The organism is Phenylobacterium sp. (assembly GCF_035475775.1).
Taxonomy (GTDB): Bacteria; Pseudomonadota; Alphaproteobacteria; order Caulobacterales; family Caulobacteraceae; genus Phenylobacterium.
In genome coordinates this window covers 1-52,932 of sequence record NZ_DATIMC010000072.1, presented here as the reverse complement: position 1 = coordinate 52,932, position 52,932 = coordinate 1, and the positions used below count along the sequence as shown (strand labels likewise).

Sequence of the window (52,932 nt, the reverse complement as noted above, 5' to 3'; positions counted from 1 at the left end):
CGACGCCGTCTGGTACTGCCAGGACCGCTTCAAGCCACGGTTCATGGTCGACCTGGCGACGCTCACCGGGGCGATCATCGTCGCGCTGGGCCACGACTATGCTGGCCTGTTCTCCAATAACGACGAGCTGTCGGGCGCCCTGCTGGCGGCCTCGGCGGCGGAGGGCGAGCCGCTGTGGCGCATGCCGCTGCCGGATCAGTACAACCGGCAGATCGACTCCCTGATCGCAGACGTCAAGAACACCGGTGGCCGGCCGGGCGGCTCGATCACGGCGGCGTTGTTCATCCAGAAGTTCGTCAACGGCCTGCCCTGGGCGCACCTCGACATCGCTTCGGTCGCCTGGAAGAAGCCTTCGAGCGTGCCGACCATTCCCGAAGGCGCGACGGGCTTCGGCGTGCGGCTGCTGAACCGGATGGTCGCCGACCGCTACGAAGCCTGAGGCTCCGCGCGTGGCGCGCTTCGTCCTGCTGCACAGTCCGCTTCTCGGCCCTGCGAGCTGGCGGCCCACGGCCGAGGCGCTGAGGGCCAGGGGTCAGGTTGCGGAGACGCCGGCCTGGCCGGCGCTCGCGGGCCTCGGCGGGAGCTTCTACCCGGCCCTGGCCGACGGCATGGCCGGGCGGCTGGGTGCGGGCGAGGCCCCCATCCTGGTCGCCCACAGCGGGGCCGGCGCGCTGGTTCCGGCGCTGGCGGCGAGGCTCGAGGCGGTGCGCGGCGTGATCTTCGCCGACGCGATCCTGCCGCACCCGGGCCGAAGCTGGTTCGACACCGCGCCCGAGGACCTGGGGCGCCAGCTCCGCGCCGCGGGCCGCGACGGCTGGCTTCCCGTCTGGGACGCCTGGTGGCCGCCCGGCGCGCTCGAGCGGCTCGTGCCCGACGACGGACTCCGCGCCGCGCTGCTGGGCGAGATCGCCCCGCCGCCCACCGGCTACTTCGAGGAGGTCGCGCCGGATCAGCCGCTGGAGCTTCCGGCGGCCTACCTCAAGCTCAGCGGCGCCTACGAGGACGAGGCGGAGGCGGCGACCCGCCTCGGCTGGCCGGTGATCCGGCTGCCGCTCGATCACCTGGCGCCGCTCACCCGGCCGCAGCCCGTGGCTGCGGCCCTGGAGAGCCTGGCGGTCAGATTGGGCGGCTAGCCTCTCGGGCCGCTTGGGTGTTCGTTGGGCCTGACGGGCTGTGGATGGAAGCTGAGGAGGGCGCCGTGCAGGAGGTCGCGACAGGATTCGGTCTAATCGAGGGTCCGCTCTGGGATCCGGCCAAGGGCCTCTATTTCAGCGATGTCCCGAATGGCGGCGTGCACCTTCTCGACCGGGCGGGCGAGGTCTCGCTCGCCGTGCCCCGGCGGCGCGGCATCGGCGGCGTCGCCCTGCACGCCGGCGGCGGGCTGATCGTGGGCGGCCGCGACGTGGCCTACGTGGATTTTTCCGGCGCGCCGCCGAAGCCGATCCTGACCCAGGCGGCGATCCCGGGCGCGACCGGGTTCAACGACCTGACCACCGACGCGGCGGGACGGGTCTATGTGGGATCGCTGGCCTTCCGGGTGTTCGGCGGCGAGGAGCCGCAGCCGGGCGCCTTGCACGTGATCGACCTGGACGGCGGCATGCGCACCCTGTCCGGCGGGGTCATGCTGACCAACGGGCTCGGCTTCTCGCCCGACGGCCGGCGGCTCTACCACTCGGACTCGCGCGCCTCGCTGGTCCGCGTCTACGACGTGAGCGACGACGGCTCGGTGGGCGAATGGCGGCCGTTCGCCAGGTTCGAGGAGGGCGGGGTTCCGGACGGGCTGAAGGTCGCCGCCGATGGCTCCGTGTGGGTCGCCGACGCCCGGCGCGGGCGCGTGGCGGTGTTCGAGCCGGACGGGACGCATCGGCGGGACCTGGCCCTCCCGCTGCCGATGGTGACGAGCCTGTGCTTCGGGGGCGACGACCTGCGGGACCTCTACATCGTCACCGGCTCCGACGGCGGCCCGCGGGAGAACTGCGGGACGGTGTTCCGGCTCCGCGTGGAGACGCCAGGCCTGCCGCTGCCGCCCGCCCGGGTGGCGATACCCTAGACGCGCGCGCTCCAGGCCTGCGCCAGGCCCGCGAGGGCGAGGATCAACAGGGCGAGGCTCGCCAGCATGCCGATCTGGAAGCCCCGACCGCGGCGCTCCGGCGCGGCCATGTAGCCGCTCGAGTAGACCAGCCGCCCCGCGATCCAGACCAGGCCGGCGGCGGCCGGAGCCCAGGTGAAGCTCCGCAGGAATACCGTGGAGAGCCACAGCAGCGGAAGGAAGATGATCAGCTGCTCCATGGTGTTCATCTGCACCCGGTAGGCGCGTTCGAATTCCGGGTGGCCGCTCACCGCCGGCGCCTCGACGCCGTGGCGATGCCGCATCATTCCGACCCGAAACCCCATCCAGAAGGTGACCAGCAGGGCGATGATCGTGACCGCGCCGCTCAGCACGGCGCCTGTGGTGATGGTCATGGAGTCCCCCCGATCCGCAGGGCGGCGAATCGCCCCACGAGACAATACTCCCGGTGCTCTGCGGAATCGTCAGTCACGAACAAGGCCCCGGAGCTTCCGGGGCCTTGCCGCGCAACCAGCGGCCCGATGGAGAGCGCCCTTCCGGACGTCAATAGCCGCGCTTGTTGAACGGTCGGCAACGGCCAAGGTTCCACCACTCTCGGCGTGTCGCGCGGACCTCGTTCATCATGCTCGTGCACGGTGTGGAAACCCAAAATTTTCTACAACAGGTTGCATAGCGCGGGTCGCCGCAGGGCGCTCGGGCGTGGAGGAGCGAATGCGGGGGATTCTGAACGGCCGCCTCGGCCGGCGGCAGTACTGGGCCATTCTGGCCGCCAACGCCCTGGTCTGCGTCGGCGCGGCGCTGGTCCTCGAGCTGCCGTCGGGCGCGGCGGCGAGCCTTGTCTGGCTGGCGATGGCGGCGGGGCGCCTGCACGACCTGGGCCGCAGCGGCTGGTGGGCGGCTGGACTGCTCGTGTTCGAGGCGGGCGCGGTGACGGCCGCATCGACGGTGGGGCCGTTGATGGTGGCGCCCATCGCCTACCTTGGCGCATTGCTGCTGGTCGCCTGCAGCCTCTGGCTCGGGGTCGCGGAAGGGGAGCCCGGCGAGAACCGCTTCGGGCCGCCGCCTGGGAACGGAAGGGCCAGTCGGACCACGCCGGTCTAGCCTTTCGGCGGCGCGTCAACGCGCCACGGGAACGGCTGTCGCGGCCGTGGGTTGATGATGCGCAGCGGCCAGGATTCGTCCGAGACGCCGCAGCAGGGCCCCGCCGCGCCGCGAGCGCGACGGGGCCTCGTCATTTCGACGCGGCGGGCCGGCCACGCTGGCGCTTTCGGCGATTCCGCCGCATTGACGCCAAACCGCTGGGTTCGACTGATTTCCGGGCATCGAGGGAGGCAGCCATGCTGCGGGGACTTTCCCGCCTGATCACCCGCCCGGCGGCGGGTCCCGTCGCATCGCTGGCGGCGATCGCCCTGGCCGGAGCGCTGGTCGGCAGCCTGGTGAACGCCCACCAGGAGCAGCGCTTCCTCAAGGCGCGGATCGCGGCGCTTGCGACCCAGGACGCCTCCGAGCTGCAGGCGGAGCTGATCAGTTGTCGCGCCACGGCCAGGAGCTACGAAGCGCAAGTCGCCGTCGCGGGCCCAGCGCCCGCCGATCCCCGATGGCAAGCGGCGCGCACCCCTGCCGGCCGGCGCAGGATCGCCGCCGACCTGGTCACGCGCCCACCGGCCGGCATCGATCTCTGCGCGCGGATGGAGAGCGCCGACCAGGCGGTGATGAAGGCGCTTGACCGGAAATGACCCGGCCCGGGGCGCTCGTCACGAGCCTGGCGGCGGCCCTCGCGGCGAGCGGCTGCGCCCGGTGGCCCGCTCGGCCGCTGGCCGGGATCCCGGAGCCCGCCGCCCCGCCTCCGCCCGTGGAGAAGGTGGTCCGCATTCGCGTCCCGGTCCCGGTCCCCATCAAATGTGTGCCCGAGGATCTCGGACCCCCGCCAGTCTACCCGGACAACGACCAGGCGCTGCGCGCCGCCGGCGGGGCGGCCGATCGCTACCAGCTGCTGGCGGCGGGACGGATCCTGCGCGACGAGCGCCTCGGGAAGCTGGAAGAGGTGGTGCGCAGATGCCGCCAGGCCGCGCACCCGCCGACGCCCTAGTGCTAATGAGGCGCTGCAATCTGCCTCTCTAGCCTATTGAAAAAGCTGAGCTATGACTGGACGAATTTGCAAGGCGCGGCGGAACGCAAGCCGCGCCGCACCCGTTTCATCGCCATGCCGAAGTACTATTTCCACACCGAGGACGGACGGCGATATCCGGACGAGGACGGGACGGACCTGCCGGACCTCGAAGCCGCGCGGCTGAAGGCGACCCGCATCCTGGCGGAGTTGCTCAAGGAGCAGCCGAGGGAGCTCCTGGAGACGGGGCGTCTGCGCGTGGAGGTGACGGACGAACACCGGCGCAGGGTGCTGGCGGTCGCCGCTTCCCTGAATTCCGAGGTGGCTTGAGCTCTGCTGTGGCGCCGATGCCGCAGCCGGCGAGCCGTACGTAATGCGCGGGATCGAGGGCCGGCTTTCGGCGTTTCGCTCGCATAGAGAACGGTCAAGCCGATCTGGCCCGCCTGGTTGCGCAGTTGCGGCGCGCGGTGATCGCGACCGAACTGCATCGCGGTCGACCGCCCGAGCGGCGCGCGCGGCGGGAGCGCCGGACGCGCGACGAAAGCTGACCAGCAGCCTGGATCGGCTCGCCAGCGCGCCGAACAGGTTGTCAGCCCTGGTCCGGCAAGGCGGCTTCGGCGAGATCGAGCCAGGCCTCGACGATGCCGCAGAGCGCGGCGCGCTCCAGGTCGGTTGTGGCCATGGCGAGGAGTTGGAGAGCCTCCTCCGCGCGGCTGGCATAGCGCAGGGCTGCGGTCTCCCCTCGGCTCAGCGTCGCTCCGCCAGCAGGCCTGCGGACGGCCGGAAATCGCTCGATCTTGGCCGACATCTCGGCCCTCCGATCAGGCGCGAGCGCACGCAAGCGCCGCTCCGTCACCGGCCGCCCTGATCCATGTTCCGATGACGTGGAAACGGTATCTCGGAATTGGCCTTCCGTCGCGCGGAATCGGGGTCCGGGCCCAGCGGTGCGTGCCCAACGCGGCGGACTAGGCTAGAACGACGCCATGGCCGAGGGCGCGTGCGAGGTCTGGTTCTATCACCTGGAGCGGACCGGGCTCGACCAGGCGCTCCCGGAGCTTCTCGAGAAGACCCTGCAGCGGGGCTGGAAGGCGCTGGTGCGCAGCGCCGCGCCCGAGCGCATCGAGCACCTCGACGGATGGCTGTGGACCTACCGGGACGACAGTTTCCTGCCGCACGCCGCGGCGGGCGAGCCGAACGAGGGGCGACAGCCCGTGCTGCTGACCACCGGCTTCGATAACCCGAACGGCGCCGAGGCCCTGTTCCTCGTGGACGGCGCCGAGCCGGGGGAGCTTACCGCCTTCACCCGCTGTCTGGTGCTGTTCGACGGCGCCCACGAGGGCCAGTTGGCGGCGGCGCGGTCGCTCTGGAGCCGGCTCAAGGGAGCGGGGCTTTCGCTCGCCTACTGGAAGCAGCAGGCCCGCGGCTGGGAGAAGCAAGCGTGAGCGGCCGGCTCGCGGCCGGCGCGGGGCTCCTGCTTCTGCTCGCCGCCTGCTCGACCGCGCCGGAGGATCGTGAGCCCGTCCCGCCGGCCGCGCCCGCAGCGCAGGTCGCGCCGCCGCCCGAGCCGGCGCCGCCGGCCGTCCCGCCCGCGCCCGCGCCGCCGCGCGACGCCTGCGGCGCCTATGAGCTGCAGAACCTGATCGGTCGCCCGCGCACCGAGGTCCCGGTGCCGATCCATCCGGAGCGCCAGCGCGTCGCCTGCACGACCTGCCCGATCACCCAGGACTATGATCCGGCGCGGCTCAATTTCTTCTTCGACGCCCAGACCGGGCTGATCAGGCAGATCCGCTGCGGCTAGGCGGGGATCTTGAGCCCCAGCTCCCGCAAGAGGGCGAGCCAGGCGGCCCGGCCCTGGGCGGCGTCGAACTTCTCCACCGCCGTGGCGCGGGCGGCGGCGCGCAGCGGCCTTGCAGCGTCGGGATCGCGGCAGGCGGCGATCAGGGCCTCGGAGAGGGCGGCGGTGTCGAAGAACGGCAGCAGCCGGCCGTTCACGCCGTCCTGGATGGCCTCGTGCAGGGGCGGGGTGTCGGATGCGATCACGTAGCAGCCGAGCGCCATCGCCTCGATGAGCGACCACGAGAGCACGAAGGGGTAGGTGTAGTAGACGTGCGCGGCCGACAGCCGGAGCGCGTCGTGCATGCGGGCGTGCGGAACCTCGCCCAGGAAGTGCACGCGCGCCGGGTCCAGCTCGAGCCCGCGGGTGCAATACTCGCGCCATGTGAGGCCGTCAGGAGGCGCGCCGGCGTAGCCGTGCCGCCCGTCGCGGCCGACGATCAGCACCTGCGCCTCGGGAACCTCGGCCAGCACCGGCGGCAAGGCGCGGGCGAAGACATGCATGCCGCGCATGGCCTCCAGGTTGCGGTTCACGTGGGTGATGACCGGCGTTCCCGGCGCGATCACGCGCCCGTCGTCCAGCACGAACGGCTCGGCCGCACCTGGCGCGATCGCCACCACATCGACGCCTTCGTGGATGACGCGCATCTTCGGCCGGAAGATGCCGGGGAGGGTCGAGGCCTGGAACTCGGTCGGGCAGACGATGGCGTCGGCCTCGCTCATGGCCAGGTTCATGGTCAGGTTCTTGGCCTTGAGCCGCAGCATGGCGAGCTCGTCGGGCGGCGGGAACTCCGGGTCGAAGCCTACGTCCAGGCCGGCCCGGTAGTAGAACTCCGGGAACAGCACCTGCCGCGCCTGCGGAAACACCTGGTCCAGGAACAGGGTCTCGCCCCAGCCCGTGTGGCCGATGATGACGTCGGGAACGAAACCCTCTTCCCGGGCGCGGCGTGCGGCGCGGTAGGTGAGTTCGCCGCGGATCAGATCCGACTCGGCGCGGACGGCAAGGGTGTAGATCCCCTCGGTGCTGCCGCGCGGCACCGAGTAGCGCAGCATGGCCACGCCGGGCGCGCCGGGCGCGTGCTTCTGGCCGAAGGCGACGCAGCGCACGCCCTTGGCCAGCAGCGCCCTCGCCAGGTCGCCGAACTGGCCCGGAAAGTTGTTGTGGACGAACAGCACGTTGCCCGGCATGGCGGTCTTCTGCCCGCGGCCGGTGCGCCTGTCACCCCCCGCGGTGGGCGCCGCGCGGTGGTGCGGATGAGAGGACTCGAACCTCCACGCCTCGCGGCGCTGGAACCTAAATCCAGTGCGTCTGCCAGTTCCGCCACATCCGCCTGCGATCTGCCATTGCGGGCGCGGACGGCGGCGTCAAGGCCGGAGGCGCCATTCCGGGCTTTGGGCTTGGAGCCCGCGGGCCTGCATGACATAAGGCGCGCTCGCGCCTCCCTGGATCTTTGACGGCGCCCGCCCTTTCGTCAGCACGGCCCTGCGCGGCGCCCCGCGCGCGGCACCGGAATCGCAAGAATGTCCATGCAAGTCGTTGAAAAATCTGGCGAAGGCCTGAGCCGCGTTTGGGGCGTGACGGTCCCTGTGCAGGACCTGGCCGACCGGCTGGAGGCGCGGATCGCCGAGATCACGCCGACGCTGCGCATCAAGGGCTTCCGGCCGGGCAAGGTGCCGACCGCCCACGTGCGCCGGCTCTACGGCAAGGCGCTGATGAGCGAGGTGGTCGAGCAGACGCTGTCGGAGAGCACCCAAAAGGTGCTGGAGGACAGCAAGGTGCGCCCCGCCGGCGAGCCGGACCTGAAGCCCGAGACCGACCTCGCCGAGGTCATCGAGGGCCGCGCGGACCTCGCCTACGAGATCGCCGTCGATGTGATGCCGGAGTTCGAGCCGGTCGATCCGGCCAAGCTCAGCCTGTCGCGTCCCGTTTACGAGCCCACCGACAAGGAGGTGGACGAGGCCCTTGACGAGCTGGCCAAGCAGAACCGCACCTACGAGGCCCGGACCGGCAAGTCCGTGAAGGCCAAGGACGGCGACATGGTGGTCATCGACTTCGTGGGCCGGATCGACGGAGCGCCGTTCGAGGGCGGCGCGGCGAGCGACGTGGAGCTGGTGCTGGGCTCGGGCCAGTTCATCCCCGGCTTCGAGGAGCAGCTCGTGGGCGCCAAACCCGAGAGCGAGCTCACCGTGAAGGTCACCTTCCCGGAAAATTACCAGGTCGAGGCGCTCAGGGGGAAGGACGCGGCGTTCGAGGTCACCGTGAAGGAGGTCAAGGCGCCGGTCGAGGCCAAGGCCGACGAGGCGCTGGCCGAGCGGCTGGGGGTCGAGAGCCTCGATAAGCTTCGTGAGCTGATCAAGACCAACCTCGAGCAGCAGTACGCCAGCGCCACCCGCTTCAAGCTCAAGCGCGCGCTGCTGGACCAGCTCGACGAGAAGCACGACTTCCCCCTGCCGCCCAAGATGGTGGAGGCCGAGTTCGCCTCGATCTGGCAGCAGGTGCAGCAGGACAAGGAAGCCGGCCAGCTGCCCGAGGACGACGCCAAGAAGACCGACGCCGAGCTGGAGGCCGAGTACCGCAAGATCGCCGAGCGGCGGGTGCGGCTGGGCCTCATCCTGGCCGAAGTCGGCCGCCGCAACGATGTGCAGGTGAGCGAGCAGGAGCTCGCCAACGCCATGCGCCAGGAGGCGCTGCGTTACGGGGCGCAGGCGCAGCAGGTGTTCGATCTGCTTCGCAACAACGCCAACGCCCAGGCGCAGCTGCGCGCGCCGATCTTCGAGGACAAGGTGGTCGACCTGATCGTCGAAAAGGCGAAGGTGAAGGACAAGAAGGTCTCGAAGGACGAGCTCCTCAAGGAAGAGGATCTGCCGGCCGGATACGGCGGCTGATCACTGACGGGGAAGTCCGCCCCCGCGTCTTCCCGATGGCCGCGACCGGTCGGGAGGGTCTGAAGGCCGCGTCCGCACCGCCGCCGCGCTCGTCTCCGGCGGCGCTCGCCGCATGCGAGCCGACGGCCCAGGCGCCGGACGCGCTGCTGAGGCGCCTGCTCCCCTCCCTCGGCGCAGCGGAACCGGAGGCGAAGTCGCGCATTGACAGCTAAGCTACGAACATTGTTGATAATTTGGCCACAATTGCCGCATATGGTGCGAGTGGGACTCTAGTCAAGGTTGCGCGTGATGTCGCTCGCCAGTGAGACCGTGACGCTCGCGGGGAGCGGCCTCGTCTTCGACAACAGCTACTCCGCGAACGTCACCGACGCCTATCGGAGCGCCATCGTCAGCGCCGAGAACTTCTTCCAGGCGCATTTCAGCAATGCGGTGACCATCACCGCCAATTTCGACCTCGCGCCGCTCGCCTCTGGGACCGCTGCGCACAACTCCTTCTTCACCATCCGCACCAGCTACGACGCCCTGGTGAGCGCGCTTCGGGCGCACGCGACCACGACGGACGACTTCGTGGCGGCAAGCGGCCTGCCGGGCTTCGATCCCTCCGGCGGCATCGGCTTCGAGGTGGCGACGCCGGAAGCGCGGATCCTGGGCCTGAGCAGCCTCACCAACGGCGAGGACGTCTCGGTCACGCTGAACAGCAACCTGTCCTGGAGCTTCGGCCAGGACGCCGTCGGGGCGATCGAGCACGAGATCTCGGAGGGCGCCTTCGGCCGCATCGAAAGCCTCGGCATCCAGGACACTCGCTGGGCGCCCCTCGATCTGTTCCGCTTCACGGCTTCCGGCGTCCGCGACTTCACCGGCGGGCGTGACGGGCTCATCACCTTCTTCGGCCTGGACGGGACGCATCTCAGCAATCTGGCGTTCCACAACGCCGTGAACGCCAGCGGCGTGGACGACGGCCAGGACCTCGGGGACTGGGCCTTCACCGTCGGCGACGCCTTCGGGCCCGGCGGTCCCGGCGACCCGGGCTCCGTCTCGGCCACCGACCTGCAGGTGCTCGACATCCTGGGCTGGACGCCAAGCGGCAGCTCCGGCGCGAGCGGGACGGCCAATGCGCCGACGCCTGGCGACGACCTGCTGAGCGCCCAGGCGGGCTTCACCGAGATCCATGCCGGCGCGGGCGACGACACCATCACCGGCTGGGCGGGCGGCGACTATCTGCGCGGCGACGACGGGAACGACTCCATCCAGGGCGGCTCGGGGTTCGACGACATCAACGGCAACAAGGGCGACGACGTCATCGACGGCGGCTCGGGCGGCGGCGACTGGCTGGTGGGCGGGCAGGGCAACGACCTGATCACCGCCCACGCGGGCCAGAACATCCTCTACGGCAACCTCGGGAACGACACCCTGAACGGGGGGTCCGGCGGCGAGCTGATGCGCGGCGGCCAGGGCGACGATTCCATCACCGGCGGGATCGGCAACGACTGGATCTCGGGGGACCGGGGCTCGGACACGATCACCGGCGGCGCGGGCGCGGATGTCTTCCACAGCTTCTCCGGCGCCGGGCTCGACGTGGTGCTCGACTTCCATGCCTGGGAAGGCGACCGGGTGCAGCTGGACCCGGGCACGATGCACACCGAGAGCCAGGTGGGCGCCGACGTCGTCATCGATATGACCGGAGGCGACGAGCTGATCCTCAGGAACGTGCAGCTCTCGACCCTGCCGCCGGGGTGGTTATTCACCGCCTGATTGCGGCCTCCTCGGCGTGGTCGGCCAGGATCATCGCCGCGCAGGCCGTCACCTTGCGTCCGGTCGGGATATGCAGGAATTCGTTCGGCCCGTGGGCGTTGGAGTGCGGCCCGAGCACACCGGTGATCACGAACTGAGCCTCGGGGAATTTCTCGCCCAGCATGCCGATGAAGGGGATCGTGCCGCCTTCCCCCATCAGCGCCGCCTCGCGCCCGAACGTGGCCTTTGAGGCGCGCTGCAGCGACCCCTCGAGCCAGGCGGCGAGCGGCGGCGCGTTCCAGCCGGAGCTCGCCTGGTTGGCGTCGAAGCGCACCTGCGCGCCCTGCGGGGGGTCCGCGGTCAAAGCCGCCGTGAGCGCCGTCTGCGCTCGGCCGGCATCCGCCGTGGGCGGCAGGCGGACGCTGAGCTTCAGGGTGGTCAGCGGGCGGAGCACGTTGCCGGCGCTCTGGGGTGGCGGCAGGCCCTCGGCGCCCACCACGGCGAGTTGCGGCCGCCAGGTGCGGTTCAGCACCAGCTCCACGCCGTCCATGGTCGGGGGACGGGTCGCGCCCGCGAACGGGAACTTGCGCCACAGGTCCTCGCCCAGCGCCGCGGCCGCCGCCTTGGCCTGGCCGATCCGCTCGGCCGGGACCTGCACGCGCAGCGCGTCCAGCCGGATCTCTCCGGTGGCCTCGTCCTCGATCCGCGACAGCAGCGCCCGAGCGATGCGGAAGCTGTCGGGAACCACGCCCGAGGCGTCGCCGGAATGGACGCCTTCCTCCAGCACCTCCACCGTGAGCAGCCCGCCCGCCAGGCCGCGCAGCGAAGTGGTCACCCAGAGCTGCTCGTAGTTGCCGCAGCCGGAGTCCAGGCAGATCACCAGCGACGGCGAGCCGATGCGTTCGGCCAGGTGGTCGACGTAGAACGGCAGGTCGTAGCTGCCGCTCTCCTCGCAGGCTTCGATCAGCACCACGCAGCGGGCCCGCTTCACGCCCTGCCGCTGCAGCGCCAGCAACGCGGCCGTCGAGGCATAGATGGCGTAGCCGTCATCGGCCCCGCCGCGGCCGTAGAGGCGCTCGTCCCGGATCACCGGCGTCCAGGGCCCGAGCCCCTCGGCCCAGCCGGTCATCTCCGGCTGCTTGTCGAGGTGACCGTAGAGCAGGACGGTGTCGTCGAGCTCGCCCGGGGCCTCGATCAGGATCACCGGCGTGCGGCCCTCGAGCCGCACCACCTCCAAGCTCGCGCCCGGGATCGCCTCGAGCTTGGCCTTCGCCCAGCGGACCATGTGCTCGACCGCGCGATCGATATGGCCCGAGGCCTGCCAGTCGGGATCGAAGTGCGGCGACTTCGCGGGAATGGCGATGTAGTCGACGAGCTCGGGAACGATCTCCTGAGTCCAGAGCTCGTCGAGGAAGGCGTTCAGGGCCGATGCGTCCACGTCAGGACCTCCGCGGCAGACGCGGGTCCTTTAGCGCGTGGGCGATGCGGGTTGGAAGGGCTCAGAGACCCCGCAGCCGGCGCAGCAGCTCGGCGTTCTCGATGCGGGCGCGGCGCTCGTTGATCTCCTGGAACAGGTTCACGGGATCGGCGTCCTCATCGAGCGGACCGCCCACGGCGTCGCGACGGATCGGGACCGCATCCGACGGGGGCGCATCGAAATGTTCGCTCGGGCCGAAGGCCATGGTCGATTCTCCCATGCCCGGTTCAGGGGCTCCCGCTTGTTAAGGTATCATTTACCTCCTGACGCGGCCAGCATGCCCTGGCCGTGAAATCCTGTTGCGCCGATCACGTTGGCTTGAGGCGATGCTGCCCCGGATCTTGGGAATTTCGCGCAACATGCGCTCCCTGCATGCGAAACCACGGAACAGCGATCAGGAAAGGCTTGGCTTCGCCGCACCGCCGGACGTAACCTCCCGCCATCACGCCGCGTCGCGCGGGAGAGGGCCCCGCTGCCGCTCCATGGCAGTCGCCGCACCGCGCGGGAGTAGAGCGTTTCGGGAAGGAATGCGTTTTGCAGCGGACGAGTAGCTGGGGGCCGGAGTACTTCCACAAGGTCGTCGATTGCCAGTGGGCCTGTCCGGCGCACACCCCCGTGCCGGAGTACATCCGCCTGATCGCGGAGGGCCGATACACCGACGCCTACATGATCAACTGGACGTCGAACGTGTTCCCGGGGATCCTCGGGCGGACCTGCGACCGGCCCTGCGAGCCGGCCTGCCGGCGCGCTCGCGTTGAGGACGAGCCGGTGGCGATCTGCCGGCTGAAGCGCGTGGCGGCCGACAACAAGTCGGATGTCGCCGGGCGGCTTCCGAAGCCCGCGACGCAGGGGAACGGCAAGCGAATCGCCCTGGTGGGCTGCGGCCCGGCCTCGCTGACCGTGGCGCGCGACCTCGCTCCGCTCGGCTACCACCTGGTCATCTACGACGGCGACGCCAAGACCGGCGGTATGATCCGCAGCCAGATTCCGCGCTTCCGGCTGCCGGAGGGGGTGATCGACGAAGAGGTCGGCTACATCACCGGCCTCGGCATGGAACTGCGCATGGGCCAGCGCATCGACAGCCTCAAGGCGCTGCTGGGCGAAGGCTACGACGCGATCTTCGTGGGCTCGGGCGCGCCGCGCGGGCGCGACCTCGACATCCCTGGCCGCCGGGAAGCCGCCGCCAACGTCCACATCGGCATCGACTGGCTCTCCAGCGTCTCGTTCGGCCACATCGAGAAGATCGGCAAGCGGGTGATCGTCCTGGGGGGCGGCAATACGGCGATGGACTGCTGCCGCACCTCGCGGCGGCTCGGCGGCGAGGACGTCAAGGTGATCGTCCGCTCGGGGTTCGAGGAGATGAAGGCCTCGTCCTGGGAGAAGGAGGACGCCATCCATGAGGACATCCCGATCATCAACTTCCGGGTGCCCAAAGCCTTCACCCATATCGAGGGCAAGCTGACCGGCGTGCTGTTCGAGGTGGTGAAGGCCGAATACGACGAGAAGGGCCGCCGCAAGCTCATTCCGTCCGGCGATCCGGATGAACATTACGAATGCGACGACGTGCTGGTCGCCGTCGGCCAGGAGAACGCCTTCCCCTGGATCGAGCGCGACATCGGCCTGGAATTCGACGAGTGGGACATGCCCAAGGTCGACGAGGCGACCATGCAGTCCACCATCCCGCACGTCTTCTTCGGCGGCGACGCGGCGTTCGGGCCGAAGAACATCATCTGGGCCGTGGCTCATGGCCATGATGCGGCGATCTCGATCCACAAGCTGCTGAACGGCGAGGACGTGAAGATCCGCCCGCCGCCCGACTTCTCTCTGGTCAGCCAGAAGATGGGCATCCACGAATGGAGCTATGACAACGACATCTCCAACGACCGGCGCTACCGCGTGCCGCTGCGCGACAAGGCCGTTGCGCTGAAGAACGTCAAGCTGGAGGTCGAGCTGGGCTTCGACCGCGACCTCGGCCTGAAGGAGGCCGAGCGCTGCCTGAACTGCGACGTGGAGACCGTGTTCGCCGACAACCTGTGCATCGAATGCGACGCCTGCGTCGACATCTGCCCAATGGACTGCATCACCTTCACAGAGGACGGTGAGGAAGCGGAGCTCCGGACCCGGCTGAAGGCGCCCGCCGACAACCTGACCCAGGATCTCTACGTCTCGGGAGCCCTGCCGACCGGCCGGGTGATGGTCAAGGACGAGGACGTCTGCCTGCATTGCGGCCTCTGCGCCGAGCGGTGCCCGACCGGCGCCTGGGACATGCAGAAGTTCCTCCTCGATATGACGCATGCGGGGGCGGCATGCCTGAGCAGCTGAAGCCGCGGGTGAACGACTTCGTCGTCAAGTTCGCCAATGTGAACGGCTCGGGCTCGGCCAGCGCCAATGGGCTGTTCGCCCGCGCCATCCTGCGCATGGGCGTGCCGGTCGCGGCGCGCAACATCTTCCCCTCGAACATTCAGGGCCTGCCCACCTGGTTCGAGGTGCGGGTGACCGAGGCGGGCTATCTCGGCCGGCGCGGGGGGGTCGACCTGATGGTGGCGATGAATCCGCAGACCTGGGACAAGGACGTGGCCGAGATCGAGGTGGGCGGCGTCCTGTTCTACGATTCCACGAAGCCGCTTCCGGCGAGCAAGTTCCGAGACGATGTCGCCGTCGTGGGCGTGCCGCTGACCGCGATGTGCAATGCGCGCTACCAGGTCCCGCGCGAACGGCAGTTGTTCAAGAACACCGTCTACGTCGGCGCGCTGGCCGCGCTGCTGGGCATCGAGCGGCAGGTCATCGAGGACCTGCTCGCCGAGGACTTCGCCGGGCGACAGCGGCTGATCGACGCCAACATCGAGGCGCTGGGGCTGGGCTTCGACTATGTCCGCGAGAACCTGACGCCGCTCAAGTTGCAGGTGCGTCGCGCCGACAAGGTGGGCGCGCGGATCTACGTGGAAGGCAATGCGGCGGCGGCGCTCGGCGCCGTCTATGGCGGAGCGACCGTCTGCGCCTGGTATCCGATCACCCCCTCCACCTCGCTGGCGGAGGCCTTCACGGGCTATTGCCAGCAGTTGCGCACCGATCCGGAAACCGGCAAGGCGCGCTACGCCATTGTCCAGGGCGAGGACGAGATCGCCTCGATCGGCATCGTTGTGGGCGCGGGCTGGAATGGCGCCAGGGCCTTCACCGCCACCTCCGGGCCCGGCGTCTCGCTGATGACCGAGTTCATCGGGCTGTCCTATTTCGCCGAGATCCCGGCGGTGATCTTCGACGTGCAGCGCGGCGGGCCTTCGACCGGCATGCCGACCCGCACCCAGCAGGCCGACATCCTGGCCGCCGCCTACGCCAGCCACGGCGACACCAAGCATCCGCTGCTGTTGCCCTGCAATCCCGGCGAATGCTTCGAGATGGGGGCGCTCGCCTTCGACCTGGCCGACCGGCTGCAGACCACGATCTTCGTCATGCTCGACCTCGACATCGGCATGAACGAGTGGCTGACCGAGCCATTCAGGTGGGACGAGTCCCGCAAGCTCGACCGCGGCAAGGTGATGACCTACGAGGAGCTCGAGGCCGGCCGCGACTTCGGCCGCTACCTCGACGTGGACGGCGACGGGATTCCGTACCGGACCTATCCGGGCAGCCATCCGACCCGCGGGGCCTACTTCACCCGCGGCACCTCGCGAAACCCCTACGCCCGCTATTCCGAGGACGGCAGCGTCTATGTCGGCAACATGGAACGGCTGCTGCAGAAGTTCGAGACGGCCAAGGCCCTGGTCCCGGCGCCGGTCCTTCGCAAGGCCAAGCGCAAGACGCCGGACGGGGTGATCTACTTCGGCTCCACGACGCCGGCCATGCACGAGGCGCTGGACGCCCTGGAGGGTCAGGGCCGCAACCTCGACGCCCTGCGGGTGCGCGGCTTCCCGTTCGCGGACGAGGTCTATGAGTTCATCGCCGCCCACGAGCGGATTTTCGTGGTCGAGCAGAACCGCGACGCCCAGCTCAAGACCCTGATCGTCACCGAGGGCGGGGCCGATCCGGCGAAGCTGGTTTCCGTGCTGCATTACGACGGCACGCCCATCACCGCCCGCTACATCGCCGGCGAGATCGCGACGCTGATGTCCGTCGCATCGGTCATCGAGGCCGCGGAATGACTTACATCACCAAGCCCCAGCTGCATCACCCGGCGCTGGCCAGGAACGCATTGGGCTATACGCGGCGCGACTACGAGGGCTCGGTCTCGACGCTGTGCGCCGGCTGCGGCCACGATTCCATTTCGGCGGCGATCATCCAGGCGGTCTACGAACTGGAGCTGCCGCCGCACCGCATCGCCAAGCTGTCGGGGATCGGCTGCTCGTCCAAGACGCCGGACTATTTCCTGGGCAACAGTCACGGCTTCAACACCGTTCACGGCCGCATGCCCTCGGTGCTGACCGGCGCCAACCTCGCCAACAAGGACCTCGTCTACCTGGGCGTCTCCGGCGATGGCGATTCAGCCTCGATCGGCCTCGGCCAGTTCGCCCACGCCATGCGGCGCGGGGTCAACATGGTCTACATCGTCGAGAACAACGGCGTGTACGGCCTCACCAAGGGCCAGTTCTCGGCCACCTCGGACAAGGGCTCGAAGTCCAAGCGCGGTGTGGTCAACCACGACGCCGGCATCGACCTGGTCTCCATGGCCCTGACGCTCGGGGCGACCTTCGTGGCCCGCTCCTTCTCCGGCGACAAGGACCAGCTCACGCCGTTGATCAAAGCCGGGCTGATGCACAGGGGCGCGGCGTTCATCGACTGCATCAGTCCCTGCGTGCAGTTCAACAACCACGCGGGCTCGACCAAGAGCTTCGACTATGTGCGCGAGCACAACGAGGCGGTGAACCGGCTCGAAGTGATCACGCCGCGTGCGCCGATCCACGTCGATTACGCGCCGGGCGAGACGGTGCAGGTGGCCCAGCACGACGGCTCGATTCTGTCGCTGCACAAGCTCGCCGAGCTCTACGATCCGTCCGACCGCGCGGCGGCCCTGGGCTTCCTCCAGTCGAAGCAGACGGCGGGCGAGATCGTCACGGGGCTGCTCTACGTCGATCCGGACGCCGGCGACCTGCACGAGGCGCTGAATACGGTCGATACGCCGCTCAATGCGCTGGCCGAGCGCGAGCTGGTGCCCGGCGCCGCGGCCCTGGAGACGATCAACGCGGGCCTGCGCTAGCCGCGGCGTGCGAAGTGCGCGTAGCTGCAAGGCCGCCGCGCCACCCGCTGGGGGTTCAGCCGGTCGGCTGGGAGTATCCCATGAAGCGCCTCATCCTGGCCGGCCTGGCCGCGGTGCTGGTCGGCGGCCCCGCGTTGGCCGCCGAAAGCCCGGCCGAAGCCGAGCTGACCGCCTCGCTCGACCGCTTCGCCGCGCTGGTGAACAAGGGCGACGGCCCGGGCGCCCTGGCCTACTTCGTGGCCAATCCGTCGATCACCGAGGACCTCGCGCCCTATCACTGGTCGGGCCCCAAAGCCGGCGGCGAGTGGCTGAACGGCATGGCCGCCAACGCCGAGAAGTCCGGCATCACCGACGTCAACATGCGCTTCATGCCCGCGACCATGGTGCAGATCACCGGCGAGCGCGGCTATGCGGTGATCCCGGGCGAGCTCACCTACACCTTCAAGGACGGCTCGAAGAAGCACGCCGAAGGCCACGTCACCTTCTCGACCCAACGGGACGCGGGCGGCTGGAAGATCGAGACCCTGACCTGGGCTTGGGAAGCGGCGAAATAGCTCGAGCGGCGGGAGGTCAGCGTCGCTTCTTCGCGGCGGCGGCCTGGGCGGCGGTCATGGGAAGCTCGTCGAGCGTGAGCTGGCCGTCGCCCCTGCGGTCGAGCCGCTTGAACCGGCGATCCGCCGCCGCCAGGAATTCGGCCTTGGTGATGCGTCCGTCGATGTTCGTGTCGGCCGCGGTCAGCGGCTCCGGCTCGGCCAGCAATCCATAGGCCGCCGCGCCCACGTACTCGACCGGCGCCCGGCGCTGAGCGCCGAGGCTCGGCGGCGGCCCCTGGGCGCCTTCCCCCAGGCTTGGATCCTGGCCGTAGGCGCCCAGGCCCTGCACCAGGATCAGCCGGGCCGGCGGCGCGAGCGCGCCCACCTCCTGCTGGCGGCGGTAGACGTCCGGCAGGAAGCGGTTCTCGTAGAAGCTGATCTCGACACCGTCGATCACGCCGTCGCCATCGGAGTCGAGCGCATCGAAGAACCCGGCGTGGTCGGCGCGGAACTCCGCGCGGTCGATCTTTCCATCGTGGTTGAGGTCGGCCTGCTTGAACCAGAGCACGACCGGGTAAGGATCGCCGGGGCGGCCGCGATAGGGCTCGCCGCAGGGGCTGATGAAGAGCTGCGTGAAACCGGCCGCCTCGGGCGTCCGCGGCTGGGCGAGCGCGGAGCCGCTCAGCACCAAGAGGCCGCCGATGACCAGGAGCGCGCGAAGCATCATGGACTCCTCTCCGCCAGCTCGCCCATGACGAACGCGTCCTCGCCGGCGGCGGTGAGGTTGGCGAGAACCAGGGGCATGTCCTGGGGATCGACGATCAGCATCAGGCCGACCCCGCAGTTGAAGGTGCGGCGCATCTCGACATCGGCGACGCCGCCGGTCCGCTGCAGCCAGTCGAACACCGGGGCCGGCTCCCAGGCCCGCCAGTCGAAGCGGGGGACGAGCCCCTCCGCGATGGCGCGCGGCGGGTTCTCGACCAGGCCCCCGCCGGTGATGTGGGCGAGGCCCTTGACGCGGCCGGCCTGCAGTTCCGGAAGCACGGCGCGGACGTAGATCCGCGTCGGCGTCAGCAGCGCCTCGGCGAGCGCCTGGCCGGGCGCGAACGGCGCCGGCGCCTCCCAACCGAGACCAGAGCGCTGGACAATGCGGCGGATCAGCGAATAGCCGTTGGAGTGCGGCCCCGAGCTCGCCAGGCCGATCAGCAGATCGCCGGCGCGCTGATCGGCCAGGCGCGGCAGCACCTTGTCGCGATCCACCGCGCCCACGCAGAAACCCGCCAGATCGTAGTCGTTGGCGGCGTACATCCCCGGCATCTCGGCGGTCTCGCCGCCGACCAGGGCGCAATTCGCCTGCCGGCAGCCCTCGGCGATCCCGGCGATCACGGCTGCGGCGGCGTCCACCTCCAGCCGGCCGCTGGCGTAGTAGTCGAGGAACAGCAGCGGCTCGGCGCCCTGCGCCAAAAGGTCGTTGACGCACATGGCCACCAGATCGACGCCCACCGCGCCGTGCCGCCCGGTCTCGATCGCGAGCTTCAGCTTGGTGCCGACGCCGTCGGTGGTCGTGACCAGGAGCGGGTCGTCGTAGCCGGCGGCCTTCAGATCGAACAGCGCCCCGAAGCCGCCCAGCGCCGGCGTCGACCCCGGCCTGGCCGTGGAGCGGGCGAGCGGCTTGATGCGTTCGACCAGCGCGTTTCCGGCGTCGATGTCGACGCCGGCTTGCGCATAGGTCAGTCCGTTAGGCCGGTCGCTCATCGGGAAGGTGGAGCCTTGCGAGGGAATTGTGGCGCGGATGCGCCGATCGCGTCTTGCAGACTCGCACCGCCGCGGGGCTATAGCTAGTCGATGACGCCGATCACCACCACCGCCGAACTGGCGGCGTTCTGCGACAAGCTCAAAGGCCAATCGTTCGTCGCCGTGGACACCGAGTTCATGCGCGAGACCACCTATTGGCCGAGGCTGTGCCTGATTCAGGCGGCGGCGCCCTCAGCCGAAACGGTGATCGATCCGCTGGCCGAGACCATGGATCTGGAACCCTTCCTGCAGATCCTGCGCGACGAGAAGATCCTCAAGGTCTTCCACGCCGCCCGCCAGGACGTGGAGATCTTCAACAACCTGAAGGCCATGCCGCGGCCGCTGTTCGACACCCAGGTGGCGGCCATGGCGGCCGGATTCGGCGAGCAGATCGCCTACGACGCGCTGGTGCGCCAGATGCTCAAGATCGAGATCGACAAGTCCAGCCGGTTCACCGACTGGGCGCGGCGGCCGCTGTCGGATGCGCAGCTCTCCTATGCGCTCGCCGACGTCACCCATCTGGCGAAGCTTTATCCGATGCTCCGCAAGCGCCTGGAGCAGGAGTCGCGGCTGGGCTGGGTGTCGGATGAGATGGCGAACCTGACGGATCCCGGCAACTATGACGTCGATCCGGAGAACGCCTGGCGTAGGCTGAAGCCCCGTCGTCACACGGCCAAGTACCTGGCGGTGTACCGGGCCGTGGCCGCATGGCGCGAGCGAACCGCCCAGGTCCGTGACCAGCCCCGCGGCCGCATCCTGAAGGACGAAGCGATCGACGAGGTCGCGACCCAGGCGCCGGTCGACGCCGATGCGCTCGAGCGCCTGCGCTCGGTGCCCAAGGGCTTCTCGGGCTCGCGCTTCGGGCCCGACCTGATCGCCGCGGTGCGCGAGGCGCTGAAGGATCCCGACGCCTACGCTCCGGTGATCGAGCGGACCCGGGCCTCTTCCTCGCCGGCGGCGGGCGCGGTCGTCGAGCTCCTCAAGGTGCTGCTCAAGGCGCGGGCGGAGGAGACCGGCGTGGCCTCCAAGCTGATCGCCACCGTCGCCGACCTCGAGCAGATCGCCAATGACGACCACGCCGACACCGCCGCGCTGAAGGGCTGGCGGCGCGAGGCGTTCGGCGAGGACGCGCTGAAGCTGAAGCGCGGCGAGCTCGCCCTGGTGCTGGACGGCGCGCGGGTGCGCGTGGTGGAGGTCCGCCGCGCGCCGAAAGCGGCCAGCGCGGGCTAGGTCCGCCGTCGCCCGGCAGGTCGCTGAGGATAACCGTCAGGGGCTTGGATTCCTTGATCTCCGCCGCATCGGGACGCGGTTATCCACACCTGGTCCACTGGAAGGCCAACGCTTCCCCCACAGCTTGCCCGGAACCGGCCGTTGCGCGCGGAGCGGGACGGCGCGAGGCTCCCCGTGCCGACAGGAACTGCGGCGCGGCGGATCGGGAGACCGGCACGTTTCGCGGCAGGAGTTCCTCGAGGACGGGCGGTCTGGGGCGACCTGGATTTCCGTTCTTGCGGCGCCGGGGGCGGGCGAGACGCTTCGGGGGGCGACCCCTGGGGCGATGAGTTCCTTCCGGACCTGACGGCCTAGATCCCCCAACGGATCTGGTTCAGAGGGCGGCGGTTCGGGCGACCGGATCGTCGCCCTCTCGTCATTTGGGCTCAGCTCATTTCCAGCTTCAGCTTGAGTGCGGCGGCCATGGTCTGGGCGCGCTTGGCCGTCTGCTCGCCCAGCAGCATGTTCTCCCAACCGGGCGCGGCGGCGAGCACCAGCCGCTCGCCCCTGATCGCCAGGCTGGAGCGCTCGAGCAGCCGCGGATTGCGCCCGGAGAGGTCGCACCCCAGGCGGATGGCCGCTCCGAGCGCCCAGGCGCGCTGACGCCGCTCGGGGCTCAGAACGCGCGCCACGGTGGCCTCTTCCGGCGTCGTGCGCGCGGCGGTGTGGCGCGAGAACATCGCGCTCGCCAAGAACGCCCGCTCGGTGTGGGTCATGCCGGCGATCGGGGCCCGCAGCACCTGCTCGAAGACGACGTCCGCCCGATGGTCCGGGTGCAGCCGCGCGCCGAGGTCGGCGAGGCGGCAGGCCGCGGCGCGCAACACGGCTTCGCGCTCCTCGAACAGGGCGGGGAGAATCTCGAAGGCGGGCGCAATCCAGGCTTCCAGCGCGCCGCCCAGCTCCGGCGACAGGCCGCGCGCGGCGGTCAGCACCTCGCAGCCCTCGATGAGCGGATCGCGGCGGCGGACCTCCGGCGGCATCGATTCGAACAGCAAGCCCTCGCGCAGACCGAACGCCGAGACGACGATGCGTTTCACCCCCAGCGCCTGGATCACGCCCTCCAGCACCACGGCGGCGTAGGGCAGGGTCTCGAACCGCTTCTTGGAGAGGCCCTCGATGCGCTGCAGCGAGGCTCTGGACTGGCGCGCCACGAAGCGGGCGACGTCGAGCGCGTCGGCGCGGCCCATCTCGTACTGGTGGGCGACACGCAACGGGTAGTCGGCGAGCTCCATGTGCAGCAGGGCGAGGTTGCGCCAGGCGCCGCCGACCGCGTGGAAGTCGCGGCTCGCGAAGCGGTGCGCCTGCGGCCCGAGCGCCGCCTCGACCGCGCGCGAGGTGCGCTCGATCTGCAAGGGCCTGGGCGCGCCGAGCGCGAAGGGTCCGAGCGGCAGAGTCACGCCATCGGCGGCGCCGGCGCGGCCGTCCAGGCGCACGAGCTCCAGGCTGGAACCGCCCAGGTCGCCCACCACGCCAGCCGCGTCGGGCTGGCCGGCGATCACCCCGAACGCGGCGAAGCGGGCCTCCTCCTCGCCCGACAGCAGCCGCACCGCGAGCCCGGTCTCCTCGCGCACCCGCTTCATGAACATCGGCCCGTCGGCGGCCTCGCGCACCGCGGCGGTGGCCACCACCTGCACGTCCTCGGCGCTCCAGCCCTCGAGCAGCGCGCGGAAACGCCGCAGCGCGGTCAGGGCGATCTCGATTCCTTCGGAGGAGAGGCGGCCTGTGGCCGGCAGGTCGCGGCCCAGTCCGGCCAGCGACTTCTCGTTATGGACAGTCCAGATGGCGCGCCCGTCGAGACGGTAGATCACCAGGCGGACAGAGTTGGATCCGATGTCGATGACGGCCGCCTGGCGGGGCTCGGCTCGGCTATCCGCGCGCAGCCACATGATCGATCGCGCGCGGCATGTCCTTCACCTTCTGGCCCCGTCCCGACAGGCTGGGATTGGTCATGAAGTACTCGTGCGCGGAAAAGGCGCTCGGATGATCCCAGGATGGATCCCGCGTATAGCGGCCGTCCGCATCCAAGGTCCAGCTCTGCGCCTCGTCCTTCAGGTTGGCCAGCATGATCTGTTGCAGGACCTGCTGGTGCACCGTCGGGTTCTCGATCGGGGTGAGGCACTCGATGCGGCGGTCGAGGTTGCGCGGCATCCAGTCGGCCGAGGAGATGAACACGCGCGCGCGGCCGGACGGCATCGGCGCGCCATTGGCGAATGCGACGATCCTTCCGTGCTCCAGGAAACGCCCGACGATCGACTTCACCCGGACGTTCTCCGACAGCCCTTCGACCCCCGGGCGCAGGCAGCAGATGCCGCGCACCACCAGGTCGATGGCGACTCCGTCGCGGCTGGCGGCGTACAGCGCGTCGATGATCTCCGGGTCGACCAGGGCGTTGAGCTTGGCCCAGATCGCGGCCGGCTGGCCCTCGCGGGCGTTGGCGGCCTCCTGGCCGATCAGCCGCAGGAGATCGCGCTTCATGGTGACCGGCGAGAAGGAGAGCTTTTCCAGTCCCTCGGGCTGGGCATAGCCGGTGACGTAATTGAACAGGCGGATCGCGTCTCGGCCGAGGGGCGGGTCGGTCGTGAACAGCGACAGGTCGGTGTAGATGCGCGCCGTCACCGTGTGGTAGTTGCCCGTCCCGAAGTGGCAATAGGTGCGCAGCGTCTCGCCTTCCTTGCGCGCCACCGTCGAAAGCTTTGCGTGGGTCTTGTACTCGATGAAGCCGTAGACCACGTGCACGCCCGCCCGCTCCAGGTCGCGGGCCCACTTGAGGTTCGCCTCTTCGTCGAAGCGGGCCTTGATCTCGACCACTGCGGTGACGTTCTTGCCGTTGTCGGCGGCCTCGATCAGGGCGGCCACGATGGGGCTCTCCTTGGAGGTCCGGTAGAGGGTCTGCTTGATGGCCACGACGTTGGGGTCGCGGGCCGCCTGCCTGAGGAACTGCACCACCACGTCAAAGCTCTCGAAGGGGTGGTGAACCAGGATGTCCTTCTCGCGGATGGCGGCGAAACAGTCGCCGGCATGATCGCGGATGCGCTCGGGGAACCGCGGCTCGTACGGCTTGAATCGCAGCTCGGGCCGATCGGCGGGGATCAGCTGGCTGAGCTCGTCCAGGCCGAGGAGCCCGTCGATCAGCAGGATGTCCTGCGGCTCGGCCTTCAGGTTCTCGGTGATGAAGGCCCGCAGCTCCTCGGGCATGGCGGCCTCGACCTCCACGCGCACCACTGAGCCCATGCGCCGCTGCTTCAGCAGCGCCTCGTACTCGCGCACCAGGTCCTCGGCCTCCTCCTCGATTTCGATGTCGGAGTCGCGGATCAGCCGGAACACCCCCTGGCCCTCCACCTCGCAACCGGGGAACAGGTGGTCGACGAACAGCGCGAGGAAGCCCTCCAGCGAGACGAAGCGGCGCTCGGGGCGTCTGCGCCCGGTCCGGGCCGCCGGCAGCTCCCAGAACCGGGCGACCTGGGCCGGGATCGGCACCAGGGCGTAGAGCAGGCGATTGTCCGAGCTCCGCCTGAGCTTCAGCACCAGCGAGAAGGCGAGGTTCGGAATGAATGGGAACGGGTGCGCGGGGTCGATCGCCAGCGGCGTCAGGACCGGAAACAGCTGCGAAAAGAAGGTCTCCTCCAGGCCGGCCCTTTCGGCTGCAGTGACCTCGGTGGCGGGCGCCACGACCAGGCCCTCGGCCGCCAGCTCGCCGCAAAGCGCCCGCCAGCGGGCCTGCTGGTCGGCCATCAGATCGGCGGCTTCGGCGTTGACCCGCTCCAGCTGCTCGGAGGGGGTGAGGCCGTCCTGGCTGACCACCTGGACGCCTTCGCGGACCTGCGCCTTCAGGCCCGCCACGCGGACCATGTAGAACTCGTCGAGGTTGTTGGCGCTGATCGCCAGGAAATTGAGCTGCTCGAGCAGGGGGTGGCGCGGGTTCATGCTCTCGGCGAGCACGCGCCGGTTGAAGGCCAGCCAGGAGAGCTCGCGGTTGAAGAACCGGGCGGGCGAGTCGGCGAGCGCCTCGTTCCAGGGATGGACGGCGTGCGCGGCATCGTTCGCAACCGGCGATGCGACGGGCGCAGCATAGGTCATTCCACGCGTCTCCAGGGGCGGACGATCGCCCGCAAGATTACCCGCCGAGATTAACCCAGATGTGAATGCGCCTGGGAAAAAGACAGACCCCGGCTAATCCCCTTCCAGGATGCGCCGCGCGAGAACCCGCGAGACCGGCTTGAGCTCATCGGGCGCTTCATCGAGTTGGCGCACCACCTCGCGCGCCGCGGTCGCCGAGCGCTCGATGCGGCGCAGCAGGAAGGGATAGACCTCGGCTCCGGGGCGGATGTTCCGCTCCTTGAAGAACTTGCGCAGCACACCCTCGAGGACCTGGTCGTCGGGCGGCTCGATCTCGACGACCGGCAAGGCGTTCAGTCGCGAGCGCAGATCGGGGAGCGACGCCGGCCAGGCGATCGGAGGCGTCCGGGCGGTGAGCAACAGGCCGCCGCCCCTGCGGGCGGCCAGGTTGATCAGGTGGAACAGCGCCTCGTCCGGGATCCCGCGGTCGACGTCCTCCAGAAGCACCGGCTGGCCATCGGCGGCGACAATGTCGGGGGCGCTCCGGTCCAGCACCGCCGCGTGCGCGTTCGCCGCCCAGGCGAGCGCCAGGTGGGTCTTGCCGACGCCCTCGGGCCCGACCAGCGCCAGGCAGCCGCCGTGCCAGCGGGGCCACGCGTCGATCGCCGCCGTCGCCTGCGCGTTCGAAGGGCCATGGACGAACGTGTCGCGGGTATAGGAGGCGCGGCGGCCAAGCCTCAGGCGAAGCTGTCGGGCCATGGCGCAGGGGCGGCGGGACGGGTCACGCGCGGGCTTCTAGACGCCTGCGCCAGCCGCCGCCAGCCGGGATTGGCCCCGAGGCCGTTCCTGATGTCGCTCAGGCGGGTTCGCGCGGGGCGGCGTCGCGGGTGGCCACCAGCGTCCAGCCCTCGGGCTTGAGCAGCTCGATGGGCGAGAAGCGCACCTTGTAGTCCATCTTCTCCGAGCCCCGCACCCAGTAGCCCAGGTAGACGTAGGGCAGCTCGGAGAGGGCGGCCTGGATCACGTGATCGAGGATCACGAAGGAGCCGAGGCTGCGCCGGCTCAGGCTCGGATCGTAGAAGGAATAGACGAGGCTGAGCCCATCACTCATCACGTCGACCAGGGCGCAGGCCAGGAGGTCGCCCGGGCCGCTGCCGTTCGGCCGGGCGCGGTATTCGACGACATGGGTGCGGACCGCGGTGTCCTCGACCATCGCCACGTAGTCGGGCCAGGTCATCTCGGCCATGCCGCCGTCGGCGTGACGCACGCTGAGATAGCGCCGCAGCAGATCGAACTGCTCCATCGTGGCCTCGGCCTCCACGAGATGGCGCGTGAGATCGTCGTTGCGAGACAAGCTGCGCCGCTCAGAGCGGGAGAACAGATAGTCCAGCACCGGGATGCGGGCCGAGACGCACGCCGCGCAGCCCTCGCAGGCCGGCCGATAGGCGATGTTCTGGGAGCGGCGGAAGCCCACCTGGGTGAGGCTGTCGTTCACCGCCGCGCCGTCGGCCAGCGGCAGGTGCGCGAACACCTTGCGCTCGTATCGCTCAGGCAAATAGGGGCAGGGCGAGGGCGCGGTCAGGAAGAACCGGAGCTGACGGGTCGGGAAGTGCTGCGTCACGGACCTTCAAACGCCCTAATGCCTACCTGCGCGGCCATGACCGGATTAGGCGTCATGCCGGGGCTTTGCGCAAGGCGGAGCCGAAGCTAGAGGCCTGAATCCGGTGGCAGAACCGGCGCCTCACGCAACAACACGATCGCGATGCGGCGGTTTCCCGGCAGCGTCGGATCGTCGGGATAAAGCGGCTCCGAACCAGCCTTGCCGGAAACCTGGTAGACGCGGTCGGGGTCGACGCCGGCCCCCTGCAGCACCTTGCGCGACGCTTCGGCGCGCCCCGCCGAGAGCGTCCAGTCGCCCTCGTTCCGGGCTCCGCCACGGCTCGCAGAGGTGTGGCCGTAGATGCTGATTCGATTGGGCAGTTGGTTGATCACCTTGGCCACCGCCCTGAGCAGCAGCGTGGCGCGCGCATTGGGCTTGGTCGAACCCTCGTCGAACATCGAGCGGCCTTCCTGGTCGACGAGCTGGATGCGCAGGCCCTCGGGCGTCTGGTCGATAATGATGTTCTTCGAAAGCTCCGCCAACTCCGGCATGTCCTGCAGCGCCTGGCGCAGCGACTGGGCGGCGGACTGGAAGGCGGCGGCCTCGCGCTTCTCCAGCTCCTTGCGCAGCGTTTCGGTCGCGGCGTTCTCGGAATTGGCCTTGGAGGCGTCGCGGTTCTTGCCGTTGTTGGGGTTCTTCGAATCAGGGGCGAGATCCTGGATGATCGACGACGAGCCCTGGCTCTTCGAGCCGTCCGATCCCAGGGCGGTGCCGCCCAGGATGCCGCCCGAGCCGGAGGTGGTCTCCGACACCGAGGCGGGGGCGAAGTAGTCGGCGATGCCGCGCTTCTGCTCGGGGCTGGTGGTGTTGATCAGCCACATCAAGAGGAAGAAGGCCATCATGGCCGTCACGAAGTCGGCGTAGGCCACCTTCCACGCGCCGCCGTGGTGGGCGCCGCCGATGACCTTCTTGATCCTCTTGACGACGATCGGCTGCTCGCCCACCGACATCGGCACCACCTCACGCGCGGATTGACCTTCGCCAGCCTGCGCGGGGCCCCGTTAAGATGGCGTTGCGGAGAGAGTTAATGCGCATGGAGCTGGCATGAGGGTCGCGTTCGCGGGCCTGGGGGTGATGGGCTTCCCGATGGCCGGGCATCTGGCCAGGGCGGGGCACGAGATGACGGTGTTCAACCGCAGCCCCGAGAAGGCTGAGCGATGGGTCGAGGCCTATGGCGGCCAGTCCGCGCCGACGATCGCAGAAGCGGCCAAGGACGCGGAGATGTTCCTGCTCTGCGTGGGCGCCGACAAAGATGTTCGCGAGGTCGTGGGCGAGGCGCTGCCCGCGCTCCGGAAGGGAGCGGTGATCGTGGACCACACGACGGCGTCGGCCGAGGTGGCCCGCGAGCTCGCGGCGGAAGCGGACAAGCGCGGCGTCGCCTTCGTGGATGCGCCCGTCTCCGGTGGGCAGGCCGGCGCCGAGGCCGGCCAGCTCACCATCATGTGCGGCGGCGAGGCGGCGGCGTTCGCGACGGCGCGGCCGGTGATCTCGGCCTACGCCAAAGCGATCCGGCTGATGGGCGGCCCCGGCTCCGGGCAGCTCACCAAGATGGTCAACCAGATCTGCATCGCCGGCGTCGTCCAGGGGCTCGCGGAAGGCCTGCACTTCGCCCGCCGCGCCGGCCTCGATCCGGCCGGGGTCTACGAGGCGATCTCCAAGGGCGCGGCGCAGTCCTGGCAGATGGACAACCGCTGGAAGACCATGAGCGAGGGCCGGTTCGACTTCGGCTTCGCGGTCGATTGGATGCGCAAGGACCTGGGCCTCCTGCTGGACGAATCCGAGCGGAATGGCGCCCGCCTGGACATGACCCGCATGGTCGACGGCTTCTACGCCGAGGTGCAGGCCATGGGCGGCCATCGCTGGGACACCTCCAGCCTGGTGGCGCGGCTGGAGACGCCGGACAAGTGACCGGGTTGCGCACCGAGCGGCTGACGCTCACACCGCCCACCTCGGACGATGCGCCCTTCGTCCTCGAGCTGCTCAACGATCCGGGCTGGATCGCCAACATCGGCGACCGCGGCGTGCGCACCCTGGAGGCGGCCCGCGCCTACATCGGCGAGCGGTTCGCCAAGACGCCCTGGTTCGTGGTCCGCGACTCCCGGGGTCATCCGCTCGGCATGTGCGGCCTGGTGGAACGTGACGGGCTCGATTGCCCGGACATCGGCTACGCCTTCCTGCAGCGGCATTCCGGCCAGGGCTACGCCACCGAAGCCGCGCGCGCCGTGCTCGCGTTCGCCCGGGGGACGCTCGGGCATCCGAAGATCGCGGCGATCACCGCGCCCCACAACACGCCCTCGCAGCGGGTGCTGGAGAAGATCGGCCTGAAGTTCGTGCAGATGATCGACCTGCCGGGCCACGACGCCCCCAGCGCCTACTTCACGACATGAAGCGGGCCGGCCAACGCGGTTAAGCCGGCCTTAGCCGTCTCCCGCGTAGCGTTCCCGCATGCTCCCATCCTCCAAGCTCAGCCTGAGCCTGACCGCGGCGGCCGCCTTGGCGGCGGCGCCCGCGCTCGCCGCGCCGGCGGCCGGGGATCTCCTGGCCTGGCTTGCGCAGAACACCGACCTGCGCCCGGCCCAGGTGGCGATCGTCGAGCCGGACAATGTCTACAGCCTCGAGCCGCTCGGGGCGCCGTCGCCGACCGGCGAGGTGATCGCCCTGGTCCGCACCGAGGCGCGGGCGCCCGGCTGGTCTGCGACCCATGGCTTCCAATCCTGGGACGCCAACCTGCTCGTCGACTGCCGAGGCGGGCGGCTGCGGGTCATCCGAAGCGCCAGCTATCGGCAGCAGAACCGCCGCGGCCCTCCAGTCTCAGGCGCGCCGGATGCGGACTGGACATCGCCGCATCCTGGGGAGCCCTCGGCGAAGCTCCTGGCGGCGGCCTGCGACCCGGCGTTCGCCTGGCCGCTGCGCCCGCTGCTCGCGGCCTCTGGAGCCGCCCTCAGCAAGCCGGGCGGCCCCAAGATTTCGGCGGAGCCGGAGGGCAAGCCTCCGGAGGTCGTGGAGATCTATGAAACGAGGGCGGTTGCGCCCGCGGCCGACGCCAAACCGTCCGCGGACGGCAAGGCCGCCGCCGCCGCAGCGACGCCGGCGACGACCACTCAGACCGTCACCCTGCCGGCGAGCGCCCCGAATTCCGCGGTGAAGCCCGCCCCGGGGCGCCCGTACTTTCTGCAGATCACGCGCGGCCCCTCGGAGACCGGCGCCCGCAAGGCCATGGAAGCCGCACGCAGGACGCTGGGCGCCGCCGCCGACGGCCTGACGGTCAGCATCGATACGTCCGACATCAGCGGCAAGCGCCGCTATACGGCGCGCCTGGCGGGCTTCCCGAGCGCTGAGGCCGCCGAACAGGCCTGCGCCAGCCTGATCAAGGCCCGCCAGACCTGCTATGTCCGACCCATGGACGAGGGCGCCCCGCGACGCGGCAGAGCCGGCGAAGCCGCTCAGCCGGCGAGCAACCTGGCCGCGCGTGGCGCGAAGTAGGTGATCACGCCGGCCGCGCCGGCGCGCTTGAACGCCCCGAGGCTCTCCAGGATCGCGCGCTCCTCGTCGAGCCAGCCGTTCTGGGCGGCCGCCATCAGCATGGCGTACTCGCCCGAGACCTGGAAGGCGAAGGTCGGCAGCGCGAAGGCCTCGGCAACCCGGCGGACGATGTCGAGGTAGGGCAGGCCAGGCTTGACCATCACCATGTCCGCGCCCTCGGCGATGTCGAGCGCCACCTCACGCAGCGCCTCGTCCGAATTGGCCGGGTCCATCTGGTAGGTCTTCTTGTCGGCAGGGTTTGCGACCTCGCCGGAGCCCAGCTTCCCCGAACCGATCGCATCGCGGTAGGGCCCGTAGAAGGCCGAGGCGTACTTGGCGGCGTACGACATGATCATGACGTCCTGCAGCCCTTCGGCCTCCAACGCCCGGCGCAGGGCCCCGCAGCGCCCGTCCATCATGTCGGAGGGGGCGAGAATGTCGCAGCCGGCCCTGGCCTGCATCAGCCCCTGGGCGACCAGCTGCTCGACCGTGGCGTCGTTGTCGATCCGGCCACCCAGGACCAGGCCGTCGTGCCCATGGGTGGTGAAGGGGTCGAGCGCCACGTCGCACATGATCCCGACCTCGGGCGCGGCGTCTTTCATCGCCTTGACGGCGCGCGCGACGAGGCCGTCCGGATCCAGCGCGGCGGATCCCTGGGCGTCCTTCCGGGCGCCGTCGATATGGGGGAAGACCGCGATCGCGGGGATGTCCAGCGCCTTCGCTTGCTTCGCGGCGGCGGCGGCGTCCTTCACCGACAGCCGCATGATCCCGGGCATCGAGGCCACCGGGACCTGGCCCTCGCCCTCGTGGATCACCAGCGACCAGATCAGGTCGGCCGGCGTCAGCACCGTCTCGCGCACCAGCCGGCGGATCCAGTCCGCCTGGCGCAGCCTGCGGAGGCGCAGCGCGGGATAGCTGGCGAGCGGGGCCCGGGTCATGCCAGCGCCTGTCGCGCATCGCAGCTTCGGACGCAAGGTCGACGATTGACTTGCCGGCGCGGCGGAGCCAAGGCGCAAGCCATGGATTTCAGCCTCACCGACGACCAGCGGGCGATCGAAGACGCCGCCCGCGCCTTCGCAGAGGCCGAGCTCTCGCCCCATTCCGCCCGCTGGGACGAGGAGAAACATTTCCCGACCGACGTGCTGCGCAAGGCGGCCGAGCTGGGGTTCGCCGGGCTCTACGTGCGCGAGGACGTGGGCGGCTCGGCGCTGTCGCGGCTGGACGCCTGCATCGTCTTCGAGCAGCTCTCGTCTGGCGACGTGACCACCGCGGCGTTCCTGTCGATCCACAACATGGCCTCGTGGATGATCGACCGCTTCGGCTCCGAGGAGCTGCGGCGCCGCTACCTGCCGCGGCTGACGCGCATGGAGCTGATCGCCTCCTACTGCCTGACCGAGCCGGGTTCGGGCTCGGACGCCGCGGCGCTGAGGACCACCGCGAGGAAAGCGGGCGGCGACTACGTGCTGGACGGGGCCAAGGCCTTCATCTCCGGCGCCGGGGTCTCCGACATCTACGTCGTCATGGCGCGCACGGGCGGGGAGGGGGCGGGCGGCATCTCGGCCTTCGTGGTCGAGAAGGGCTCGCCTGGCCTCTCCTTCGGCGCCCAGGAGCGCAAGATGGGCTGGAACGCCCAGCCCACCGCCCAGGTCAACTTCGACGATTGCCGCGTGCCCGAAGCGAACCGCATCGGCGCCGAAGGCGAGGGATTCAGGTTCGCCATGGCCGGCCTCGACGGCGGGCGGATCAACATCGCCTCCTGCTCGCTGGGCGGGGCGGGGTTCGCCCTCGACACCGCCAGGGCCTATCTCGACGCCCGCAAGCAGTTCGGCCGGGCGCTGAGCGAGTTCCAGAGCCTGCAGTGGCGGCTCGCCGACATGGCGACCGAGCTGGAGGCCGCGCGCCTGATGGTGCGCCGGGCGGCGCATGCGCTCGACCAGCAGAATCCGAAGGCCACGCAATACTGCGCCATGGCCAAGCGGTTCGCGACAGACGCCGGGTTCGAGGTGGCCAACCAGGCGCTGCAGCTGCACGGCGGCTACGGCTACCTGAAGGACTTCCCCCTGGAGCGGATCGTGCGCGACCTGCGGGTCCACCAGATCCTCGAAGGCACCAACGAGATCATGCGGGTGATCATCGCCCGGGAGCTTTCGCGATGAGCGAGGGCCCGGAGGTCATCGTGCGGATCGAGGGCCGGGTGGGGCGGCTGACGCTGAACCGGCCGCAGGCGCTGCACGCCCTGACCACGCCGATGTGCCGGGAGATGATCGCCGCGCTCGCCGCCTGGCGGAGCGATCCCGCCGTGGAGATCGTCATGCTCGACCACTCGGGCGAGCGCGGCTTCTGCGCCGGCGGCGATATCCGCACCCTGGCCGAGAGCGGGGCCGGCGATGGGATTGCGGCGCGGGAGTTCTTCTTCACCGAGTACCGGCTGGACAATCTGCTGTTCCATTACCCCAAGCACGTGGTGGCCTTCATGGACGGGGTGGTGATGGGCGGCGGGGTCGGGATCTCGCGTCCGGCGCGATTCCGGGTCGGCACGCAGCGGACGGTGTTCGCCATGCCGGAGACCGGCATCGGCCTTTTCCCGGACGTCGGCGGCAGCTGGTATCTGGCGCGCATGCCGGACCACATCGGCCTGTGGCTGGCGCTCACCGGAGCGCGCATCAGGGCGGCCGATTGCGAGTTGCTGGGCGTGATCACCGACTATGTGGAGGCGGCGAGGCTCGAAGCGCTCAAGGCGGCGATTGTCGAACGCCCGGCGGCGCTGGAGACCCTGCTCACCGAGTTCGAGGCCGATCCGGGCCGCCCTCCGCTCGCCGCCCATCAGGACGAGATCGCCCATTTCTTCGCCGGCGGCAGCGTCGAGGCGATCGTGCGCGCGCTGCACGCCGCGGACAGCGACTGGGCGCGCGAGCAGGCCAGCGCGATCGCATCGAAATCGCCGACCAGCCTGAAGGTCGCCTTCCGGCAACTGCAGCTCGGCGCCAGGGCCACGAGCTTCACCGAAGTGATGGAGATGGAGTATCGCATCGCCCACCGCCTGACGGTCGGCCACGACTTCCTGGAGGGCGTTCGCGCGGTGATCGTCGATAAGGATGGCGCGCCGAAGTGGGCGCCCGCCCGGCTTGAGGATGTGAGCGAGGCGGCCGTGGACGGCATTTTCGCAAGTCTGGCTTCCGGTCAGGCCTGGTCGCCCCTACCTTGACCGCAGGGCGAGTTCAAAGGATCGCCTTGGGAGGAACATCGCGATGAAATCCAAGCTCCTGCTGACGGCCGTCGTGGCCGCGGCGCTCTCCGCAGGCGCGGTGATGGCCAAGCCTGCCGCCAACATCACGGCCGCCGTCGCCGACAAGGGCCGCCCGGCCGCCGACACGGCGCTCGATGCGGCGCGCAAGCCCGCCGAGACGCTCGATTTCGTGGGCGTGAAGCCCGGCATGACTGTCGTCGAGCTGATCCCCGGCGGCGGCTATTTCACCCGCCTGCTCTCGAAAGCGGTCGGGCCCAAGGGGACGGTCTACGCGATCTATCCGCCACCGCGGCCGTCGAGCGACCCTGCCAAGCCCACGCCGACGCCGGCCATCGAGACGCTGGCGGCGGAGCCGGCCTATGCGAACGTCAAGCCGATCAAGGCTTCGCCGGCGGCGCTGTCCGTGCCGACCCCGGCGGACATCGTGTTCACGGCGCAGAACTACCATGACCTGCACAACATCCCGAACTTCGACATGGCGGCGTTCAACAAGAGCGTCTTCAACGCGCTGAAGCCCGGCGGCGAGTACGTGGTGCTGGATCACGTGGCGCTGCCCGGCGACCCGAACGTCACCCATACCCTGCACCGGATCGACCCGGCGGTGGTGCGCAAGGAGGTCGAGGCGGCCGGCTTCAAGTTCGCGGGCGAGAGCAAGATCCTGGCGAACCCTGCCGATCCGCACGACAAGAACGTGTTCGATCCGTCCATCCGCCACCACACGGATCAGTTCATCTACAAGTTCCGCAGGCCGTAACAAGCTGAAGGAATCGCTTGGGAGTTCGCCATGATCCGTATCGCGTTCATCGGCCTGGGCAACATGGGCGGCGGGATGGCCGCCAACCAGGCCAGGGCGCAGCGGCGGGTCATGGCCTACGACCTCTCGAAGACGGCCCTCGACAAGGCCGCGGGCGCGGGCTGCCAGGCGGCGGGCTCGGCCGCCGAGGCGGTCGCCGAGGCCGAGGCGGTCATCACCATGCTGCCGGCCGGATCGCACGTGCGGCAGGTCTATGCGGAGGAGGTGCTGCCGAATGCGCCCAGGTCGGCGCTGCTGATCGACTGCTCGACCATCGACGTCGAGAGCGCCCGTGCGGTCGCCGCGCAGGCCAAGGCGAGCGGGTTCCGCTTCGCCGACGCACCGGTCTCGGGCGGCACGGCGGCTGCGGACGCCGGAACGCTGGCCTTCATGGTGGGCTGCGACGAAGCCGATTTCCCGGCGGTCCAGGCGGCGCTCGAGCCGATGAGCCGGATCACCGTGCGGGCCGGCGACCACGGGGCCGGGCAGGCGGCGAAGATCTGCAACAACATGGTGCTCGGCGTCTCGATGATCGGGGTCTGCGAGGCGCTCGCGCTGGCCGAGAAGCTGGGCCTGGATCCTCTGAAATTCTTCGAGATCTCCTCGCAGTCGTCCGGCCAGTGCTGGAGCCTGACGAGCTACTGCCCGTGGCCGGGGCCGGTTCCCGCGGCGCCGTCCAATCGCGGCTACGAGGGCGGTTTCGCCACGGCCATGATGCTGAAGGACCTCAAGCTCGCCCAGGAGGCGGCCGCGAGGGCCGGGGCGGCGGCGCCCCTCGGCGCGACCGCGGAGGGCCTCTACGCGCTGTTCGATCGGCTCGGCTACGGCGGCAAGGACTTCTCGGCGATCCTCGAGCTGTTCCGCGGGCGGATCGCCACCGCGCACGAAGCCGCGATGTGACGACGCCGGCGGGGCGGGTTAGATCGCCCTCCGATCTGTTGGCCATCGCCCATATCGGGCCGGATCGGGGCCGTATCGGGGGCGGCTCAGGTAGACAACAGGCGCCTCCGGTGCGAAAAGCCGGAGTGTCGAAAGGGGAACCGCCTCGGGCGCAAGATCGTCGAACGTCCAGGCGGGAGTGATGTCGATGGATTACCAGTCCGCATTCCGCGCCGCGCTCGAGAAGATCCGCGGCGAAGGCCGTTACCGGGTGTTCGCCGACCTGAAGCGGCATCGCGGCGAGTTCCCGCACGCCACCTGGACGCGGCCCGACGGGGGCCAGCAGGACGTGGTGGTGTGGTGCTCCAACGACTATCTCGGCCAGGGGCAGAACCCGATCGTGCTCGACGCCATGCACCAGGCGATCGAGGCGGCGGGAGCCGGTTCCGGCGGCACCCGCAACATCTCGGGCACCACCCAGTATCACGTGGCGCTGGAGCGCGAGCTCGCCGACCTGCACGGCAAGGAAGCGGCGCTGCTGTTCACCTCCGGCTACGTCTCCAACGAGGCGACGCTGTCGACGCTCTCGAAGATCCTGCCGGGCGTGATCATCTTCTCCGACGCGCTCAACCACAATTCGATGATCTCGGGAATCCGCGGGGCGCGCTGCGAGCGTCACGTGTTCCGGCACAACGACCTCGCCCACCTGGAGGAGCTGCTCGCCGCCGCGCCCGCCGAGGCGCCCAAGGTCGTGGCCTTCGAGAGCGTCTATTCCATGGACGGCGACATCGCCGACCTGCCCGGCTCCGTGGCGCTCGCCAAGAAGTACGGCGCCATGACCTATCTCGACGAGGTCCATGCGGTCGGCATGTACGGCGTTCGCGGGGCGGGCGTCGCCGAGCGCGACGGCGTCATGGCCGAGATCGACATCATCGAGGGCACGCTCGGCAAGGCGTTCGGCGTGATGGGCGGCTACATCGCCGCCGACGGGGCGATCGTCGACGCGATCCGCAGCTACGCCGACGGCTTCATCTTCACCACCTCGATCCCGCCGGCGCTGGCGGCGGGCGCCGCGGCCTCGATCCGCTGGCTGAAGGCGCACAACGAAGTCCGCGAGGTCCACCAGGCGCGGGCTGCAGCCTTGAAGGCGAAGCTCGCCAGGGCGGGGCTTCCGGTGATGCCCTCGGTCAGCCATATCGTGCCGGTGCTGGTGGGCGATCCGGTGCACTGCAAGATGATCTCCGACATCCTGCTGGCGGATCACGGGATCTACGTCCAGCCGATCAACTATCCGACGGTGCCGCGCGGCACCGAGCGGCTGCGCTTCACGCCCTCGCCGGCGCACACCGACGGGATGATGGACGAACTGACCGCCGCGCTCGAGGCGCTCTGGGTCCGCTGCAACATCAAGCGGGTTGGCGGCGTCGCGGCCTAGTCCACGAGCGGCTTCGCGCGGCAGGTGGCGCTCCAGCCGCCTTTGAAGGTGCGGACCTCGCCCACCGCCGCGTCATAGGGGCGCCCGCCGCTCTCGATCAGCAGGCTGTCGCCGATCCTGGGCTTGGTCGGACTCACCGACCAGATGACCAGCTCGCCGCGTTCGATATTGTCGTCAAGGATCTCGTAGCCCGACTTGCTGAAGGGTCGGATCGCCCCGTCCGGACGCAGCGCGCTCATGCCTTGCGCCGGCGTACGCCGCGACCCAGGCCGATCTGCTTGGCGAACGCCGAGCGCCGGGCCGCATAGGCCGGCGCGACCATCGGATAATCCGGCGGCAGGTTCCAGCGGCGGCGGTATTCGTCCGGGCTCATGTTGTAGCGGGAGCGGAGATAGCGCTTGAGCATCTTCAGGCGTTTCCCGTCCTCCAGGCAGACGATGTAGTCGTGCTGCACGGAACGGCCGACCGGAACGGCCGGCTTCGGCCGCTCCTCGCTGAGCGCGGCGCTTCCGCGGGTGATGCTCTCCAGCGTCTGGTGAACTGTGCGGATGATGTCTGGAACGGCCTCGGCGGAGACCGAATTGCGACTGACGTAAGCGGCGACGATCCCGGCTCCCAACCGCAACAGCTCCTCGCCCGAATGCGTTTCGGGTCCGGGTCCAACGCTCATCTGCTCCCCCTTGATCGCCTGCACGCTGCACGCGGGGCAGGCTTGCGCCTGCACCATGGGCTAGCGACTAACGCGACACTTCGGCGTTCGTTCCCGCCCGCCGTTGGAAGCCGCGGCGGATAAGGGTAAACAGCGCTCGCCTCGCCCGATGAGGCCTGACGCCCTCCGAAAGGCCCGCCCTTGACCCTGCACGTGCAAGCCCAGCCCGAGACCGATCACTTCTTCGCCGACGGCGTGGACCGCAGCGATCCGGAGCTTGCGCAGGTGCTGAGCTCCGAGCTCGAGCGCCAGCAGGACCAGATCGAACTGATCGCCTCGGAGAACATCGTCTCCAAGGCGGTGCTGCAAGCGCAAGGCAGCGTGCTCACCAACAAGTACGCCGAGGGCTATCCGGGAAAGCGCTACTACGGCGGCTGCGAGCGGGTCGATGAAGCCGAGCGGTTGGCGCAAGAGCGGGCCAAACGGCTGTTCGGCTGCGAGTTCGCCAATGTGCAGCCGCATTCCGGCAGCCAGGCCAACCAGGCGGTGTTCATGGCCACCATGACGCCGGGCGACACCTTCATGGGCATGGACCTGGCGGCCGGCGGCCATCTCACCCACGGCAAGAACGTCAACCAGTCCGGCAAGTGGTTCCGGCCGGTGCACTACGGCGTCCGCGCCCAGGACCACCTGATCGACTACGATCAGGCCGAGGAAGTGGCGCTCGCCGAGCGGCCGAAGGTGATCATCTGCGGCGGCAGCGCCTATTCGCGGCAGATCGACTTCGCCCGCTTCCGCGAGATCGCCGACAAGGTGGGCGCCATCGTGATGGCCGACATCGCCCACTATGCGGGGCTGGTGGCGGCGGGGGTCTACCCGAACCCGTTCCCGCATGCCCAGATCGTCACCACCACGACCCACAAGACGCTGCGCGGGCCGCGCGGCGGCATGATCCTGACCAACGACAGGAAGCTCGCCCGAAAGATCGACAGCGCCGTGTTCCCGGGCCTGCAGGGCGGGCCCTTGATGCATGTCATCGCGGCCAAGGCCGTGGCGTTCGGCGAGGCGCTGAGGCCGGAATTCAGGCTCTACGCCCGCCAGGTGATCGAGAACGCCCGCGCGCTCGCCGACAGCCTGCAGAGCGCCGGCTTCAAGATCGTCTCCAACGGCACCGACAGCCATCTGATGCTGGTCGACCTGACGCCCAAGGGCGTGACCGGCGCGGAGGCCGAGGTGGCGCTGGAGCGGGCCGGCATCACCACCAACAAGAACGGCATCCCGTTCGACCCGCTGCCGCCGGTGCAGACTTCGGGGCTCAGGGTGGGGTCTCCGGCCGGCACGACACGCGGCTTCGGCCCGGCGGAATTCCGCCAGGTCGGCAGATGGATCGGCGAGGTGCTGGATGGCTTGAGGGCGGGCGGCGACAACGCCAACGTCGAGGCGAAGGTCCGCGGCGAAGTCCTCCAACTCACGAAGCGCTTCCCCATCTACACCTAATAGCGTTTAGTGCCGTGAGGGGGGGCTAAATCATGCGCTGCCCGTTCTGCGGCCACGCCGAAAGCCAGGTCAAGGACAGCCGTCCCTCCGAGGACGGCGCCGCCATCCGGCGTCGAAGGCTCTGTCCGGAATGCGGCGGCCGCTTCACCACTTTCGAACGCGTGCAGCTGCGCGAGCTGACCATCGTCAAGCGCTCGGGGCGGCGCACGCCGTTCGATCGCGACAAGCTCGCGCGCTCCGTCGCCATCGCCATCCGCAAGCGCCCGGTGGACCCGGAGCAGGTCGAGCGGACCATCTCGGCGATCGTGCGCCAGCTGGAAAGCATGGGCGAGACCGAGCTGCCGTCCTCGGCGGTCGGCGAACTGGTCATGAAGCATCTCAAGCAGCTCGATGACGTGGCCTACGTCCGCTACGCCTCGGTCTACCGCGACTTCCGCGAGACGCAGGACTTCGCCAAGTTCCTGGGCGAGGAGGGCCTGACCGAGCCGGCGGAGAGCAACAGGTGAATCAGCCGCTCGTTCCCGCGAAGGCGGGAACCCATGCGGACTCGCCGCCTTGCCAACGGAGCTTCAGCTTGGATCCCCGCCTTCGCGGGGATGAGCGGTCGAGATGATCACCCTCAAGCTCGCCACCTCGCTCGACGGGCGGATCGCGACCGGCTCGGGCGAGAGCCGCTGGATCACCGGTGAGGCGGCCCGCGAGCAGGTCCACCGTCTGCGCGCCGAACACGATGCGGTGCTGGTGGGCATCGAGACGGCGCTGGCCGACGATCCCGAGCTCACGGTGCGGCTGGCCGGCTACAACGGCCGCCAGCCGGCGCGCGTCGTGCTCGACAGCCGCCAACGGCTTCCTCCTGAGTGCAAGCTGATCGCCACCGCCCGCGAGATCCCGACCTACGTCGTCGCGACCGCCGCGCCCGAGCCGCGTCTCACGGCGGCCGGCGTGCGCGTGCTCACGGTCCGTGCGCTGGGCGAGGACCGCCCCGAGCTGAGGACGGTGGTCGAGACGCTGAACGCCGAAGGGCTTTCGCGGATCTTCGTCGAAGGCGGGGGCCAGGTGGCGGCGAGCTTCCTGCGCTGCGGCCTCGTCGACGCGCTCGAGTGGTTCCGCGCGCCGCTGGTGATCGGCGGCGAGGGTCGCCCAGGCGTCGGCGCCCTCGCCATTGCGGCGCTGGCGGACGCGCCCCATTTCCGGCGGGTGGAGGTCCGCGAGCTCGGCCCCGACCTCTGGGAGCGCTACGAGAAGGCCTGATGTTCACCGGGATCGTCACTGACGTGGGCCGCGTTCGAGCGGTGCGGGACACCAACCGCGACCGGCGCTTCGAGATCGAGACCGGCTTCGACGTCTCCGATATCGATCTGGGCGCCTCCATCAATCATGCGGGCGTCTGCCTGACGGTCGTCGAGAAGGGGGAGGGCTGGTTCGCCGTCGAGGTCTCGGGCGAGACGCTTGCCGTCTCGACGCTCGGCGCCTGGAGCGAGGGCCGGCGGGTGAACCTGGAGCGCGCCGCCAAGCTCGGCGACGAGCTCGGCGGGCATATCGTCTCCGGTCATGTGGACGGCGTCGGAGAGGTGCTCTCGGTGGCCGGCGAGGGCGGTTCGCACCGGGTGCGGATCCGTGCCCCCAGGCCCCTGCACCGCTTCATCGCCCCGAAGGGCTCGATCACGATCGAGGGCGTCTCGCTGACGGTCAACGACGTGGAGGATGACGTCTTCGGCGTGAACCTGATCCCGCACACCTGGGAGGTGACCACGCTCGGCGAGCTGAGGCCGGGCTCCCGGGTCAACCTGGAGATCGACATGCTGGCGCGCTATCTCGCCCGCTGGCGCGAAACGGCCTAAAGCGGGTCGCGCGACGAGCGCGAGGGCCGAAGCCGCGATGAGCGACGAAAAGATCCGGATCCTGGTCGTGGAGGCCCGTTTCTACGAGCACCTGGCCGACCTGCTGCTGGCGGGAGCCAAGGCGGTGCTCGACGCCTTCGGCGCAGAGTATGACGTGGTCACCGTCCCCGGCGCGCTGGAGATCCCGGCCGCCATCGCCTTCGCGGAGGAGGGGGGCCACCGCCCTGCCGGCGGCGCGCGCTACGACGGCTATGTGGCCTTGGGCACGGTGATCCGCGGGGAGACCTATCACTTCGAGATCGTCTCGAACCAGAGCGCCCGGGGCCTCATGGACCTGGCGGTCGGCCGCCGGCTGGCGATCGGCAACGGCATCCTGACCGTGGAGGACGAGGCCCAGGCGCTCGCCCGCGCGCAGCCATCGCAGGCCGACAAGGGCGGCGGGGCGGCGCGGGCCGCCCTGGAGATGATCGGGCTGAAGCAGCAACTGCTCGGCGCCCGCCGATGAGCGCGCCGGGCAAGCAGGCGCGCTCGGTGGCGCGGCTCGCCGCCATCCAGGCGCTCTACCAGATGGAGGTCTCCGGCGCCGGCGCGGAGAGCGTGATCCGCGAATTCAGCGAGCACCGCTTCGATCGCGCCCTGCCGGATGAGACCGCCGAGGGCGCGACGCTCGCCTCGGCCGACGAGGCCTTTTTCGCCGACCTGGTCCGCGGCGTCGTCGCCCATCAGCGCGAGATCGACGCGGCGATCGCCCGACGACTCGCCGCGGGCTGGCGGCTGGAGCGCATCGACGCCACGGTGCGCGCCATGCTGCGCGCCGGCGGTTACGAGCTCGCCCACCGGCCGGATGTCCCGACCGAGGTGGCCATCGACGAATATGTCGAGCTGGCCAAGTCCTTCTTCGAGGGGCCGGAGCCCGGCTTCGTCAACGGCGTGCTCGACGCGGTGGCCCAGGATGTCCGCGGCGGATGAATTCGGCGAGATCGCGCGGCTGTTCCGTCCGCTGACGCGCGGGGCGGCGGGCGCGTTCGACCTGCTGGACGACGCCGCGGTCGTGCCGGGCCGGCCGGGGTTCGACCTGGTGGTCACCAAGGATGCTATCGTCGAGGGGGTGCACGCGCCCTTCGGCGAGGCGCCGGGGCTGCTCGCGCAGAAGCTGGTGCGGGTGAACCTCTCGGACCTCGCCGCCAAAGCCGCCGAGCCGTTCGCCGGTTTCCTGGCAGTCGCCTGGTCGGAGCGCTTCGGACCGGACGAGCGGGCGGCGTTCGCCGCGGCCCTGGGGGCGGATCTCGCAGCCTTCGGCGTCGATCTCTTGGGCGGCGACACGGTGGCGACGCCCGGCCCGTTCTGGGGGTCCTTTACAGCGCTGGGCTGGGTTCCCGAGGGCCGGATGCTGCGCCGCGCCGGCGCCCGGCCGGGGGAGGGCCTCTGGGTCAGCGGGACCGTCGGCGACGGGGCCCTGGGCCTGGCAGTCGCCAAGGGCCAGCTCAACGACCCGAGCGGAGGCCTGGTCGAACGCTATCGGCGTCCGACGCCGCGCCTGGATTTGCGCGAGCTGCTGCGGGCGCACGCCACCGCGGCGGCCGACGTCTCGGACGGGCTGGTCGCCGACGCTGGGCACATCGCCGAGGCCAGCGGCGTCGGGCTGCGCCTCGACCTCGAACGCCTGCCGCTCTCCGCAGCGGCGCGGCGCTGGCTCGCCGATCAGCCGGACGAGGCCGCGGCGCGGCTGAGCCTCGCCGTGGGCGGCGACGACTATGAGATCGTTTGCACGGCGGCGGTCGCCGACCCTGGGATGCCGGGGTTCGCCCGGGTCGGAGACGTCGTGGATGGGGCGGGGATCGAGGTCCGCATGGCCGGCTTGCGCCTCGATCCGGGGTCCGGCGGTTGGCGTCACCTCTAGGTTGAAGCGGAACCACGCGCCCGCCCGGGGGTTCCGCTGCGGCAAAGCCTTCCTGCGGAGCCCTCCATGCCGCCTCCCGTCGGACTGATTTCGCTCGCAACCGCCGCGCCGGCCTACGAGCTCGTCCAGGACCAGGTGCGCGACACCGTGCTCGAGGTGTTCCGCGAGCGCTTCCCGCTCGTCGAGCGGCTGGCGAGCGTCTTCGACAACGCCGGCGTGCGCCGCCGCCAGGCCGTGCGGCCGATCGAATGGTACCTGGAGCCGCGTAGCTGGACGGAGCGCAGCGCCACCTATCTCGAGGGTGCGCTCGACCTGTTCTGCAAGGCCGCGGAGAGGGCGCTGGAGGCGGCGGCCCTGACCGGCGCCGATATCGACATCATCGTCACCGCCTCGACGACAGGCGTCGCCACGCCCAGCCTGGAGGCCCGCGCGATGGGCCGCCTCGGCTTCCGGCCCGACGCCGCACGCGTGCCGCTGTTCGGGGTGGGCTGCGCCGGCGGGGCGACAGGCCTGGCGCTTGCCGCCCGGCTCGCCGCGGCCCAGCCCGGCGCGACCGTGCTGTTCGTCACCGTCGAGCTCTGCACGCTCGCCTTTCGCAACGAGGAGGTGACCGCCACCGACATCGTCGCCACCGCTCTGTTCGGCGATGGTGCGGCCGCTTGCGTGCTGCGGGCCGGCGACCAAGGCTTCCTGCAGGTCGCCGGGTTCGCCGAGCACACGTGGCCGGACAGCCTCGACATCATGGGGTGGCGCGTGGACGAGATGGGCCTGGGGGTTGTGCTGAGCCAGAGCGTGCCGCCCTTCGTGCACAAGATGCTCCGTCCGGCGATGGAGGGCATGCTCCAGGCGCAGGGGCTCGCGGTGGAGGACATCGATCGCTTCATCTGCCATCCGGGTGGGGCGAAGGTGATCGAGGCCCTGGAAGCGGCGCTGGACCTGGGCCAGGGCGCGCTCGACGCCGAGCGCGAGATCCTCGCCGAGCACGGCAACATGTCCGCCCCGACCGTGCTCTTCATCCTCGAGCGCCTGCGGCGCAAAGGTCTGCCGCGCCGCTCGGCGCTTTCCGCGCTGGGACCTGGGTTCACCGCCAGCACGGTGACCTTGCTCGCCGCATGACGCTGTCGATCCTGGTGCTGTGCCTGGTCAGCCTGCAGAGGCTCGGGGAACTGGCGCTCGCCCGGCGCAATACGGCGCGGCTGCTGGCGCGCGGCGCGGTCGAGGTCGGGGCGCGGCACTATCCGCTGATCGTGGGCCTGCACGCAGCCTGGCTAGCCGGCCTGTGGCTGCTCGCCTGGGACCGTCCGGCCGACCTGGGCTGGCTCGCGGTCTATGTCATCCTGCAGGGGCTGCGCGCCTGGACGCTCCTCAGCCTGGGCGCGCGGTGGACGACGCGGATCATCAGCCTGCCGGGCGAGCCGCTGGTGCGGCGCGGACCCTACCGGTTCTTCGCGCATCCCAACTACGCCGTGGTGGTGGGGGAGATCGCCGTGCTGCCGCTGGTCTTCCACATGCCGGTGTACGCGGCCGTGTTCTCAGCGTTCAACGCCGTCGTCCTGTGGGTGCGCATCCGCGCCGAGGCCGGCGCGCTCTCGCGTTCCCAGGCTCCCGAGACCGAGGTCAGGCCAGGTCGAAGCGCACGCGCGAGCGGCCGTAGTCCAGCGCCACCGCCTCGAACTGGGTGAGCAGGTCCATGCCCAGCACCACGGCCGGCGTTGTCTTCAGGCCCCACAGCTCGAAGATGTCGGTCTCGGCATAGACGGTGGGCACGTTGCCGAGCTGCAGGCCCCCGAACTTCAGGAACGGCAGGTAGAACATCTCGCCGTCGAAGGGCTCGCCCGCGAGCGTCTCGAGCTTGACTTCATAGTGAGGTTGCCCGTCGGGCCGACCGCGCTCCATGCGCGTCACCAGATCGCGCAGCGGCTTGTTGCAGATCGTCGCCTGCGAGCCGGAATCGATCATGGCGCTGATCCGGTGGCCGCCCAGATCGGCGTCGACGATAGTGAGCTGGCCGAGCCTGCGGCGGGCCGGAACGATCACCCGCGTGCGGCTCTCGAACTCGTCGCGCGAACGGGTGATCTCCAGGCGTCTGGTCTTGAAGTCGAGCGCCAGCCTCTGGCCGGCCAGCCAGTCGACGCCCAGCACGCCGTCGATTCCCGGGCCGAGGCCGGTGAAGGTCGCCGTCCGCACCCGCCGCCGGGTCCGTGCTCCGACGTCCAGCCGCTCGATCAGCACGGTGGGCCGAATCCGCACGCCCACGGGCGTATGCACCGGCGCCGGGCGATCCGGCGGCAAGGCCAGCCGTTCGGCGAGGTCGCGCGAGACGCAGCTCACGTTGGCGCCGGTGTCGATCAGGAATTGGAACGGACCCTGTTTGTTGATCGTGACCGGCGCGAGCATGTGCTTGAACGGATCGCGTTCGGTCTGCAGCTGGGTCGAGGGCTCCTGGTCGGCCGGCGCAATCACGGCGGGCCCGTCCGGCTGGGTCGCCTGGCACCAGGCGCGAAGCGGGGCGAACGCGCCCGCGGCGCTGAGCAGCCCAAGCCCCGCCTGGCGCCGATCGAGAAGCATCCCCATGCGCCTCACCTCCGCGACCGCGTCAGCATAGCACCGTTCGCGGCCGGGCGCCCGGCGGTCGCGCTTCAACCTTGCGGAAACCGGCGCGCGCGAAACTCGCCGCATGCTTCGACCCGCCCTGATCGCCGCCGCCCTTCTCCTGAGCTTCGCCGCGCCGGCCGCCGCGGCGCCGGCCCAGGTCGGCCAGTATGTCGACATCCTGCCGGTGGGCCTGCCGGTCGTCGCGCAGGGCCGGCTGGTCAACTACGTGTTCGTCTACCTGCGCCTGAACCTCGCGCCGGCCGCCGACGCCCTGCGGCTCCGCGACAAGGAGCCGTACTTTCGCGACGCCCTGGTCCGCAGCGCCCATCGCACGCCGTTCGGGGCGCCGGGCGACGTGAACCGGATCGACGAACCGCGGCTCTGCGCGGCGATGATGCGGGAAGCGGCGGCCATCGCCGGGCCGGGCGTGGTGCGTTCGGTGGTCGTCACATCGCAGACGCCGCAGCATCGGCTCGCCAACCCCAGGTCCTGAAAATCGTAAGAACCTGACAAAGCTTATCCGCGCGCCGGTTGCGCCCGCGGAGCAACTTTGGCACTAATCGCGCCGCTTTTCGGGGCGCAGGTCCTTTGCGCCTTTGAATTCGGGAAACTTGGGCTGGGACAGGACCGGCGGCGCGCGCCTTTCGCGCCCGCGGTTCGCCTTCCGCGCGGAGAGGGATGCGCACGATATGGGTCTTACGCTGACTTTGGTGATCGCAGCCGGGCTGCTGGCGGTGCTTTACGGCGCCGTTCAGTCGAGCGCGCTGCTTCGGGCCTCCGCCGGCACGGCCCGGATGCAGGAGATCGCGGCCGCGATCCAGGAAGGGGCGCAAGCCTACCTGCGGCGGCAATACACCACGATCGCCATTGTCGGCGTCGTCATTCTGATCATCGTTGCGGCGCTGATCGGCCCGCTGGCGGCGGTCGGCTTCTTGATCGGCGCGGTGCTGTCCGGCGCGGCCGGCTTCGCCGGCATGCTGATCAGCGTGCGCGCCAACGTGCGCACCGCCCAGGCCGCCTCGGAAGGGCTCGAGAAGGGCCTCTCGATGGCGTTCCGCTCGGGCGCGGTCACCGGCATGCTGGTGGCTGGCTTCGCGCTGCTGGGCGTCACGGTCTACTTCACCATCCTGACCCTGGGGCTGGGCTTCGACCCGACCAGCCGCGACGTCATCGACAGCCTGGTGGCGCTGGGTTTCGGGGCGTCCCTTATCTCCATCTTCGCCCGTCTCGGCGGCGGCATCTTCACCAAGGGCGCCGACGTCGGCGGCGACATGGTGGGCAAGGTCGAGGCCGGCATCCCCGAGGACGATCCCCGCAACGCCGCGACCATCGCCGACAACGTTGGCGACAACGTGGGCGACTGCGCGGGCATGGCCGCCGACCTGTTCGAAACCTATGCGGTGACCACCGTCGCGACCATGGTGCTGGCGGCCATCTTCTTCCGCGGCCTGCCGGTGGTGGACGACATGATGCTCCTGCCGCTGGCGATCTGCGGCATCTGCGTCATCACCTCGATCATCGGCACCTTCTTCGTCCGCCTGGGCAAGAACCGGAACATCATGGGCGCGCTCTATCGCGGCCTGATCGTGACCGGCGTGCTGTCGATCATCGCCCTTTGGTTCGTCACCAACCAGCTCGTGCCGGCCCCGGTCACGGTGGGCGACCTGACGTTCGACGCCATGAGCCTGTTCTGGTGCGGCGTGGTCGGCCTGGGCGTCACCGCCGCCATCGTGGTGATCACCGAATACTACACCGGCACCGGCTTCCGGCCGGTGAAGTCGGTGGCCAAGGCCTCGGTCTCCGGCCACGGCACAAACGTCATCCAGGGCCTCGCCATGTCGCTGGAATCGACCGCCCTGCCGGCCCTGACCATCGTGATCGGCATCCTGATCGCCTACAGCCTGGCGGGCCTGTTCGGCATCGCCATCGCCACCACCGCGATGCTGTCGCTGGCCGGGTTCATCGTGGCGCTCGACGCCTTCGGGCCGGTGACCGACAACGCCGGGGGCATCGCCGAGATGGCCGGCTTGCCGCCCGAGGTCCGCGTCTCCACCGACGCGCTCGATGCGGTCGGCAACACCACCAAGGCGGTGACCAAGGGCTATGCGATCGGCTCGGCGGGCCTGGGCGCGCTGGTGCTGTTCGCGGCCTACACCTCGGACCTGAAGTTCTTCGCCGCCAATGCGCCGGCGGGCTCGGTGTTCGACGGGCTCGGCGAGGTCCGCTTCGACCTGTCCAACCCCTATGTGGTGGTCGGCCTGCTGCTCGGCGGCCTGCTGCCGTTCCTGTTCGGCGGCCTCTCGATGACCGCCGTCGGCCGGGCGGCCGAATCCGTGGTCGCCGAGGTGCGCCGCCAGTTCAAGGAGAACCCGGGCATCATGACCGGCGAGGTCAAGCCGGAGTACGGCCGGGCGGTGGACATCCTGACGCGGGCGGCGATCCGCGAGATGATCGTGCCGTCCCTGCTGCCGGTGGCCTCGCCGATCGTGCTGTTCTACGTCATGCGGGTGATCGGCGGGAAGGTGAACGCCTTCGCCTCGCTGGGCGCCATGCTGATGGGGGTGATCGTCACCGGCCTGTTCGTCGCCATCTCCATGACCTCGGGCGGCGGCGCGTGGGACAACGCCAAGAAGCTGATCGAGGAAGGCAACTACGGCGGCAAGGGCTCCGACGCCCACAAGGCCGCCGTCACCGGCGACACGGTCGGCGACCCCTACAAGGACACCGCGGGCCCCGCCGTGAACCCGATGATCAAGATCACCAACATCGTGGCGCTGCTGCTGCTCGCCATGCTGTTCCACGGCGTGATCCGCTGAGCCTCGGCCCAGGTCGCACGAAGACGCTCCGGAGAGCGCTCTCCGGGGCGTCTTTCGTTTCGCTCGCTTGCGGGTGAGGCGGCGCTACCGGCGGTCGCCGGGACGGTTGCCGGGGACGCCCTCGTCGTCGTTCGGCGGCAGGATCGAGTGCCCGACCGAGCCGATCATCTGCTCGAGGATGGTGATCTCGCGGCCGCGCGTCGGGGTCTCGCGGTTGTTGTAGGCGATCACCTTGCCGTCCTTCAGCGTGTAGTTGTGGACGCTCTCCACCAGGTCGGTGTCCTTGTTGAAGGCGATGGCGGTGATGTTGCGGCTCACCACCTGCGGACGGCGGAAGGCGACCCTCTGCTTCACCTGGTTCATGTAGAACCAGATGTTGGGATCGAAGGTCGAGGTGGTCGAGGGCGAGCCCAGTTTGCCGCGCACCGTGGATTTGGTGTCGACGCCCACCTTGACGTCCTTGGGGTTGGCCTCGATGGCCTGGAAGCCCGAATAGGTGGCGATCGGCGAGCAGGCCCCCGTGGCGGCCAGAAGGCTCGCAGCGGCGGCGGCGAAGACGACGCGACGAAACATGTGCAATTGCGGAGCCCGTTCTGACAGCGAGAGACTTTGACCTATCGTCGCACGCCCCTTAGTTCAATGCCGCCTTTAGTCCCGCCTTTGGGCGAAATCGAGGCTTGCATGCTCATCGATCGTCTGTTCCGGCCCAGGCCCGTGCAGGTCGCAGGCCGCGCGCTCTACGCCCGCGTGGTCGAACAGTCGCGCATGCCGGAGCTCTATGCCGGGCTTGGCGCGCCCGATACCGTCGAGGGCCGCTTCGAGATCTACACCCTGCACCTCGTGCTGCTCCTGGAGCGGCTGCAGCATCAGGGCGGGCGAGCCTCCGAGACCGGCCAGGCGCTGTTCGACGCCTACCTCGAGGCGCTCGACGAGGCTTTGCGCGAGCTCGGGGTGGGCGACCTGTCGGTCGGCAAGAAGATGCGCAAGCTGGGGGAGGCCTTCTACGGTCGGGTCCGGTCTTACCTGGCGGCCATCGCGGCCCTGCCCGAGGAGGCGGAGCTGACGGCGCTTCTCGGCCGCACTGTCTATGAGGGGACGGACGCTGCGCGCGCCCCGGCGCTCGTCGCCTATGTGCTCGCCCAGCGAGCGGCGCTGGCGGCCCTGCCCATCGCGAGCCTTCTGGAGGGCGAGGTCCGATGGACGACGCCGTGATCCGCAGCTGGCGCATCCCGCTCCACCTTTACGAACTGGCCCAAGAGCCCCTCCACGTGCGGCTCGAACCCGATGCGGCGGAGCGGTCCAAGGCCGCTCACGACCTGGGCCTCGAGAGCCTTCCGTCCCTCACGGCCGATCTCACGGTCCGGCCCTGGCTCGACGGCGCCGAGGTGACCGGCCGCTTCGAGGCGGTCGTCGAGCAGCTTTGCTCAGTCAGCCTCGATCCATTCGAACAGCCGATTTCCGGCGAGATCGAGGTGCGTCTCGTGCCCGCCGGCAGCCCGAACGGGCCCGCCGCGGAAGGTGGGGAGGTGACCTACGATCCCGCGGCGCCCGATCCCCCCGACGTGCTGCCCGGCCGCGACATCGATCTCGCCGCGGTCGTGCTCGAGCACCTGGCCCTGGAGATCGATCCGTTCCCCCGGAAGCCGGATGTCGCGTTTGAATTCACGCCGCCGGCGGAGACGGAGTCGCCGTTCGCGGCGCTCAAGGCGCTGAAGGATCGCAAGCCCTGAGCGGGAGCGGCCGTTTGCATGCTTACCTGCCCCCGGCGTATCGTCGCGCCGATTCCGCGGGCTTGGCCGCTTGAGGGACGATAGCGCCGCCTTGACCCAATCCCTGGTGATTTCCATCGACGCCATGGGCGGAGACCACGGACCGTCCGTGGTGATCCCCGCCGTCGCGCGCGCCCTGGCCGAGGTCCCCGCCGATGTGTGCTTCCTGCTGCACGGCGACGAAGCGCAGCTCGCGCCGCAGGTGGCGCAGCACTCCGCCGCCGCCGGGCGCGTGATCATCCGTCACGCCGAGAAGGTGATCGGCATGGACGACAAGCCGGCGCAGGCGCTGCGGCGCGGCAAGGGCTCGTCCATGTGGAACGCCGTGGAATCGGTGCGCGAAGGCGAAGCTGCGGCCGCCGTCTCGGCGGGCAACACCGGCGCGCTGATGGCGATCTCCAAGCTGATCCTGCGGATGAGCGCCGACCTGGAGCGCCCGGCCCTGGTCGCCTCGATCCCCACGCCCAACGGGGTCACCACGTTTCTGGACGCAGGGGCGAACGTCGACTGCGACGCCGAGCGGCTGGTCGAGTTCGCCATCATGGGCGAGGCCTACCATCGCGCGGCGCACGGCAAGCCGCACCCCACCGTCGGCCTGCTCAACGTCGGCTCGGAGGAGATGAAGGGCCACGAGGAGGTCCGCCAGGCCAACCGGGCGCTGCGAGAGGGCGGCTTCGAGCTCGACTACCGCGGCTTCGTCGAGGGCGACGACCTCACCCGCGGCGGGATCGACGTGGTGGTCACCGACGGGTTCACCGGCAACGTCGCCCTGAAGGCCATGGAGGGCGCCCTCCGCTTCATCACCAGCGAGCTGCGCGGCGCGCTGAGCTCCGGGGTGCTGGCCAGCGCCGGGGCGCTGCTGGCCCGCGGTTCGCTGATGAAGTTCCGCGACAAGATGAACCCCCAGCCGGCCGCTCCGCTGCTCGGCCTGAACGGCTTGGTGCTCAAGGTGCACGGCGGCGCCAGCGGCCGCGATTTCGCCCAGGCGCTTCGTGTCGCGGTCGACCTGGCGCAAAGCGGCTTCGCGGCGGAGATCGAACGCAATATGAGGAGGCTCCCGGCCGCGCTCGCGGAGACCGGCCCGACCGCCGTCGATGGAGCCCACTGATTGACCAGCGTCCTGCGTAGCGTGGTGACAGGGGTCGGCGGCTACCTGCCGGATCGGGTGGTGACCAACGACGACCTCGCCCATGTGGTCGAGACCTCCGACCAGTGGATCCGCGAGCGAACCGGCATCCACGAGCGCCGCAAGGCCGCCCCTGACCAGGCGGCGTCCGATCTCGCGGTCGCCGCGGCCGCGCGCGCGCTCGAGGCCGCCGGCCGAACCCCCGCCGACGTCGATCTGATCGTGGTGGCGACCACCACGCCCGACCTCACCTTTCCGGCCACGGCGGCCATCGTGCAGCGCAAGCTGGGCTGCCCGGTGGGCGTCGCCTTCGACGTGCAGGCGGTGTGCTCGGGCTTCGTCTATGCGCTGTCCGTCGCCGACGGCTTCGTCGGCCGCGACCGCTCGAAATGCGCCCTGGTGATCGGCGCCGAGACCATGACCCGGCTGATGGACTGGACCGATCGCGGCACCTGCGTCCTGTTCGGCGACGGCGCCGGCGCGGTGGTGCTGGAGCCGGGAGCGGGGCAGGGGACCACGGCCGACCGCGGCCTGCTCGGCTTCGCGCTGCGCGCCGACGGGACCAAGCAGGACCTGCTGTACGTGGACGGCGGTCCCTCGACCAACGGCCAGGTCGGCCACCTGCGCATGCAGGGCAACCAGGTGTTCCGCCACGCCGTGGTCAACATCTCCGAGGCGATCCACGCCGCCGCGGATGACGCCGGCATCGCCGTTGCCAGCGTCGACTGGTTCATCCCCCACCAGGCCAACCAGAGGATTCTCGAGGGCGTCGCCCGGCGGGTCGGCATCGACGAGGCGAAGGTGATCTCCACCGTGGCTCAGCACGCCAACACCTCGGCCGCGTCGATCCCCCTGGCGCTCGACGCCGGCGTGCGCGACGGGCGCGTGAAGCCTGGCCAGCTGCTGCTCCTGGAGGCCATGGGCGGTGGGCTCACCTGGGGGGCCTGCGTGCTTCGCCTTTAGGGCCCTCAAGCACAATCTTCGAACTCCCGCTTGAAGTCTTTGACCTGATGAGACAATCAGGGCAGGCTCATCTCATCGCTTCGGGGGAATACGGGCGAGCATGAAAGGCGAAACGGTGACCAGGGCCGACCTTTGCGAGGCGGTCCACGAGGACGTGGGGCTCACCCGTCAAGATTGCGGGGAGTTGGTCGAGCGCGTGCTGGAGCTGATGGCCAAGGCGCTCGAGCGCGGCGAGCAGGTGAAGCTCTCCGGCTTCGGCGTGTTCCAGGTGCGCGCCAAACGCGCCCGGATGGGCCGCAATCCCAAGACGGGCGCGCCGGCCGCGATCGATCCGCGGCGGGTGATCGGCTTTCGCGCCTCGCAGGTGATGAAGGCGCGGGTCGACAAGGCGCTCTCGCGGTGAGGACCCGCTGATCCCGTGGCCAAGGGGCCGGAAGCGTTTCGGACCATCTCCGAGGCGGCCGACGAGCTGAACGTGCCGCAGCACGTGCTGCGCTTCTGGGAGACCAAGTTCGCCTTCATCAAGCCGATGAAACGGGCCGGCGGACGGCGCTTCTATCGCCCCAGCGACATCGCCGTGCTCAGGGGCGTGCGCCGGCTGCTGCACGACGAGGGCTACACCATCAAGGGCGTCCAGCGCCTGCATCGCGAGCAGGGCCTGCGCCGGCTGGTCGCGGCCGGCGAGGGCGAGACCGTCGCGCCCGGTTCGAAGGCTTCCGCCGAGATCACGCCCGAGGGGCGGGAGCGCCTGCGCGAGATGCTGCACGACCTGGAGGCCGCCAAGCATCGGCTGGACGGCGTCCTGAAGGCCTGAGCAAGCCGCCGGCCCGCGAGAACGGCGGTCAGTTAGAGGTTGCGGCTCGCCGGGCGAACCCGTTAGTTACCACGCCTGTGCGGCGGCTTGCGTGTCGGAGTTCCATGGGCGCCAACATCTTCATCAGTTTCGCATCGCAGGACCGCAAGGTCGCGATGACGCTGTGCTCGGCGCTGGAGAGCCGCGGCTTCAAGTGCTGGATCTCGGCGCGCGACATCCAGCCGGGCGAGAACTTCCAGTCCGCCATCGTTCGCGCGATCCGCCAGGCGAAGATCATGCTCCTGGTGTTCACCTCCAACTCGAACAATTCCGAAGAGATGAACAAGGAGCTGGCGTTGGCCAGCCAGAGCAAGCTGATCGTGGTGCCGCTCCGCATCGAGGACGTGAGCCCCAACGATGCGTTCGCCTACGAGTTCGCCACGCGGCAGTGGATCGACTTCTTCGCCGATTGGGAGTTCGCGATCCAGCAGCTCGCCCAGCG

At 69.9% G+C, this 52,932-nt stretch carries 58 protein-coding genes, 1 tRNA gene and 1 pseudogene; 42 read left to right on the top strand and 18 right to left on the bottom strand.

Features of this window, described 5'->3' with window-relative positions; all coding sequences use genetic code 11:
- From VLI41_RS09460 to VLI41_RS09450, 3 genes and pseudogenes are all read left to right on the top strand, one after another.
- Positions 1–439 (top strand): annotated as a pseudogene (locus VLI41_RS09460) (leucyl aminopeptidase); the annotation flags it as partial.
- A 10-nt stretch (positions 440–449) separates the two neighbouring features.
- The gene (locus VLI41_RS09455) at positions 450–1,133 is read left to right on the top strand and encodes a hypothetical protein (protein ID WP_325267821.1); all 684 of its coding nucleotides are present in this window, start codon (positions 450–452) and stop codon (positions 1,131–1,133) included.
- A gap of 65 nt (positions 1,134–1,198) precedes the next feature.
- Positions 1,199–2,050: an SMP-30/gluconolactonase/LRE family protein gene (locus tag VLI41_RS09450; RefSeq protein ID WP_325267820.1), complete on the top strand. Its 852-nt coding sequence runs from the start codon at positions 1,199–1,201 to the stop codon at positions 2,048–2,050.
- On the opposite strand, the gene VLI41_RS09445 is transcribed toward VLI41_RS09450, so the two are convergent.
- Complete coding sequence (locus VLI41_RS09445; protein ID WP_325267819.1) at positions 2,047–2,463, bottom strand: MAPEG family protein; 417 nt, start codon at positions 2,461–2,463, stop codon at positions 2,047–2,049. The genes VLI41_RS09450 and VLI41_RS09445 overlap by 4 nt on opposite strands.
- Before the next feature lie 316 nt (positions 2,464–2,779).
- Here VLI41_RS09445 and VLI41_RS09440 point away from each other — a divergent pair, with 316 nt between their 5' ends.
- The 4 genes from VLI41_RS09440 to VLI41_RS09425 all read left to right on the top strand — a co-directional run bounded on the left by VLI41_RS09440 (position 2,780) and on the right by VLI41_RS09425 (position 4,505).
- Positions 2,780–3,169, top strand: a complete 390-nt coding sequence (locus tag VLI41_RS09440; RefSeq protein WP_325267818.1) for a DUF805 domain-containing protein — start codon at positions 2,780–2,782, stop codon at positions 3,167–3,169.
- Positions 3,170–3,405: 236 nt separating this feature from the next.
- Positions 3,406–3,804: a hypothetical protein gene (locus tag VLI41_RS09435; protein WP_325267817.1), complete on the top strand. Its 399-nt coding sequence runs from the start codon at positions 3,406–3,408 to the stop codon at positions 3,802–3,804.
- On the top strand, positions 3,801–4,157 hold the full coding sequence (locus VLI41_RS09430) for a hypothetical protein (protein ID WP_325267816.1): 357 nt from the start codon (positions 3,801–3,803) through the stop codon (positions 4,155–4,157). Before VLI41_RS09435 ends, VLI41_RS09430 begins: the two co-directional genes overlap by 4 nt.
- 36 nt (positions 4,158–4,193) lie before the next feature.
- Positions 4,194–4,505, top strand: a complete 312-nt coding sequence (locus tag VLI41_RS09425; RefSeq protein WP_325267815.1) for a DUF6894 family protein — start codon at positions 4,194–4,196, stop codon at positions 4,503–4,505.
- Positions 4,506–4,764: 259 nt separating this feature from the next.
- Here the strand turns inward: VLI41_RS09425 and VLI41_RS09420 are convergent, their stop codons facing one another.
- Positions 4,765–4,983 carry a hypothetical protein gene (locus tag VLI41_RS09420; RefSeq protein ID WP_325267814.1) on the bottom strand — a complete coding sequence of 73 codons (219 nt, stop codon included), beginning with the start codon at positions 4,981–4,983 and terminating at the stop codon, positions 4,765–4,767.
- 175 nt (positions 4,984–5,158) lie between these two features.
- Here VLI41_RS09420 and VLI41_RS09415 point away from each other — a divergent pair, with 175 nt between their 5' ends.
- Both VLI41_RS09415 and VLI41_RS09410 read left to right on the top strand, forming a co-directional pair.
- Complete coding sequence (locus VLI41_RS09415; protein WP_325267813.1) at positions 5,159–5,617, top strand: DNA polymerase III subunit chi; 459 nt, start codon at positions 5,159–5,161, stop codon at positions 5,615–5,617.
- Complete coding sequence (locus VLI41_RS09410) at positions 5,614–5,973, top strand: peptidase inhibitor I78 (protein WP_325267812.1); 360 nt, start codon at positions 5,614–5,616, stop codon at positions 5,971–5,973. The genes VLI41_RS09415 and VLI41_RS09410 overlap by 4 nt, the downstream gene beginning before the upstream one ends.
- On the opposite strand, the gene VLI41_RS09405 is transcribed toward VLI41_RS09410, so the two are convergent.
- Both VLI41_RS09405 and VLI41_RS09400 read right to left on the bottom strand, forming a co-directional pair.
- Positions 5,970–7,196 carry a glycosyltransferase gene (locus tag VLI41_RS09405; protein ID WP_325267811.1) on the bottom strand — a complete coding sequence of 409 codons (1,227 nt, stop codon included), beginning with the start codon at positions 7,194–7,196 and terminating at the stop codon, positions 5,970–5,972. The genes VLI41_RS09410 and VLI41_RS09405 overlap by 4 nt on opposite strands.
- Before the next feature lie 58 nt (positions 7,197–7,254).
- Positions 7,255–7,339, bottom strand: a tRNA-Leu gene (locus tag VLI41_RS09400).
- A 196-nt stretch (positions 7,340–7,535) separates the two neighbouring features.
- Between VLI41_RS09400 and tig the strand changes: the two genes are divergently transcribed.
- Together tig and VLI41_RS09390 are read left to right on the top strand one after the other, a co-directional pair.
- Entirely contained in the window at positions 7,536–8,894 is a 1,359-nt protein-coding gene (gene tig, locus VLI41_RS09395; protein WP_325267810.1) for a trigger factor, read from the top strand.
- Positions 8,895–9,182: 288 nt separating this feature from the next.
- A complete protein-coding gene (locus VLI41_RS09390) occupies positions 9,183–10,646 on the top strand; it encodes an NF038122 family metalloprotease (protein WP_325267809.1) in 1,464 nt (487 codons plus the stop codon).
- Here the strand turns inward: VLI41_RS09390 and VLI41_RS09385 are convergent.
- Entirely contained in the window at positions 10,636–12,063 is a 1,428-nt protein-coding gene (locus VLI41_RS09385) for a M20 family metallopeptidase (protein ID WP_325267808.1), read from the bottom strand. The genes VLI41_RS09390 and VLI41_RS09385 overlap by 11 nt on opposite strands.
- Before the next feature lie 61 nt (positions 12,064–12,124).
- Positions 12,125–12,307, bottom strand: a complete 183-nt coding sequence (locus VLI41_RS09380; RefSeq protein ID WP_325267807.1) for a hypothetical protein — start codon at positions 12,305–12,307, stop codon at positions 12,125–12,127.
- Between the two features lie 329 nt (positions 12,308–12,636).
- Here VLI41_RS09380 and VLI41_RS09375 point away from each other — a divergent pair, with 329 nt between their 5' ends.
- The 4 genes from VLI41_RS09375 to VLI41_RS09360 all read left to right on the top strand — a co-directional run bounded on the left by VLI41_RS09375 (position 12,637) and on the right by VLI41_RS09360 (position 17,847).
- Positions 12,637–14,424, top strand: coding sequence for an FAD-dependent oxidoreductase (locus tag VLI41_RS09375; protein WP_325267806.1), 1,788 nt, complete (start codon positions 12,637–12,639; stop codon positions 14,422–14,424).
- Complete coding sequence (locus VLI41_RS09370) at positions 14,409–16,241, top strand: 2-oxoacid:acceptor oxidoreductase subunit alpha (RefSeq protein WP_325267805.1); 1,833 nt, start codon at positions 14,409–14,411, stop codon at positions 16,239–16,241. The genes VLI41_RS09375 and VLI41_RS09370 overlap by 16 nt, the downstream gene beginning before the upstream one ends.
- Positions 16,238–17,293: a 2-oxoacid:ferredoxin oxidoreductase subunit beta gene (locus tag VLI41_RS09365; protein WP_325267804.1), complete on the top strand. Its 1,056-nt coding sequence runs from the start codon at positions 16,238–16,240 to the stop codon at positions 17,291–17,293. Before VLI41_RS09370 ends, VLI41_RS09365 begins: the two co-directional genes overlap by 4 nt.
- A gap of 80 nt (positions 17,294–17,373) precedes the next feature.
- Positions 17,374–17,847, top strand: a complete 474-nt coding sequence (locus tag VLI41_RS09360; protein WP_325267803.1) for a hypothetical protein — start codon at positions 17,374–17,376, stop codon at positions 17,845–17,847.
- A gap of 16 nt (positions 17,848–17,863) precedes the next feature.
- On the opposite strand, the gene VLI41_RS09355 is transcribed toward VLI41_RS09360, so the two are convergent.
- The gene (locus VLI41_RS09355; protein WP_325267802.1) at positions 17,864–18,553 is read right to left on the bottom strand and encodes a hypothetical protein; all 690 of its coding nucleotides are present in this window, start codon (positions 18,551–18,553) and stop codon (positions 17,864–17,866) included.
- Positions 18,550–19,581, bottom strand: coding sequence for a phosphoribosylformylglycinamidine cyclo-ligase (gene purM / locus VLI41_RS09350; protein WP_325267801.1), 1,032 nt, complete (start codon positions 19,579–19,581; stop codon positions 18,550–18,552). Before purM ends, VLI41_RS09355 begins: the two co-directional genes overlap by 4 nt.
- Positions 19,582–19,671: 90 nt before the next feature.
- Here purM and rnd point away from each other — a divergent pair, with 90 nt between their 5' ends.
- Complete coding sequence (gene rnd / locus VLI41_RS09345; RefSeq protein WP_325267800.1) at positions 19,672–20,850, top strand: ribonuclease D; 1,179 nt, start codon at positions 19,672–19,674, stop codon at positions 20,848–20,850.
- 425 nt (positions 20,851–21,275) lie between these two features.
- On the opposite strand, the gene VLI41_RS09340 is transcribed toward rnd, so the two are convergent.
- The 5 genes from VLI41_RS09340 to VLI41_RS09320 form a co-directional block, all read right to left on the bottom strand.
- Positions 21,276–22,775, bottom strand: a complete 1,500-nt coding sequence (locus tag VLI41_RS09340) for a Ppx/GppA phosphatase family protein (protein ID WP_325267799.1) — start codon at positions 22,773–22,775, stop codon at positions 21,276–21,278.
- Positions 22,756–24,966, bottom strand: a complete 2,211-nt coding sequence (locus tag VLI41_RS09335; protein WP_325267798.1) for an RNA degradosome polyphosphate kinase — start codon at positions 24,964–24,966, stop codon at positions 22,756–22,758. Before VLI41_RS09335 ends, VLI41_RS09340 begins: the two co-directional genes overlap by 20 nt.
- A gap of 93 nt (positions 24,967–25,059) precedes the next feature.
- A complete protein-coding gene (locus VLI41_RS09330; RefSeq protein ID WP_325267797.1) occupies positions 25,060–25,704 on the bottom strand; it encodes a DnaA ATPase domain-containing protein in 645 nt (214 codons plus the stop codon).
- 97 nt (positions 25,705–25,801) lie between these two features.
- A complete protein-coding gene (locus VLI41_RS09325; protein WP_325267796.1) occupies positions 25,802–26,566 on the bottom strand; it encodes an arginyltransferase in 765 nt (254 codons plus the stop codon).
- Between the two features lie 86 nt (positions 26,567–26,652).
- Positions 26,653–27,555, bottom strand: coding sequence for a flagellar motor protein MotB (locus VLI41_RS09320; protein WP_325267825.1), 903 nt, complete (start codon positions 27,553–27,555; stop codon positions 26,653–26,655).
- A gap of 94 nt (positions 27,556–27,649) precedes the next feature.
- On the opposite strand from VLI41_RS09320, the gene VLI41_RS09315 reads away from it, so the two are divergent.
- From VLI41_RS09315 to VLI41_RS09305, 3 genes are read left to right on the top strand one after another with little or no spacing between them, the layout of a single operon-like run.
- The gene (locus tag VLI41_RS09315; protein ID WP_325267795.1) at positions 27,650–28,513 is read left to right on the top strand and encodes an NAD(P)-dependent oxidoreductase; all 864 of its coding nucleotides are present in this window, start codon (positions 27,650–27,652) and stop codon (positions 28,511–28,513) included.
- Complete coding sequence (locus tag VLI41_RS09310) at positions 28,510–28,992, top strand: GNAT family N-acetyltransferase (protein ID WP_325267794.1); 483 nt, start codon at positions 28,510–28,512, stop codon at positions 28,990–28,992. The genes VLI41_RS09315 and VLI41_RS09310 overlap by 4 nt, the downstream gene beginning before the upstream one ends.
- Positions 28,993–29,050: 58 nt before the next feature.
- Positions 29,051–30,088, top strand: a complete 1,038-nt coding sequence (locus tag VLI41_RS09305; RefSeq protein WP_325267793.1) for an SPOR domain-containing protein — start codon at positions 29,051–29,053, stop codon at positions 30,086–30,088.
- On the opposite strand, the gene hemB is transcribed toward VLI41_RS09305, so the two are convergent.
- On the bottom strand, positions 30,049–31,065 hold the full coding sequence (gene hemB, locus VLI41_RS09300) for a porphobilinogen synthase (protein ID WP_325267792.1): 1,017 nt from the start codon (positions 31,063–31,065) through the stop codon (positions 30,049–30,051). The genes VLI41_RS09305 and hemB overlap by 40 nt on opposite strands.
- 81 nt (positions 31,066–31,146) lie before the next feature.
- Between hemB and VLI41_RS09295 the strand changes: the two genes are divergently transcribed.
- From VLI41_RS09295 to hemA, 5 genes are all read left to right on the top strand, one after another.
- Positions 31,147–32,283 carry an isobutyryl-CoA dehydrogenase gene (locus VLI41_RS09295; protein ID WP_325267791.1) on the top strand — a complete coding sequence of 379 codons (1,137 nt, stop codon included), beginning with the start codon at positions 31,147–31,149 and terminating at the stop codon, positions 32,281–32,283.
- Complete coding sequence (locus VLI41_RS09290; protein WP_325267790.1) at positions 32,280–33,332, top strand: enoyl-CoA hydratase/isomerase family protein; 1,053 nt, start codon at positions 32,280–32,282, stop codon at positions 33,330–33,332. The genes VLI41_RS09295 and VLI41_RS09290 overlap by 4 nt, the downstream gene beginning before the upstream one ends.
- Before the next feature lie 43 nt (positions 33,333–33,375).
- A complete protein-coding gene (locus tag VLI41_RS09285; protein ID WP_325267789.1) occupies positions 33,376–34,128 on the top strand; it encodes a methyltransferase in 753 nt (250 codons plus the stop codon).
- A gap of 30 nt (positions 34,129–34,158) precedes the next feature.
- Entirely contained in the window at positions 34,159–35,067 is a 909-nt protein-coding gene (gene mmsB / locus VLI41_RS09280; RefSeq protein WP_325267788.1) for a 3-hydroxyisobutyrate dehydrogenase, read from the top strand.
- Positions 35,068–35,254: 187 nt separating this feature from the next.
- Entirely contained in the window at positions 35,255–36,481 is a 1,227-nt protein-coding gene (hemA, locus tag VLI41_RS09275; protein WP_325267824.1) for a 5-aminolevulinate synthase, read from the top strand.
- Here hemA and VLI41_RS09270 read toward each other — a convergent pair.
- Entirely contained in the window at positions 36,478–36,720 is a 243-nt protein-coding gene (locus VLI41_RS09270; RefSeq protein ID WP_325267787.1) for a hypothetical protein, read from the bottom strand. The genes hemA and VLI41_RS09270 overlap by 4 nt on opposite strands.
- The gene (locus VLI41_RS09265) at positions 36,717–37,151 is read right to left on the bottom strand and encodes a MucR family transcriptional regulator (RefSeq protein WP_325267823.1); all 435 of its coding nucleotides are present in this window, start codon (positions 37,149–37,151) and stop codon (positions 36,717–36,719) included. Before VLI41_RS09265 ends, VLI41_RS09270 begins: the two co-directional genes overlap by 4 nt.
- Positions 37,152–37,385: 234 nt before the next feature.
- Here VLI41_RS09265 and glyA point away from each other — a divergent pair, with 234 nt between their 5' ends.
- The 9 genes from glyA (at position 37,386) to VLI41_RS09220 (ending at position 44,050) form a co-directional block, all read left to right on the top strand.
- A complete protein-coding gene (gene glyA / locus VLI41_RS09260) occupies positions 37,386–38,627 on the top strand; it encodes a serine hydroxymethyltransferase (protein ID WP_325267822.1) in 1,242 nt (413 codons plus the stop codon).
- 32 nt (positions 38,628–38,659) lie between these two features.
- Positions 38,660–39,133 (top strand): transcriptional regulator NrdR, encoded by a 474-nt coding sequence (gene nrdR / locus VLI41_RS09255; RefSeq protein WP_325267786.1) that lies wholly within the window; start codon positions 38,660–38,662, stop codon positions 39,131–39,133.
- Between the two features lie 103 nt (positions 39,134–39,236).
- On the top strand, positions 39,237–39,878 hold the full coding sequence (locus VLI41_RS09250; protein ID WP_325267785.1) for a RibD family protein: 642 nt from the start codon (positions 39,237–39,239) through the stop codon (positions 39,876–39,878).
- Positions 39,878–40,468 (top strand): riboflavin synthase, encoded by a 591-nt coding sequence (locus VLI41_RS09245; protein ID WP_325267784.1) that lies wholly within the window; start codon positions 39,878–39,880, stop codon positions 40,466–40,468. The genes VLI41_RS09250 and VLI41_RS09245 overlap by 1 nt, the downstream gene beginning before the upstream one ends.
- A 37-nt stretch (positions 40,469–40,505) precedes the next feature.
- Positions 40,506–40,973, top strand: coding sequence for a 6,7-dimethyl-8-ribityllumazine synthase (locus tag VLI41_RS09240; RefSeq protein ID WP_325267783.1), 468 nt, complete (start codon positions 40,506–40,508; stop codon positions 40,971–40,973).
- Positions 40,970–41,437, top strand: coding sequence for a transcription antitermination factor NusB (gene nusB, locus VLI41_RS09235; RefSeq protein WP_325267782.1), 468 nt, complete (start codon positions 40,970–40,972; stop codon positions 41,435–41,437). Before VLI41_RS09240 ends, nusB begins: the two co-directional genes overlap by 4 nt.
- Positions 41,343–42,368, top strand: a complete 1,026-nt coding sequence (gene thiL / locus VLI41_RS09230) for a thiamine-phosphate kinase (RefSeq protein WP_414692541.1) — start codon at positions 41,343–41,345, stop codon at positions 42,366–42,368. The genes nusB and thiL overlap by 95 nt, the downstream gene beginning before the upstream one ends.
- A gap of 66 nt (positions 42,369–42,434) precedes the next feature.
- Complete coding sequence (locus VLI41_RS09225; protein WP_325267780.1) at positions 42,435–43,484, top strand: type III polyketide synthase; 1,050 nt, start codon at positions 42,435–42,437, stop codon at positions 43,482–43,484.
- Positions 43,481–44,050, top strand: a complete 570-nt coding sequence (locus tag VLI41_RS09220) for an isoprenylcysteine carboxyl methyltransferase family protein (protein ID WP_325267779.1) — start codon at positions 43,481–43,483, stop codon at positions 44,048–44,050. The genes VLI41_RS09225 and VLI41_RS09220 overlap by 4 nt, the downstream gene beginning before the upstream one ends.
- Here the strand turns inward: VLI41_RS09220 and VLI41_RS09215 are convergent.
- On the bottom strand, positions 43,986–44,942 hold the full coding sequence (locus tag VLI41_RS09215; RefSeq protein WP_325267778.1) for a retroviral-like aspartic protease family protein: 957 nt from the start codon (positions 44,940–44,942) through the stop codon (positions 43,986–43,988). The two genes, VLI41_RS09220 and VLI41_RS09215, sit on opposite strands and share 65 nt — an antisense overlap.
- Before the next feature lie 103 nt (positions 44,943–45,045).
- Between VLI41_RS09215 and VLI41_RS09210 the strand changes: the two genes are divergently transcribed.
- Both VLI41_RS09210 and VLI41_RS09205 read left to right on the top strand, forming a co-directional pair.
- Positions 45,046–45,456 (top strand): hypothetical protein, encoded by a 411-nt coding sequence (locus VLI41_RS09210; protein ID WP_325267777.1) that lies wholly within the window; start codon positions 45,046–45,048, stop codon positions 45,454–45,456.
- Positions 45,457–45,652: 196 nt separating this feature from the next.
- Positions 45,653–47,779, top strand: a complete 2,127-nt coding sequence (locus tag VLI41_RS09205) for a sodium-translocating pyrophosphatase (RefSeq protein ID WP_325267776.1) — start codon at positions 45,653–45,655, stop codon at positions 47,777–47,779.
- An 84-nt stretch (positions 47,780–47,863) separates the two neighbouring features.
- Here the strand turns inward: VLI41_RS09205 and VLI41_RS09200 are convergent, their stop codons facing one another.
- Entirely contained in the window at positions 47,864–48,352 is a 489-nt protein-coding gene (locus VLI41_RS09200) for an outer membrane protein assembly factor BamE (RefSeq protein ID WP_325267775.1), read from the bottom strand.
- A 108-nt stretch (positions 48,353–48,460) separates the two neighbouring features.
- Between VLI41_RS09200 and VLI41_RS09195 the strand changes: the two genes are divergently transcribed.
- From VLI41_RS09195 to VLI41_RS09165, 7 genes are all read left to right on the top strand, one after another.
- A complete protein-coding gene (locus VLI41_RS09195) occupies positions 48,461–48,991 on the top strand; it encodes a ubiquinol-cytochrome C chaperone family protein (protein ID WP_325267774.1) in 531 nt (176 codons plus the stop codon).
- Positions 48,976–49,509: a DUF177 domain-containing protein gene (locus tag VLI41_RS09190; protein ID WP_325267773.1), complete on the top strand. Its 534-nt coding sequence runs from the start codon at positions 48,976–48,978 to the stop codon at positions 49,507–49,509. Before VLI41_RS09195 ends, VLI41_RS09190 begins: the two co-directional genes overlap by 16 nt.
- A gap of 91 nt (positions 49,510–49,600) precedes the next feature.
- Positions 49,601–50,656, top strand: a complete 1,056-nt coding sequence (gene plsX, locus VLI41_RS09185; RefSeq protein ID WP_325267772.1) for a phosphate acyltransferase PlsX — start codon at positions 49,601–49,603, stop codon at positions 50,654–50,656.
- Entirely contained in the window at positions 50,657–51,637 is a 981-nt protein-coding gene (locus VLI41_RS09180; protein ID WP_325267771.1) for a beta-ketoacyl-ACP synthase III, read from the top strand.
- Between the two features lie 100 nt (positions 51,638–51,737).
- Positions 51,738–52,040 carry an integration host factor subunit alpha gene (locus VLI41_RS09175; RefSeq protein WP_325267770.1) on the top strand — a complete coding sequence of 101 codons (303 nt, stop codon included), beginning with the start codon at positions 51,738–51,740 and terminating at the stop codon, positions 52,038–52,040.
- A gap of 15 nt (positions 52,041–52,055) precedes the next feature.
- A complete protein-coding gene (locus VLI41_RS09170) occupies positions 52,056–52,451 on the top strand; it encodes a MerR family transcriptional regulator (RefSeq protein WP_325267769.1) in 396 nt (131 codons plus the stop codon).
- A gap of 104 nt (positions 52,452–52,555) precedes the next feature.
- The coding region (locus tag VLI41_RS09165; RefSeq protein ID WP_325267768.1) for a toll/interleukin-1 receptor domain-containing protein at positions 52,556–52,932 on the top strand (377 nt) is incomplete at its 3' end.

What these genes read in the sequence shown, in the direction of transcription:
- VLI41_RS09445 (WP_325267819.1), bottom strand. Translation starts at nt 2,463, where the DNA reads ATGACCATCACCACAGGCGCCGTGCTGAGCGGCGCGGTCACGATCATC.
- VLI41_RS09440 (WP_325267818.1), top strand. Translation starts at nt 2,780, where the DNA reads ATGCGGGGGATTCTGAACGGCCGCCTCGGCCGGCGGCAGTACTGGGCC.
- VLI41_RS09435 (WP_325267817.1), top strand. Translation starts at nt 3,406, where the DNA reads ATGCTGCGGGGACTTTCCCGCCTGATCACCCGCCCGGCGGCGGGTCCC.
- VLI41_RS09430 (WP_325267816.1), top strand. Translation starts at nt 3,801, where the DNA reads ATGACCCGGCCCGGGGCGCTCGTCACGAGCCTGGCGGCGGCCCTCGCG.
- VLI41_RS09420 (WP_325267814.1), bottom strand. Translation starts at nt 4,983, where the DNA reads ATGTCGGCCAAGATCGAGCGATTTCCGGCCGTCCGCAGGCCTGCTGGC.
- VLI41_RS09415 (WP_325267813.1), top strand. Translation starts at nt 5,159, where the DNA reads ATGGCCGAGGGCGCGTGCGAGGTCTGGTTCTATCACCTGGAGCGGACC.
- VLI41_RS09405 (WP_325267811.1), bottom strand. Translation starts at nt 7,196, where the DNA reads ATGCCGGGCAACGTGCTGTTCGTCCACAACAACTTTCCGGGCCAGTTC.
- tig (WP_325267810.1), top strand. Translation starts at nt 7,536, where the DNA reads ATGCAAGTCGTTGAAAAATCTGGCGAAGGCCTGAGCCGCGTTTGGGGC.
- VLI41_RS09390 (WP_325267809.1), top strand. Translation starts at nt 9,183, where the DNA reads ATGTCGCTCGCCAGTGAGACCGTGACGCTCGCGGGGAGCGGCCTCGTC.
- VLI41_RS09380 (WP_325267807.1), bottom strand. Translation starts at nt 12,307, where the DNA reads ATGGCCTTCGGCCCGAGCGAACATTTCGATGCGCCCCCGTCGGATGCG.
- VLI41_RS09370 (WP_325267805.1), top strand. Translation starts at nt 14,409, where the DNA reads ATGCCTGAGCAGCTGAAGCCGCGGGTGAACGACTTCGTCGTCAAGTTC.
- VLI41_RS09365 (WP_325267804.1), top strand. Translation starts at nt 16,238, where the DNA reads ATGACTTACATCACCAAGCCCCAGCTGCATCACCCGGCGCTGGCCAGG.
- VLI41_RS09360 (WP_325267803.1), top strand. Translation starts at nt 17,374, where the DNA reads ATGAAGCGCCTCATCCTGGCCGGCCTGGCCGCGGTGCTGGTCGGCGGC.
- VLI41_RS09355 (WP_325267802.1), bottom strand. Translation starts at nt 18,553, where the DNA reads ATGATGCTTCGCGCGCTCCTGGTCATCGGCGGCCTCTTGGTGCTGAGC.
- purM (WP_325267801.1), bottom strand. Translation starts at nt 19,581, where the DNA reads ATGAGCGACCGGCCTAACGGACTGACCTATGCGCAAGCCGGCGTCGAC.
- rnd (WP_325267800.1), top strand. Translation starts at nt 19,672, where the DNA reads ATGACGCCGATCACCACCACCGCCGAACTGGCGGCGTTCTGCGACAAG.
- VLI41_RS09340 (WP_325267799.1), bottom strand. Translation starts at nt 22,775, where the DNA reads ATGTGGCTGCGCGCGGATAGCCGAGCCGAGCCCCGCCAGGCGGCCGTC.
- VLI41_RS09335 (WP_325267798.1), bottom strand. Translation starts at nt 24,966, where the DNA reads ATGACCTATGCTGCGCCCGTCGCATCGCCGGTTGCGAACGATGCCGCG.
- VLI41_RS09330 (WP_325267797.1), bottom strand. Translation starts at nt 25,704, where the DNA reads ATGGCCCGACAGCTTCGCCTGAGGCTTGGCCGCCGCGCCTCCTATACC.
- VLI41_RS09320 (WP_325267825.1), bottom strand. Translation starts at nt 27,555, where the DNA reads ATGTCGGTGGGCGAGCAGCCGATCGTCGTCAAGAGGATCAAGAAGGTC.
- VLI41_RS09315 (WP_325267795.1), top strand. Translation starts at nt 27,650, where the DNA reads ATGAGGGTCGCGTTCGCGGGCCTGGGGGTGATGGGCTTCCCGATGGCC.
- VLI41_RS09305 (WP_325267793.1), top strand. Translation starts at nt 29,051, where the DNA reads ATGCTCCCATCCTCCAAGCTCAGCCTGAGCCTGACCGCGGCGGCCGCC.
- hemB (WP_325267792.1), bottom strand. Translation starts at nt 31,065, where the DNA reads ATGACCCGGGCCCCGCTCGCCAGCTATCCCGCGCTGCGCCTCCGCAGG.
- VLI41_RS09295 (WP_325267791.1), top strand. Translation starts at nt 31,147, where the DNA reads ATGGATTTCAGCCTCACCGACGACCAGCGGGCGATCGAAGACGCCGCC.
- VLI41_RS09290 (WP_325267790.1), top strand. Translation starts at nt 32,280, where the DNA reads ATGAGCGAGGGCCCGGAGGTCATCGTGCGGATCGAGGGCCGGGTGGGG.
- VLI41_RS09285 (WP_325267789.1), top strand. Translation starts at nt 33,376, where the DNA reads ATGAAATCCAAGCTCCTGCTGACGGCCGTCGTGGCCGCGGCGCTCTCC.
- mmsB (WP_325267788.1), top strand. Translation starts at nt 34,159, where the DNA reads ATGATCCGTATCGCGTTCATCGGCCTGGGCAACATGGGCGGCGGGATG.
- hemA (WP_325267824.1), top strand. Translation starts at nt 35,255, where the DNA reads ATGGATTACCAGTCCGCATTCCGCGCCGCGCTCGAGAAGATCCGCGGC.
- VLI41_RS09270 (WP_325267787.1), bottom strand. Translation starts at nt 36,720, where the DNA reads ATGAGCGCGCTGCGTCCGGACGGGGCGATCCGACCCTTCAGCAAGTCG.
- VLI41_RS09265 (WP_325267823.1), bottom strand. Translation starts at nt 37,151, where the DNA reads ATGAGCGTTGGACCCGGACCCGAAACGCATTCGGGCGAGGAGCTGTTG.
- nrdR (WP_325267786.1), top strand. Translation starts at nt 38,660, where the DNA reads ATGCGCTGCCCGTTCTGCGGCCACGCCGAAAGCCAGGTCAAGGACAGC.
- VLI41_RS09250 (WP_325267785.1), top strand. Translation starts at nt 39,237, where the DNA reads ATGATCACCCTCAAGCTCGCCACCTCGCTCGACGGGCGGATCGCGACC.
- VLI41_RS09245 (WP_325267784.1), top strand. Translation starts at nt 39,878, where the DNA reads ATGTTCACCGGGATCGTCACTGACGTGGGCCGCGTTCGAGCGGTGCGG.
- VLI41_RS09240 (WP_325267783.1), top strand. Translation starts at nt 40,506, where the DNA reads ATGAGCGACGAAAAGATCCGGATCCTGGTCGTGGAGGCCCGTTTCTAC.
- nusB (WP_325267782.1), top strand. Translation starts at nt 40,970, where the DNA reads ATGAGCGCGCCGGGCAAGCAGGCGCGCTCGGTGGCGCGGCTCGCCGCC.
- thiL (WP_414692541.1), top strand. Translation starts at nt 41,343, where the DNA reads ATGTCGAGCTGGCCAAGTCCTTCTTCGAGGGGCCGGAGCCCGGCTTCG.
- VLI41_RS09225 (WP_325267780.1), top strand. Translation starts at nt 42,435, where the DNA reads ATGCCGCCTCCCGTCGGACTGATTTCGCTCGCAACCGCCGCGCCGGCC.
- VLI41_RS09220 (WP_325267779.1), top strand. Translation starts at nt 43,481, where the DNA reads ATGACGCTGTCGATCCTGGTGCTGTGCCTGGTCAGCCTGCAGAGGCTC.
- VLI41_RS09215 (WP_325267778.1), bottom strand. Translation starts at nt 44,942, where the DNA reads ATGGGGATGCTTCTCGATCGGCGCCAGGCGGGGCTTGGGCTGCTCAGC.
- VLI41_RS09210 (WP_325267777.1), top strand. Translation starts at nt 45,046, where the DNA reads ATGCTTCGACCCGCCCTGATCGCCGCCGCCCTTCTCCTGAGCTTCGCC.
- VLI41_RS09205 (WP_325267776.1), top strand. Translation starts at nt 45,653, where the DNA reads ATGGGTCTTACGCTGACTTTGGTGATCGCAGCCGGGCTGCTGGCGGTG.
- VLI41_RS09200 (WP_325267775.1), bottom strand. Translation starts at nt 48,352, where the DNA reads ATGTTTCGTCGCGTCGTCTTCGCCGCCGCCGCTGCGAGCCTTCTGGCC.
- VLI41_RS09195 (WP_325267774.1), top strand. Translation starts at nt 48,461, where the DNA reads ATGCTCATCGATCGTCTGTTCCGGCCCAGGCCCGTGCAGGTCGCAGGC.
- VLI41_RS09190 (WP_325267773.1), top strand. Translation starts at nt 48,976, where the DNA reads ATGGACGACGCCGTGATCCGCAGCTGGCGCATCCCGCTCCACCTTTAC.
- VLI41_RS09175 (WP_325267770.1), top strand. Translation starts at nt 51,738, where the DNA reads ATGAAAGGCGAAACGGTGACCAGGGCCGACCTTTGCGAGGCGGTCCAC.